Raw genomic sequence first — 57,671 nt, 5'->3', positions numbered from 1 at the left:
AAGATGGGGTTTCACCTGAACAAGCTGCCAAGACTTATGCGGAAAAACATCCTGACCAGATCAAAGAATGGACTGAAGGTTTGACGCCAGTGAATGGTGAGAATTTCAGTCTTGGATATGTTGCCTGGGATTCGGAGATTGCAAGTACGAACCTGATAAAGTATGTACTTGAGAATGATCTCGGTTACAATGTTAAAGCCCTTCAAGTCGAAGCCGGACCGATGTGGGCAGGCTTGGCTGCAGGAGATATCGATGCTTCTCCAGCTGTATGGCTCCCATTGACACACGGTGATTATTGGGAAACTTATGGTGACCAGATTGACGATATTGCGGTCAGCATGACTGGAGTCAAACAAGGACTGGTTGTTCCAACGTACATGGATATCAACTCTGTTGAAGACTTAAAAGATAATTAAACCAGTTTGAGATGATTAAACCTGAAATTGGTAAAAAGACCATCGAAATTTTTCGGTGGTCTTTTTGTGTTGGTTATGATTTTTTCAGGCATGCTATTTGATTTGATATCTATCCTGGTCATACTGCATACTGCTACCTTAAACATTCACACGCTGTTTCCATTTGACTCTTCTCACATACCTCTTACTTTGGCCTTCGCTCATGAAATCGTATGTAGATGAACCTTGGTGAGTTCGTTTATTTCCCAATAACTATCCAATCAGAAGCAGTAATACACCAATGAAAATCATAACTACACCGAGAATACCATATACCACTCTTGCGCCCTGCCGTCCGATGGTCTTCACAAAAATCCCTGCTCTAAAGCTCTTCATAAACCAATCCCAATTGTTGATACCACCGAGCAAACTAAAAATTCCTGCCGCTATGGCAAATAGTGCGATTAAAACGGGTTGATCTTGCATTACGTCAACACTCCTTCAATATAATCCTGTCTACTATACCTTCACTTGGTGAAAATTAACAGGCATTAATTAGTAAAAAAAACAGCTTGCAGATGGTAGTCTGCAAGCTGTTTTTTTAAGTTCATATCCTGCGTTTATTGCTTTTGCAATTCACTTGCCGACAATAACAAGGTCACCACTTCCGCACGTGTTGCTTCAGCGAGAGGGTTAAATCTATTTTGCCCTGTTCCCTTCACCAGTCCTGCATCATAAGCAGCAGCGATGTATGGAACAGCCCAGGTTGGTACTTTATCTGCGTCCGCAAAGCTCAATGCCGGATTGGACGATACCGGAAGACCGAGTGCTCTAACAAGCATAACCGTCATCTCTACCCGCGATACTTTGCCCGATGAACGGAAGGTATCATCCGTATACCCGCTAATGATGCCTTGTTCCACTGCCTGAGCAATAAAGGTTTGCGCCCACGCAGGTATGCCAGCAGCATCCTTAAACGTCAAAGCCTTGTTGCTGGCTGGAAGTTCAAATGCTCTTCCCAACATCACAATGAATTCGGCGCGTGTGGCTGGTGCATTCGGACGGAAATGACCATCCTGATATCCGTTCACAATTCCCCGGGAAATGGCCTGTTCAATGGCAGCAGCTGCCCAGTGATTCCCGATGTCCTTCAGATCCACAACCGGAGGAGTTGGATTAGGACTTCCTCCATTACCCGGAACGGTTGGCGTAGTTGGGTTCGTAGGATTGGTTGGTGTAGTCGGTGTAGTTGGAGTTACAGGCGGGGTAGGTGTTGTAGAACCTCCTCCACTGTTACCACTACCGGGATTACTTCCATTATTACCGCCACCATTACCAGGGTTGCTTCCATTTCCATCCCCAGGAAGTGGCTTGCCCTTCAGATCCGTACTGCGTCCTTCCGTTTTTTGATCAACTGTACCTACACGGTCCAGATGTTCATGGAAGATTTCATAATCGACCAGATTTAATTCGTAGAATCGCTTGTCATCTTTCGCCATTCTCATCGCACGATAGAAGTCTCCACCGTTAGCCATGAATGAATTGGTAGCAACGATATAGTATCCGTTCGGATCGATATCCGAGTACGTACCATCTGCATTCTTAATCTGAACTTTGACCACGCGTTGACCCACTTGGGTTACGGTGTTGGTCGTGGAATCGATTTTTTCCCCTGGTTTCGTGGAATCGTAGTAGAACCGCATGCCTGCCACTTGCGGGAAGCGCCCTTCTCCCGTTTCCACACCACTAACCCCATTTTCCAGTGCGGCTGTGATTTCCTTACCTGTCATTTTCAATGCAGACAGATTATTACCGAATGGCATCACAGTCAGGAGATTGCCCAGCGTAATATCCCCTGTCTGGAATGAAGCTCGAATGCCACCGCCGTTCTGGATCGCGACGTATCCTTTGACATCATTCTCCTGCACAATGGATTTCACTTTCTCCAGCATGCCGTCTGTCATCAGATTTCCTAGATTGGTTTCCTGTTTCCGCACAGTGCCCCGTTCTCCATCCAGGAAGACATTCGTTTTACCAATAACCGTTTTCTTGAACTGTTCCAGCTGAGGCGCATATTCTTTCAGCTTGTTTGCGGCTTCCACATCATCAGCATAGACGAATTGGCCATTAGCATCTTTGGCATCCAGACTCAACAGTTTGCCGTTCCACTTTTTCAATACGCCTGCTTCATCAAATGTAACATCCAATTGACCAAGAGAAACGTCATATTCCCCAGTTTGCACAACCAAAGTTGGGTCCGCATGAGTCTCCACCAAAACGGGTGCGTTCAGAATGGTGTGTGAATGACCACCTACCACAATGTCGATTCCTTCTACGGCTTCAGCCAATTTGAGATCCTCTGAGTAGCCCAGGTGAGTCAAAGTAATGATTTTATTGATGCCTTCATTTTGCAGCATCTCTACAGTTGCCTGTGCACTTGCTTTGTAATCCGCAAACTTCAGGTCATCCCCCGGTGAAGAAAGAGATACCGTGTCTGGTGTTGTCAGTCCGAAAATACCGACTCGCTCACCATTCACTTCCGTAATAATCGCCGGATAGATTTCGGCTTTCTCACCCGGATGCCCGATGCTATTGTTATACAAACCACTCAAATCTGCATCTTTTGTATAATCAATATTGGCGCTCACAAACGGGAACTCCGCTTTTTCAATAAATGCTTTCAGTACGCTCGGACCTTTATCAAACTCATGATTACCGAAGGTCATCGCATCATATCCAATCATGTTCATGAACTCCAGATCAGCCAGACCATTAAACAGATTGAAGTACAATGTGCCTGAGAAAACGTCCCCTGCATCCAACACCAAAGTGTTATCATTGCGTGCTTCCTTGATCGCCGTTACACGGCGCGGGATATTATCCAGATGCGCATGCGTATCATTCGTATGAAGTACACGCAGCTTGAAATCCCCTTCTTCCACTGGATCTCCAATACTTAATTGTGCGAGCAGTGGATCATGGTCGCTCACCCGTCCATCCGCTGTCTCAAAATCGGCATTCACATGTACCACTTCGATGGCTGCCGTCTGCGTCAGGTTTTTACTCACCAGAATGTGATCCAGTGTCTGAGAGTTACCGTCATAGATATAGGAGTAGCGCTGATTTTCTGGCAGTTCGTTTACCAGATTATCCAATTCATTACCCTCAACAATGTTCAAGGTATTCGAGAATTGGAAATCATTGAAATCACCGAGAACAGCCACATTTACCTTAGAGTCTTTGTTCATTAAATCTTTCACAAAGCCATTGACCAGCGTAGCTTGCTTCGCACGTTGAACTTCACTGCTTCGAGTGGCGGGCTGTATGCTTCCAAACGGTTTCAGATCTCCACCTTTGGAATTGAAATGGTTGGCAATCACGACTACACGTTCATCATTGAATTCGAATTCCGCTGCGAGCGGTTTGCGAGAGCTGGCGAATGCCTCGTCCCCCGGTGCAATACGTCCCGGATTATTGGAAAGACTGCCGTCAGCGCCTACCTGAATTGCTGTTGTCGCATTACCTTTAATTCCTTCTTTCAAGGACACACGTGATTCATTATATAGGAACCCAACTCGAATGTTGGCACCTGGTGCACCGCCATCCTTGTTATTTTCTGGAGCGATATCTGTGTATTTATACGTGGGACCACCTTTGGCAGCAATCGCATCAATTAAGGTCTGAAAGCTCGCATCCGCAGCAGTTGTTCCGCTGTCGGTTGCTCCATCATTATCTTGCACTTCCATAATGCCAATAATATCTGGATTTTTCAGATTATTCACAACAATACCGCCAATTTTAACCGCTCTAGCCGCATCCTTTTGACTGAAATTCTCTACATTGAACGTTGCAATCGTTAATTTGTCATCCGTAGGTTGAATATTGGTTATGGCTTGTGCAAGGGAATTCGGTGTGATTGCTGGAAGGTTACCTTCAGGAACCACTTTAAAGTTCCCATTAGAGTAAGTCATAACCCCTTTAACAGAGCCATCCAGCTTGTCTCCCGTTTTGACGGCTTGGGATGGTTTTTTATTGATGAACAGTCGTTCCGGATTAAGTGAACTCTCAAACGGCTCTACACCATCTCCTGTCAGAATGACTCCTCCTGCAGGTGTTCGCAACGGATTGTTCGGACCATTATCGACTACGACTGCCAGTCCTGGCTCACTTGAATATGGACCGACAATCGTAGCTTGATCGAGTTGCACCCTCATGCCTTCCAAGCTCTCGTAAAAGTCGATTGCATCCACATCCGGATTAAACTCACCGAACTGATCCGAATCAATGACGTTAGGGATCATTCGGCCATCCTTCCCAAGGATCACAGGTTCAGGCAGTGTCTGATTTTCACCCTCAACCGTAATCGCTGTAGCCACTATTTCTGTTGTCGCCAGTTCGGTCGTTGCTGTCGCATATTCCTTTACTTGACCGGATACGCTGACTTTGTTGCCTACCGCCATGCCATGAGTGGATTTATAAATAAGGATACCCTCAGATGTTTTTATGTCGTCATCTTCCATGCCAGGGATCTCCTGCATATAGAACGAACTTGCATTGACAATATGAGTCACGATACCTTCAACATTCTGGACAGCCAGACCATCATACAGGGAGTTATGAGATGCGCCTTGTATATCGTGAATTCTCAGGTTGTCCAGTTCCTGAAGAACGGTGTACGTAAAGCTATATACATGACTTGTATTGCCGCCTGATACGGCGATCCCTTTAACCACCGTATCTTCGTCTACTGTAATCGGACCACTATACAGTGTAGATGTTTGGGTTGGTTCTGTTCCATCAACCGAATAATAAATTTCGGCTCCTGCTGTCGGTGAGGATAAGGTCACGGTTGATCCTTTGACGATACCACCCGACGGAACACTAGCTGTAACAGAAAGCAGATTTTCGACAACATCCGCTGCTGTACGCGGGATTAGTTCCAAACCATAGCTTGTGTGATAAGTCATGACGCCTGTCACTTTTTCGTAAGTTTTGCCCGTTGTTAGTGCAGTGGGGCTATTTTTGGCATAAATCGTGATCTCTCCACCATCGACATCTGTCGCAAAAAAGGTGGAACTACTGCTTCTTGTCACTGTAACCCCATGAACTTCGACAAGCATTCCTTCATAGATGCCGCCCGTACCCTTACCTCCGCCTTCAGCAGGTGTAAAATCCTTGGAAGTCAATACAAGCGGTTCAGGAATTTCTTGTGCTTTGTCTAAAATCTTGATATATCCGCCTGGAAATCCTGCTTTATCCTTCTCTACCTGGAGCAGACCGTTATAAATGGTGAGCGGACCATATGCTTCTATCCGGTCACCGGGCTCCACGGTTGAATCCGCGCCCCGAATGACGATACCGGCATTCTCATCCTGAATGTATAGATTCGCCATCCCTCCGGATTCCTCTCGGTAAGTGACAATCCCCTGAACGGTAACCGAAGCGTTTTCCGGTTTGTTTCTGGCATCAGAGATTGAGATTGGCGTATTGTCCACAATTGTGTAATTAAATAAAGCAACTGCACTATCCAGCAAACCTTCTTTATGTGCATAAGCTTCAATGTGTATGGCATCATTTACCGTAATGGGAACTGTGTAAGGAAGAAACGCATTTTCATCATTTAACTTGTAATATACGGCAGCACCGACTGTAGTTGTTCCTAAAGTCACCTGTGTTCCTGCCGGAACTTCCCCTGAAGATGGGTTAGCTGTAACATTAGCTACTTCCGTTTCCGGTGTGTCATCCATGAGTTGAAAGGTTGTTGATGTAACGGAGCGTATACCTTTAGAAGTGAAATATTGAGATAACGTACCGTTGTTAATACGCACTTTGGATTGATACAAGGAGGGATTGCTTAGTAGTCCGAACGTGCTGCGAGGAGCAGATGTGGGCACTTGAACAGGCATCATTTTGCTAATATCTTTTTCGGTTGGACTATCCGCAATAGCAAAATTGGTGTCTACAGTAAAGGGTGGATTCGAATTTACGCTTGGACCGTTGCTGTAGGTCCCTACAACATAACCTTCAACTGTAGCGGTTGAATCATCCGAACCAAGAGCGAGCGCCTGTGTAACCGTTAATGGCTCGTCAGCTGCGGCGGCATTGCTATTGAATAAGCCAGCAGGTATAGCTCCTGTAATCAACAGCACCACAGCTAAGAATAATCGAAGCCAACTCTTTATTTGCTTACTTTGCATCTTTCTCCTACCCCCATGTTATGAATTTTCAATCATTTGTTCAGACAGCTTGTACATTAGTTCAAATATAAGATAACTGAATAAGCGACCTGTGTAAACAATATTTCTTCGTTATGAAAGAAAATAGAACATGCACATTACAAAAATAAACAAAATCATATCATTCTCTTTCATATAGGACTAATAACGGGTACTAATTGTGACTTTTTGAACCTTATATCTACCATGCCTGTGCATAAAAAACTAATTTGCGTCATTTAAACTAACATACAAAGTGTAAAGCATATCTTCTTTCGACATTTTGTGATGACACATACGACTCCATACATCATGAAAAATCCAACTTAAGTCTCACAGGGTAAAATTCATAAAATCATAAAGACACGACGATCAGGAATGATCGCCGCATCTGGTTGTAATGTGATATTATCTACTGTTACTTCTTCACCGTGCTATTATATTGCGCAATCTTGTCTGTAATTTGTTTGGCTGCTGCATCCAATGCTTCCTGTGGTGTACCTTGTCCATTCAGGACGGTTTCAATCGCGCCTTCGACAAGTTGTCGAGCTTCCGGGAATACGCCCATCAAAGCCCCGGATGTTGCTGTCGAATCTGCTGAAGCGTGCAATTGGTCGACGGCTGTCTGGAATTGCGGGTACTTCGCCATATTATCCTTTAATACTTGCTCATTGTAGGCTGCTGTCGTAATAGGGAAGTATCCTGTCGCAACACTCCAGTTCGCTTGTACCTCTGGTGTAGCCAAGTACTTGATGAACTCCCACGCCGCTTGCTGTTGTGCCTCTGATTTGTTGTTCATGATGTACAAGCTCGCTCCACCCACCACAACGCCGCCTTCTTTGGCATCCGCTGGACGAGGCAGGAAGCCTGTTCCCAGTTCAAACTTGCCACCTGAACCTTCTACGATTTTACGCAGACCAGCCGTAGAATCAAGGGTCATACCGATTTGCTGAGCGGTAAATGCTGCTGTTGTATCGTCTGTGCTGCGTCCCAGATTGGAGAGGGTTTTCTCGTCAATCATCTTTTTCCACCATGTTAATGTCTTCACGCCAGCTTCGGAGTTCAGCAGAGACTCTGTAGCGGTTTCAGTTCTTCCGTTTCCATTGTTTACATAATCTGCATTCTGGTTCGCAAAGAATTGTTCCATAAACCAGCCGTAGATCGCCATGGATGCTCCTGGCTTACCGTCTTTCGCCAGTGCTTTTGCCGCTTGCTCAAACTCTTCATATGTCTTCGGCGGGTTCTCCGGGTCCAGACCTGCTGCTTTGAACATATCCTTGTTGTAGTACAGGATCGGGTTCGATGTGTTAAACGGCATGGCGTTCAATTTGCCATCGATCGTGTAGTATCGGATGATGTTCGGTTCCAGTTGGGACAGGTCGAACTGATCCTTGTCGATGAACTGCTGTACTGGCGTAATCATGCCTGAATCAATCATGAACTTGCTACCGATCTCGTAGACCTGGATAATGTCAGGACCGCTGTCTGAGCCCATGGATGCTTTGAGTTTGTTCAGACTTTCATCGTACTTCCCTTGATAGATGGGCTTAACCTGAATGTCGGGATGGCTAGCGTTAAAGTCGGAAGCGAGTTGGTTAATGGCTTTCTCCCCAGCGCCAGACATGGAGTGCCACCACGTCAAATGTGTTGTTTCAGCTGCAGCAGCTTCTGCTTGAGCCCCACTTGCCGGGCTGCTTGTTTCAGCTTTTGTTCCGCAAGCGGAGATGACCAACATGAGTGCAGCCAACATTAATGCAAATGTTCCTCTTTTTTTCAAACGAAATCGCTCTCCTTTTATATGGCTCGCGTAACAATAAGTGCATAGGTGCTGCAAGATGGCCGTTCCGGATATGAATCGTTCTTTTGATCGCTGTTATCCCCGGATTTTTTTCATTCCCCTCTCAAAGGGGAAAATCCGGTGATAAAGGCGAACGCTTCGCTTCTTCAGAATCGATTCTTCTCCTTCACTACTTTTGCAGCTCTTCTAGAAACTTATTGAAAAAGCGAGCCTCATTTTATTCGCTCCTGGTATCCAAAACCGTGACCTCGTACGAAGATACAAGGTTTACATCAAAATCTTTAATACAGAACCTTTAGTTTAAAAACTTAAGATCAAAACCTTCAGATATTCCATTCACTTGAATACTTGTTAAATCCCCCCCTTTTTACCCCTTCAACGCGCCAGCGGCCATTCCGCGGACAAGCTGTTTCAACCCGAAAATCAATAACAGTAAGGATGGGAGAATAACCATTGCTGTTCCGGCAAATACCAGATTCCACGCGGTGGATTCCTGAAACTCCAGCATCGAGATTCCGATCTGTGCGGTTCTCATTTCCGGTGTGTTTGTCACCAGCAGCGGCCAGAGATACGAATTGTACATGCTTAAGAATGAATAGATTGCCAGTGTACCCAGTGCCGGACGGGACAAAGGCAAGACGTGCGATATGAAATAGCGAATATGACCACAACCGTCGATCCTCGCCGCCTCGAACAATTCCTTGGGCAGTTGCATGAAGAACTGTCTAAGCAAGAATGTACCAAACGCCGTTGCCAGAAACGGCACCGTAAGCCCCTGGTAACTATCCAGCCAGCCCCAGCTGCGAACCGTGAGGTAATTCGGGATCATCGTTACTTCCCATGGAATCATCATCGTTGCGACAAACATGCTGAAAATGACGTTTTTGCCTTTGAACTGCATTTTCGCAAAAGCATAGGCTGCCATACTCGCTGTAATCAATTGACCTAGCGTTGTTATTCCTGCGACAAAAAAGGTATTGCCGATAAAACGACCGATCGGAACAATCTCGAATACTTCGCTAAAATTGGACAGATCGATGGAACTCGGAATGATATGCGGCGGATAAGCGCTCGCATCTTCCGGCGTCATCACGGCCATGAAAAAGGTGTACATCACGGGATACAGTACAATTGCTGCACAGATCGTCAGTAATCCATACAACAGCGTTTTGGTCCATGTCGCACTCATTGGTAATGCACTTTCCTTTCTACCCATTTGAACTGGATCAGGGTCAGCAACATAATCACCACGAACAGGATCAGTGCCTGTGCACTACCTGTACCAAAGCGGAAATTAACGAAGGCTTCCTGATAGATGGAATAAACGAATACATTCGTACTGTCCATCGGGCCACCCCGGGTTAGAATGTTGATCTGACCGAACGATTGAAAAGCACCAATGATCGATACAACTGTAACAAAGAATAATGTTGGTGACAGTAGCGGCATCGAGATTTTGCGAAACGTCAGCAATGGTCCTGCGCCGTCAATCTTGGCACTCTCGTAGATCTCATCCGGGATGCCTGCCAAACCACTGGATAGAATAATGTAGTTGAATCCCAGGTTCATCCAGATCGTCATGATGGAGATTGAGATCAATGCCCAATCCGGGCTGGTAAGCCAAGGAATTGGATCAATACCTACTTTGCCAAGCAGATAATTCAGCATGCCCAGAGTCGGATGGAATAGAAACTTCCAGATGACCGCCGACGAACCGACGGATAACACCACGGGCAAAGAGAATACAAATTGGAACACACGCATTCCCTTGAACCGGTTGTGGGTCAGAGCAGCCAGAATCAGAGCAGCCAGCATGCCCGTAGGCACTGTAAACAGGACAAATAGTAAGGTCACTTTCATGCCTTGCATAAACAATCCCGATTGGAACACCGCCTTGAAATTGTCCAGCCCCACATAAGCCGCAATCTGCCCCGTCGGATCTGTGGAATGCAAACTGAGATACACGGATTTAAACATCGGGTAAAACAGAAACACTGCAAACAAAAGCAGCGATGGTGCCAGGAAACCATAGGCCAGCATATTCTCCCGCATTCGCTGCACACGCAGCGAAGCTGTCCGGCGTTCACTCGTACCGGATACACGCCGTTTGGCGGCGGGCAAGCTGATCCGGTTATCAAGCTCACTCATCGGATTTTCTTCCCCCTTGTTTCACGCATTCAGTGTGTGTGAAATGTTACATCAACTTCAGCACCACGTTATCTAGTGTAAGAGTCGAATGTCACAGCAAAATTCATTCTGAATCAACGTAACGTTAATCATGGACAAGAGAGTTTACTCAAATGTGCATCCATTCGAAAGCGATATCCACAACGGATTTCACAACAAAAAACCGCAAGAACTCCCCTTTTTGGAGATATCCTGCGGTTCGATGTGTAAATGGAATATGAACGTTTGCCTATTAAAGAACGAGACTCATTTTACAATAATCTGTAAATCTTCTAAACGAGGTGAAGTTATTAACCGTTAGAGTTAACGATTCAGATGATAAGGTACTGTGGTGACAATCACGTCTTTGTAATTGATCAGATAAGCCCGGATCATGAAGCTGGTCTGGTTGTGCAGTACATTTTGCCACCAATGCTTGGTGATGAATTGCGGAATCAATATGGTGATGTGATCTGTCTCGGCCGTTTTCCACTCTACGGTATCAATGAATTTCTTGAGCGGCCCCATAATGCTGCGGTACCTCGATTTGATCACGACCAGACGAACGCCTGGATTCCACTCCTCCCACTTCTGCTCCATCTTGCGTATGGCCTCATCATCAAATCCAATGTACAGTGCGACCACGTGATCCGACATCGTCTGGGCGTAACTGATCGTATTCATGACGACCCGCGTAATGCCCGCAACTGGAATGACAATGGTATTGCCTTTTTGGGCTGGCTTATCAACCTGGATATCAATGCGCAGCTCATCAGCAATGTTGCAATAGTGACGGTGAATACGCATGAACACATAAACAACGAGCGGCAAAAAGATGAAGATGACCCATGTCTGTGTGAACTTGGTGAAAATAAAGATCAGGGTAATCGATAATGTAGTCAGCATACCGACTGTATTGACCAGCAACTTCATCTGCCAGCCAGACGGCTTGACTTTGATCCAGCGAATCATCATGCCAAGCTGTGACAGGGTAAATGGAATGAACACCCCTACCGCATAGAGCGGAATCAGGCTTTCCGTATTCCCTTTGAACCCGACCACCAGTAACGCGGACATCACACTGAGAAAAATGATTCCGTTTGAGAAACCAAGGCGGTCTCCTCTGACCATAAATGCATGCGGCATGTATTTATCCTTTGCCATCATGAAGGATAGTAGCGGAAAAGCGGAATATGCTGTGTTGGCTGCCAGGAACAGGATCAGCGCCGTTACACCCTGGATGATAAAATACATTGTGCCCCTGCCAAACGTCGCTTCAGCAATCTGGGAAATGACCGTTGCTTTGGGATCAGGCTTCACTCCGTACCCATAAGCCAGTAAGGTGATGCCGATGAACATGGCTCCCAATATACAACCCATGAGCAGTAATGTACCTGCGGCATTTTTCTCGGCAGGCTGCTTGAAGTTCGGGATCGCGTTACTTACCGCTTCCACACCAGTCAAGGCCGAACAGCCGGAGCTGAATGCTTTCAGTAACAGAAACATACTCACATGGGATAAACTTGTTCCGAATTCAGGTGCAGCTGCTTCCATCCCCCCGGCAAGAAATTTGACTCCGCCCGAGATAATCAGAATCGCAATCGAAAAGATAAACAGATAGATGGGGATCGCCAGGACAGACGCTGACTCCGTCACTCCCCGTAAATTCATAATGGTTAGAAAAATAATCATAATGAGTGCAATCACAACACTGTAGTCATGCAGCATCGGAAACGCCGACGTAATTGCATCCGTACCTGCGGACGAACTTACCGCAACAGTCAAAATATAATCGACCAGCAGAGATCCTCCGGCAATCAGACTGGATGTTGTACCCAGGTTATCCTTGGCTACGATATATGCGCCGCCCCCTGTTGGATAAGCAAATATCGTCTGGCGATAGGAGAAAATTAAAATGACGAGTAATCCCAGCACGGCGATGGAAATCGGAACAGAGTACCATAGGGCGGCGAATCCGGCCGCAACGAGCACCAGCAAAATCTGTTCCGTACCGTAGGCAACGGACGATAGGGCATCCGAGGACAGGATGGCAAGCGCCTTCCATTTCCCCAATTTTTCTCCATCCAGTTCAGCCGATTTCATGGGCTTGCCTATTAAGATTCTCTTCATTTTGCCAAGCATGATCATAACTTCCTTCCGTCACTCATCTGTGAAGCATTGTTATTATGCAAAATCGCAGAGCCTTTGACAATACGTCATTTCACCCGGAATTCGCCAGCGCGTGATAATGCATTCTACGATTCAATAATCGATAACAAAGCCATTCTTGTTCAGCAATTTGAACTTTTTTGAACCAAAACGACGATTGTTCGTCAAAAAAAAGAAGTGGCCTTGGGTTCAATGAACCCAAGGCCACTTCCTTGATGTATGCGTTGACGATACAGCAATGTAATTTCCCTGCATCGACCTTGTCCAGACCTGTGCAGCTTCTTTCTTCAGCTTCTATTTAACTGCCCAAAATACCGGGACGAGGGGTAACACCAAACGCTTGCGCCAGTGTAGTCAGCTGCTCATCCGTAATTCTCTGCCGGATCTCGTGACCAGCAACCAGCATATACACCTGGGCTGCCTTCTCGATGGTTTCAATCAGACCAAAAGCTTCGTCAATCGTTGTACCTGTTCCAAATATGCCATGTTGCGGCCAGATGACCGCATGGTATTCTTTCATTTTCTCAGCCGTTTCGCGGCCAATCTCGTTCGACCCAGGAATCATCCATGGAATAATGCCAATGCCATCCGGGAATACAACGACACACTCCGTGCACATCTGCCAGAGGGTCTTGGTGAATTTTGCCTCATCCAATTCGTGGATAAACGTCATCGCCAATACATGAGTGGCGTGGTTGTGCATGACAACCCGATGGTTGGGATCCAATTTCAAACGTTCAATATGGCTCATGAAATGCGTAGGCAACTCACTTGTTGGGTTCGCCCCCGACTTTAATCCCCAGAGCACTTCCAACTCCTGTCCATCTTGCGATACACGCAGCAACCCTAGGTTACTCTCCGGATCAGCGAGTACATTTTTGAAATATTTGCCTGATGCGGTCACGATAAAATACTTGCCTGCCAACTCTTGCACCGAAAATGCCGGTTTGATCTTGCGAATCACATGATGGATATCGATATATTGGGCTACTTCCTCTTCTTCCAGCAGATAACTGACATTACCACCATTACGCTCATCCCAGCCATTTTTCCACATATGTTGTGTAATCTCCGCCATCTCACGGACAAATGGGATATGGAAACCTGCAGCCTGTGGTGTGTCATTCGTAAGGGTCACGTTCATGATCAATCTCTCCTTATATTGAAAATAATATAGCTTGCCACGCACATAGTAAGTTCCTTTTTTCACATTCATTATACCTTTGTTTATCTTTGATAGTCAATAAAAAACACAGAAATATTATTTTATTTATTTTTGATTAGTTTTGTTTATTTGAAAATAAAACAAAAAAATACCCTACCGGCGCCCGGCAGGGTCAGTCACACATCTATTTAACACGAGAAGGGGTTTACAAGAGTTATCATACCTCCGCTACCTTAATAGAAGCTGAAAGCGAAATAAAAAAAGCATGAAAACATATATCCCCGTGGGATAGCAGATTCAGTGCCCCCTTGTCTTTCTGTACATATGTCTCTCAGTCCAAACTATTTTGTTTACTCTAGCATATGCTATTCTAGCTTTTCTCAGGAAAAGACATTCATAAAAAAGGAGATGAACCTATGGCAGTCCTTTCTACCGGCCCAATCGAGAATAACCTCTCCGGTGGCAGCAGGCCTACACAACAAGTCACCATCAAAATGGTCAATACTGATTCCATCAATACGTCCAATATACTCATTGAAGGTTATTCTCTAAATGGAACGCGGACACTATATGTTCAACAATCGGTCAATCTGACCCCCGGACAAGTCTTCTCCCAAACCTATTATGCCAACCTGGATGGATACGAATATGTATTTACCACGGGTGGAGGTGCAGCTGCGTTTACCGAAATTTCAGTGTGGGGCAAGAACAACACTGGGCAACTATCGACAGCACATCGTATTGTTTTGAAGGAATTATCTCCGAAGGGGGAATTATAGTGGCTATAATCTCATCTGGTCCCATTGACAACACTGTATTGGCTGGACCAAGATCCACCCAGACAGTAACGATCAAAATTGATAATGCCGATCCAGTTAACTCCTCAAATGTTCTTATTGAAGGATATGTTCTGGACGGAACACGTACGTTGTATGTATTGGAATCTATAACAGTTGGCCCCAATGCAGTTGCCACCAGGAACTACTATGCCAACCTGAATGGCTTCGAGTTTATTTTCACCACTGGCGGCTTGGCTGAAAGTTTAACGGAAATCTCCATGTGGGGAAAAAATAACACTGGACAATTGGTTGCTGCCCATCGATTGGTAACTTCTGAGTTACTCGGAACTGAAGGTGGCACTCCCGACTTCGAATGGGGACAGACAATCTATTGGGCGGATTCCAGCGCTCCAGGACCAGGCACCGGATCACCCTTTGATCCATTTAATTCCCTTCAGGCTGCTATCGACGCAGCCACGAACAGCCCTCTTGCAGTTACTTTTGGCATGAGAGCCCGTTTGATTATTCTAATCGCTGGTAATTCTTCATTTGATGAAGATATTGTTATCCCACCCGCAAGACATGTGCAGCTTCTCGGCCTCGGGCCATGGCAACTGGGCAACTCTGATCTGGCCAACTTTGCTTCTTCCATCCCTCGCAACGTCACGATCCAAACGAGCCAAGCTGCAGAAGATGTCTATCTGGTTCAAGGACCTGCATTTGATGCTCGTCCTGTTACGGTCATAGGAACGTTTAATGACGGCACGTCCGTCAGCACACACACCAACTATACTGACGGGGCCATTATAAGCGGTAATATCACTTTTCAGAACGTTGCTGCGGTTGACCCGTTCACAACCATTGAGTTTCAACTGCTCAATGCCAGAGTCGTGGGTAATATCGTACAATCGGGTCACATGGGCAATCTGAACACGTACTTGTATCACAGTCGCATCAACACAATGGTCCATACCGGTTTGAATATTCAACGTATGGTAGACAGTGTGTCAGACAGTACCATTAACGTTAGAGGATACTCTCACATTACTAATTCCACAATTAATGGCAATGTGACGGTTACACTGGCCTTGAGTGATGTCCCGCCAACAGGCATATTCAGCAGTCAATTTGGGACGATCACCTGGACAGGACCTTTAACGCTGGATGCCGCCTCCAACTATTATTTTGTGAACAGCGGATCTGCACTTGTCGGAACCAAAACCGTATTATTCAGCATCGCCTAACACGCAATCCCTGTCCTTCACTGGTCGGGGGTTTCTTATTTTCGCAGCACATACGATGGATGCATCTTTCCTGTTGGTTCATACCGTTCATCACCTGTATACTCAAATCCCAGCTTGATCAAGATATGACGTGACACTTCATGATCCGGATGATGCCCGGCAAACAGTGCCTTCACGTTCATTTCGTCAAAGGCATAACCGATCACCGCCCGCGCTGCTTCCTGCGCATACCCTTTGCCCCAGTGATCCCGGGTTAGATGAAATCCCAGTTCATAGATCTCCTCTTTTGGAGAATATGGACGCAGGCCACAGCAACCAACAAATACCCCCGACTCCTTCTCAAAAAAGGGCCAATATTGCACCCCTTCTTCCTTCTGCCTTTGAATTTCCTGTGTTAATCGCGCTTCTACCTCATCCTCGCCTAGAAATCCCTTGCTGCTAATCCACTTGGCAACTTCATGATCGCCCCACAGCGCAAACGCCAGTGCACGATCCCCTTCGTTCCAAGTTGCACATTCCAGCCGTTCGGTTTCAAATAAAATGGTTCTGTTCATTATCGACTAACCTCCTGTATGCCAACACAAGCCTGCGTGCGCCTATACCCTAAATTAATCGAATGAACGCCAAAGTAAACAAATCTGTATAAAGGCGCTGTTAAAGTTTAAAGGTAATACGCACTTATTATTCACTCGACTTTCGCACTTAAAATAATGAGTCAACCCCTTGTGGGCGTAAGAAGATTTAAACAGTACTGTTTCTAGTGACAAAAAAAACACCTCTCTTGTTTGGTATCATGGAAATGTGGATCAACCATAAAAAAAGAAAGGTGTGTAAATGGGCTGTTTTTTGTCAACTACAGAAGGGATTTCTGGTTTACCCAGCTATATCAAGGTTTTTTTTGGTGATATAAGCTGGGGAAGTTGAGTAACAATTTTATCAATATTCATTTCTTACTTTCTATTTACATCTTTTCTTAACTTCACCTCTTCTATTACTTGCTGAATAAAAAAAGGAGCTGCCCAGATGCAGTCTCCTCTCTTTAGATGTAACATTTCTTGTTTCTTAGACATCTTTCAGAATATAAAACTTTATTGGTAATGAAGCGTTGTTTTATTTTCATCACAAGTATCCTATTTTCATGATTCCTACCAAAAGTAGAACCTCTTCTTTTAATAAGGGGGTTCTAGGTTGGAACTAACGTCAATCTACAATTACTAACAGATCACAATTCATTGACTGTACCACAACCATAAGGTTGGCAAGTCTGAATTGTCGAAACAGTATTAATAAATCCAGTATAATCATGATATCTATAATAGTGATGGTCTCTCCTAATGAATAAAGTCCCAGTGGCACCATTAATAACACCTTTAGTGTATGTTTTTGTTATCCAATAGGCTCTTGGTGCATCTTTAGAAAGATAATAACCGCCAATGCTTACAAGTATTCCAGCTATTTTTCCACTTACAGGTCCGCCTATAAAGGAAGCAAGTATACCTGCTACTGCAGAGGCTGTGGCATATATTATCTCAGTTGAATTTTCTACTTTGCCTTTATATTCATAATCATCTGCTAATGCCTGTGGAGCGTAACTGAGATCTTCATAAACGGGTCTAACTTTTTTGATTTGCATAATTCACTTCGCCGGTTTGCAGGTTTTCATACTTTACTTTGCTATCATCGACTTTTGTAATTTTTAACTCATCTTCTCCATTTGAATCGGTCGCAATATAGTAATTGTCATATTGAACTAATGTAGAACCATCTGTAAAAGTTACAGAATTACTGGTTGTGCTTTCAACTAAATCTAAGAGGCTTTTATCCACTTGTGACACTGGCAAAGAAGATGGTAAATCTACCTGATCCTGAGCAAAGGCTGGTAGTGAGATAGATGTAGAGAGCAGAACTCCCGCAAAAAATGTTTTAGAAATTTTTGATCCTATCATTTATTATCCTCCATTCATTCTTTACTTCTATTTCTTCTTTTTCCTGAAGAAATCGAACTTGATCACATAATCAAAAAGAGACGTAATTACAATAGCTCCAATTGGAATCAATAAATAAATCCAAAACGGATTATTTGGAGCTTCACCAGGGGGGGCATCAGTTAAAAAAACATAAAGAACAACACAATAAATTATGGCCACTACAATACCTGTTATGTTTCTATTTTTCATAGTTGTTTTCCACCTCTTGTTCATAGAAATTCAAAATATTGTATTTCCCACCCAAAATATAATATAACACATATTTGGAATAATTTCTCTCTTTTATCTATTACTCTATAATATCGATTGTAAAAATAATAGATTTTGTGAAGCCAGGTCTCCACTCCATACGGCAACCTATGGCGGGTTATTTCTTTTATAATTTTAATTTTTTCTTATGAAAGACTCGCTTTGTTCTGTTAGTTATAGTAATTTATAGGTTCGCATTTATGTGATTATTAGTAGTTGTTACTTCTACTTCCTCTTCAGAAAGGATTTACCCTTCTACGTACGCTATCGTTGTTCCAACGAATTTAACGTTTTCATCTACTGCCTCACCATAATAGGAAGCGGCAAGTATTTTATTAACTTCTATTATCTCAAAATACTCCTTTAAACCTATGTCTATCCACAAAAAAGAAAAACCCCCGTCGACAAGATGGCCGACAGAGGTCAATTAGACCCGCAACAACAATTAGAAATCAGATGTTGCCACTTGAATCGTACCTGTTGAAGCACCAGCTGCACTTGTCAATAAGGCAGCTACGAGCAGCAAGTTTACAGACAGTGTAAGGCTGTTGCCGGCAGGAATTAAATACGTGATGACAGGTGCATTCACGCGAGTAACAACCAAATCGACTGCAAACGGACCAAAGTTGTTAACCGTGATGCTGGCATTGGTGCCCCCAGCCAAATTCTCATAGTAGGATTTGCCCACGCCTGCTGCCAAATTATAAAACTGTTGTGGTAAAAGGATGGCCATTGAAATCACCTCCTTTTGCTTTGATACGGTATTCTATGCTTGAAATCTATTAAAGCAACGGTGAATACCCTTGTCATAGTGTCCAATTTTGATAGACTTCATAGATTAATAGACGACTGTACGCAAAAAGCCCCACCGGAATGTCCGATGGAGCCAACTAAGATTACTTTACATTACAACTATAGTTACGCATACAGCATGAAAAAGTTTAACTCATGTCCCTGCTGCTTAAGATAGTTGTACAGTTGGGAACGATGATGGAATACATGCGTTACCGTTTCAATCTGCCATTGTACCTGCAAGTGACCATGTTCCATATAAAAAGCTTTTGTTGAACGATTCAAAAAGTCATCCTCGCTCAATCCCGTGATATATGCTTTGTAGGATTCGAAATTGCTCCACAACGTTGCTTCCAGCTTCTCGATATCCTGAATTCCGGACAAGCTATTCTCCACCAGCCCAACCTCAGCTTCACCTTTTTCCTGCATAATGGCAAGATCGGATGCGGTAATCTGGATAAAATGATGCACTAGCTCCACCAATGAACGCATATTCTCCTGTGGACGATAAGACCAATCCTCCGAACGGATCAAGCGAATTAACGAAGCCCCCGTCCGTACGCCTGTTTCCAACTCATTTAACAAGTGATCCCGAATCTGCAATGTTCCATTCATATATGATGTCTCCCTTATCTTTTATTCTCACACTTTGAGTATAACTGAAGGTTCTAAAGATCTATTGTACAAATCGGACAACATTCGGCCATGCTCCCTGGATGCTGTCAACGGAGTCTCTCCATAAAACTTGCGAAATTGCCGAATCAGATGGGCTTGGTCAAAAAAACCATGATTCTGGGCAAGCATTGCCCAGTCTGCCGTGTTCCCCTGATGAATATCACTCAGCACACGATGAAAACGAACCACCTCACTGAATCGTTTGGGACTGATTCCGACCCATTCCGAGAACTTGCGATGCAGCTGCCGTTCACTAATCACTTCACGTATCGCCAGCTCTTGGACACTCATACGTCCCCCATCCATAAAGATGCGGTGCAGCACGTTTTTCATCAAATTGTTCTCCCATGTGCTTGCCTGCACGGTCAACGGACTCAAGTACGCATTCATAACCTCTACTCGCTCTGCAAAATGATTCGTCTCGGCCATCCGTTCCTGAAGCTCGTTCAGCTTCTCCGGCCAACATTCCTGAAGTGTAATTCGCTGATCCGTAAACCACTCCAGAGGCATGCCATGGAAGACATGCGCTCCACCCGGGAAGAACCGGACACCAAAGGTGTAGTCTCCAGCAGGAGCATCATCATCAGATTGCTCAGGTACAGTGAACGGTTGTGTATAATTGCCACAGTAAGCGTAGGAGTGCTCTGAACTAACGGGATCGTATGTAATCAGCATATCCGTGCAACCATCCGGCAATACCCGGGCAGGTACAGATATCACCGACTGATCTGGACTCTCTCCCCTAGCAACATCCGCCTGTGAGTTCGGAAGAGATCCCGATTCCCAATAACAGGCCACATAAGCCATCAAATCGGAGGCAGGTATTTTCTCAACATAATAACTGTTAGAATACGTTCCATTTATCTGAATCGGCTTAAACAACGGGTGCAAGCTGTGATCCACTATGCAATCCTCCGATCACTAGAGTTGGTTACATATTATGTATTCATCTATCATACCATCAACCGAACAAATGAAGAAAAAAAGTGCCCTACCGGAGGACAATCCGATAGGGCCAGTCACACATCTATTTAACACGAGAAGGGGTTTACAAGACTTATCTTACCTTCGTAACCTTAATAGAAACTGAAATTGGGATGAATAACAGATCAAAATTCAATATGAATAACAGTATTCAGACATTCAATTCAGCCCGTGCAGTTTGCGAAAACGTTCGGGACTCATGCCTGTATGCCTTTTGAACATCGCACAGAAATAACTGGCGTTCTCGTAACCCACCCGATCAGCAACTTCATATATGCGGAGTTCTCTCTCACTGAACATAAGCTGTTTGCTCCGATTGATTCGTTCCTGGTTCACGTAAAATACAGGTCTGGTATGCAGCGCCTTCTGAAAAAGCCTGCACAAATATTGGGGAGAGACCACAGCCACATCGGCTAGTTCTTTCAGCGAAAGTGACTGATCCAGATGCTCTGCGATATAACGCAGCACAGGCTTCAAACGCTCCAGTTCATCATTATAATTGGCGGATGCGATGAGCAGAGGCTTCAGATCCAGTAGCAGGGCATATAATTGTTTGGAGCATTCCACATCGTAATCTGCGTAATCCGTCGTATCCCCATTCTCTCCTCTAACCAGAAGCCGCTCCAGGCCACGTAGCAGCGTGGCTGTTCTGAGTCTGCACACGCGTGAACCGGTTATCCCCGCATAAGACAATAACTGGCTGGCTTCTCTCCCCTGAAACGATACCCAAGCCAGCTCCCAGCGGTCACTGATGGGCATATATCGATGCGGGACATCAGGATACAGGAAGAAAACGTCACCCGGTCCGACGATATACTCGTCATCTTGTATAATCAATCTCCCCTGACCATGAATAATCTGGTGAATCTGATAATCCGGAAATCCCTCTGGACGCTCGGTTTCATATTGGTGTTCCCAGTAACCAACCGTGGTCATATAGATCGGCAGGCGAGCAGCTTCTTCTGTTTTACCAAAAAAAATACGGGTATCCATCCAGTACATCCCTTTCTCCATCGTTAGTTTCATATTGTGATACATATGGGCAATATTCTTTATTCTCTAAGTTATCATTCAATTCTATAATGACAATATTATAACATTTCAGAAGGAGTTGCTGTTATGCGAAAGAAACTGGTATACACCCCTCCGGCTAATGGATACCCGGAATGGAACAATAATCCCGAGACCTTTCAAGTAGGCCGCCTACCCGCACATGCGTCTATGGTAGCGTTTCCATCTGTAGAAGAAGCGTTATCCAATGAATCCAGCGCATCGCCATGGTACGCATCACTGAATGGTCAGTGGAAATTTGCCTTTGCGGAGACACCGGAGGAACGGATTGCATCCTTTTATGAGAACAACTATGATGCCAGTGACTGGGACGAAATCGCCGTTCCTTCCAACTGGCAGCTGCAAGGGTACGATTATCCTCAATATACGAATATGACGTATCCATGGGTTGAGCGCGAGCCTGAACTGAAGCCGCCATTTGCACCAACGAGTTATAATCCGGTGGGTTCTTACATCCGTACGTTTACGGTTCCTGCTGACTGGAAAGACCGGCCTGTCCTGCTGCACTTTGAGGGCGTTGAATCCGCCTTTTATGTATGGGTGAACGGTGAACTGGTCGGTTATAGCGAGGACACTTTCACGCCCGCAGAATTCGATATCACTTCGTATCTAACGGAAGGTGAGAACAAACTGGCTGTGGAAGTATATCGCTGGTGTGATGCGAGCTGGCTGGAGAATCAGGATTTCTGGCGGTTAAGTGGAATCTTCCGTGGTGTATATTTGCATTCACCTTCACCGGTTCAGATCGCCGATTTCTTTGTTTGTACTGAACTGGATGACGCATATCAGGATGCGGAGTTACAGCTGGATGTGAAGTTATTTAATCATAATGCCGCGCAGACCCCTGCCGAATTGTCCGTTCAGGCGCAGCTCTATGATGCACAGCAGCAGACTGTATTGAAGCAGCCACTTACTGCGGCGGTTACTTTCCAGGGCGGGGATGAACTTTCATTTAATTTGTCAGCAGAGGTTATAAAGCCACTTCTATGGAGCGCCGAGTCCCCTCATCTGTATACACTTGTGCTGTCCATTCAGAATGAATCGGGCGAAACACTGGAGGCTGTTCGCAGCCGCATCGGATTCCGCAAGTTTGAACTGAAGGACGGCCTGATGCAAATCAATGGCAAACGCATTGTGTTCAAAGGCGTGAATCGTCATGAATTTTCCCCGGATAAGGGTCGAGCCATTGGTCGGGAAGACATGATCCGTGACATCGAGTTGATGAAGTCCTATAACGTTAACGCTGTGCGCACATCCCATTATCCGAATCAGTCACTCTGGTACGAACTGTGTGATGAATATGGCCTCTATGTCATTGACGAAACGAATCTGGAGACTCACGGCACGTGGTACTATGGTCAAAAGGAAATGAACGAAAACAACATCCCAGCGAGTAAGCCGGAATGGCGTAACAACGTCATAGATCGCTGTAACTCGATGTTCCAGCGGGACAAAAACCATCCGTCCGTGATTATCTGGTCTCTGGGTAATGAATCCTTCGGCGGCGATAACTTCATCGCCATGTACGATTATCTGAAACAAGTCGATCCCACCCGTCTCGTTCATTATGAAGGGACTTTCCATTATCGCCCTTCCGATTCGGCAAGCGACATTGAATCGACGATGTATATCAGCCCTGAAAATGTAGAGAATTATGCTCGCATGCAAGGACCGAAGAAACCTTATATTATCTGCGAGTACAGCCATGCCATGGGTAACTCTTGCGGCGGTCTGCATCTGTATTGGGAATTGTTCGATAAATATGATGTGTTGCAGGGTGCATTCATCTGGGACTGGGTCGATCAGTCCATTCGTACCAAGACGGCAGACGGTGTGGAATATTTCGCTTATGGCGGAGATTTCGGTGAATCCCCTCATGATGGCAATTTCTGCGGAAACGGGCTCATTCTGGCCGATAAGACGGTTACGCCGAAGCTCGAAGAAGTGAAGAAATGTTATCAAAACGTTCGTATGGAAGCCATTAACGTCAAAGACGGCCTGCTGCGTATCCGAAACCAGTTCCTCTTCACGGATCTCAGCGACTATTCGCTCGTATGGACAGTAACGCACGATGGCGTATCCGTAGAAAACGGTTCGTTGGACATCGCGGTATCTCCAGGTGAATCGGCTGAAGTCCGCATCCCTTACACACCATCATCCGATCTGTTGTTCAAGGAAGCAGTACTGACTGTATCTCTGGTTACCAAAATTGCAACCAAATGGGCAGGAACAGGTCATGAGATTGCCTGGGACCAGTTCGTGGTATCTCCACGATTGCGTCCAATACAACCGGTACTCCAAGGGCAAGGCAATGCGGTACATGTTCAAAATCTGCAAGATGAACTTAGGGTGGCAACGGATATAGTAACCTTGAGCTTCAATCCAGCTACTGGCGTGTTAACGTCCTATCAGATCAAAAATCATGAGCAATTGACCGCACCTGTCCGGCCGAATTTCTGGAGAGCCATGACAGACAATGATATGGGGAACCGCCTGAATGAGCGTTCTGCCTTCTGGAGAGATGCTCACACTACCAACAGATTAATTCGCTTCAAGCACCATACAGACGAGCAAGGCATTCTCGTGACGAGCGATTATACGTGGGATCAACATCCGGGATGTACGTTGTGCATCTCGTACCGTATTGATCCGGATGGCGTATTGGAAATCAGCCAAACCCTTGTTCCAGGGGAGGGCTTACCTGATCTACCCGAGTTCGGTATGCTGATGCAACTGAGTAACAGCCTGGATACAATCTCTTGGTACGGCAGAGGGCCGCACGACAACTACGCAGACCGTCTGACGAGTGCACGTCTCGGCTATTACACAGGTGCGGTTCAAGATCAATTCGTTCCATACCTGAAACCACAAGAGTGTGGTAACAAAACGGATGTACGCTTTGCTGATATCACGTCAGCGGATGGTCAGAGTGGTCTGCATATTGAAGCCAACATCCCCTATGAAATTAATGCGTTGCCGTGGACACCTGAGGAACTGGAAGCCAATGACCATGTGTATAAATTGCCTCAGAGCACACAGACTGTGGCACGCATCAATTACAAACAAATGGGTGTCGGTGGAGATGACAGTTGGGGCGCACGTACCCATGCTGAATACACCTTGCCGGCCAACCGAGCGTATCACTTCACTTTTACGGTAAGACCTGTATAACATCAAGCAAGCACTGCTGGCAGTATGCCGGCAGTGCTTTTTTTTTGTATAAGAAAACCCCCAGTTCGACTGGGGGTTCCGGAAAGCTTATAGCTATAAGTAGTCCATCTTTTGACCTTCATGATAAAATGAGTGCCGGTCTGCCAACCGCACGGATGAAATCAAGGAGGGAGAAAGATGGACAAAAGCAGTCTAGCACATACGAAATGGAACTGCAAATATCATATTGTATTTGCGCCTAAATATCGAAGACAAGTGATCTATGGGAAGCTCAAAAGGGAGATTGGGAAGATTATTCGAGAGTTATGCGAGAGAAAAGGTGTAGAAATATTGGAAGCGGAAGCTTGTGTGGATCACATCCACATGCTGGTGAGCATTCCGCCAAAACTGAGTGTGTCGGAATTTATGGGATATCTAAAGGGGAAAAGCTCTCTGATGATTTTCGATAAGTTTGCCAATCTGAAATATCGATATGGCAATCGACAGTTTTGGTGCAGAGGATATTACGTGGACACGGTAGGAAGAAACAAGAAAGTGATCGCCGAATACATTCGGAATCAGCTAGTGGAGGATAAGAACTACGAACAGCTGACCATGAAAGAACTATTGGACCCGTTTACGGGTGAGTCTGTGAAAAAAGGCAAATAAAAAGCCCCTTTTAGGGGCAAGCCCGGAACCGCTCGCGGTTGGCAGACTTTCAGTGCGCCTTCTTAGGCGCAAGCTAGTACCATGCCCTTATAGGGCTGATGGAAGCCACCGGCTAAGCCGGTGGTTATGACTATTCATACAATCTTACATTTTTGAAAGATTCGTGAAAGATAGATACATAGGAGTTACAACCAACATTGATTATACTTTAAACAAACAAGATGCTGACAATGAACATAAAATAAATGGAGGGGTTACAAATGGATTTAATACAAGTTATAGGCAGAATATTGCCTATCTTAGCTATTGCATTGGCCGCTGGAGTTGTTGTAATCGGTATTACTTATTCAATATATATTGCGTATAGGAAAAGAGGGGGTAAAAGAAGCGTAACTCGCAGGCAATTTATATCGTCATTTTTGATCTTGGGTTGGTTTGTTATTGTTATGACTTTAACCACATTTAGCAGAGGGGCTAATTATGAGGGTTGGATCAATTTAGAGCTATTCAGTGGCTATATAAACGCATGGAATCAATGGTCGTTGAGCGAATTCCAGCTCATCATTTTTAACATGTTGATGTTCGCGCCACTCGGTTTCATACTTCCGCATATCGGAATGAAAACGCGTCACGTTAAGTCCGTGCTACTCATATCGCTGTTGGTAACGTTGGGTATCGAAATTTTTCAAATGATCACCGGCAGGGGAATATTTGAACTTGATGATATTCTACATAATACACTAGGTAGTATGGCAGGATATTTGTTGATGAGAGCGATCCTCGACAGTGTTGAGCAAAGAAAGATCACCTTAAGATCACTATTGAAGGCACTCTGCATACCACTAGCTTTTACGATGCTTATTTCTAGTGCTTTTATCATTTATCACAACAAAGAACTTGGCAATCTCTCCATACGTCCAGCTATTTCTCAAAATATGAATCAAGTCGAAGTAACGCTTAACACAAGGTTACCGGATGAGGCCGAGAAAGTGTCTCTTTATCGCAGTAGTGAAATTCACAACCTGGAATATGCCAAACGAGTTTCCTCTTTAATGAAGGATTATTTTGAATTACATCAGAAAGGTAGCATATCTATTGATGGATACAACCGAATTTGGAGTTTTCTTGACAATACGGGAAGAGAATATACCTTTAATTATGACGTCAGTAGCGGCACATGGTGGCTGTCATCTAATATCGAAGCAAGCTCCCCTGTAGAGCCGGAAGATTTAATCAAACAAGGACAAGAGTATGGCAGTTGGTTGATTCAGAATGACATATTGCCTAAGAATGCGATATTCAGCACGCAAAATGGAGACACGGTTCGATGGGATATCGAAAAAACAGTTACAGATATCGCCAAGGGTGACCGCAATTATGATACCGGAATAGTTATGATTGTCCCATCAGCAGAACCTATGATTCCTCAGAATTTATTTTACTCTCTGAATAAAAATATTTATGTGCGAGTCGTTGATATTATCAGTCCGGCTGAGGCATACAAAGAGATTCCCAAGGGAAACTTTTCGATCTATAACAACTTGAAAAAAGGGGACAAACTACATGTGAACAAGTATGAACTGACTTACACTTATGATTCAAAAGGTTATTATCAGCCAGTTTATCGATTCGAAGGAGAGATCAATGGAGAGAATTGGGATGCTTTGATCCCAGCAGTAATGAATTGATTTCAGCTTCTACGTGCCTTGATGTATGAGTTTGAAGTTTTTCATGAGAACATTATAATAAGTAGGGTGCTAGAACGATGAAATTATTTTGATTACGAGGTGAGAATTTGCAATATCTGTTTACCGCTCTTTTCATTCTTGGTTTCATTGCTTTCTTGGGATCCCTTGTTATTATGATCTTATCTATTCGCAAAGGAAATAGATTGCCGTTCAAATACATTTTTCTAACGACGACCTGTTTTGCGATTGCTTCAATTGGGTTGTATGGCATGCTGTCTTTATCCTCCAAGTCAACTCAGCCTGAAAAAGATCAGCCCCCTTCATCTCAGATCGAGCTTTCTGGTCTTCATATGACTACCGATGAATTCCAAAACAAGTTTAATGGTGCCGTGGGCAAATACCGACTGAATGGTTTGAGTATTACCCGCTTGGATATGAAAGAGTCTTCCGAAGGTAGCGGTGCTTTCGAGTATATCTTTAATGATGAATTGCGTTTGGTTGGTGCACTTAATGCAGATCGTAGCATTCAGAAAATCAGCTTATACGCAACTGGTGATTCAAGCCAGCCCACAGGTGGAATTCTGTTGACCGCGATCGCCACACTCATTCTCACAACCCATAGTGAGTATACGTATAACGATGCGCAAGATGTCATTCAGGATATCGGTCTATTAGATCGGGATGTGAATCAGCTTAATTTTGATGAGGCGACGGTTAGAAATGGATTAGAATATCGCTTCAGCATTCAGGATTATAATCACTCGATTTTTGAAATAACTGTTGCGAAGTAAGATGCGATTGTGCAAAAGGCCGCTCCATGAAGGAACGGCCTAACGTGTGATATGTACTATAGAAATGATTCAGTAATGGCCACTCAACCATGATGAACACCTCCACCATGCGAGAGTTACTCAAAAGTTACAGTCTCACTTTGATTGTTCCAACTCATTTTAAAGGTAATCGGGTCTTTCGTTTTCGATAAATCAATTGCCTAGATTATCAGATCAGAGCTGAGCTAGGTTACGTGTGATAAATCATGTATGTGTTACCTATCTTGTGTATCGATCAATATCATCGATCGCAGACTGGTGCTCTCTTCTATGATGATCTTCATGCTGACGAACGTCGTTCTTTAACTTTGCTAAGAATCCCCACCCCATAAAGGCAAGTAAAAGCACGGTAATTAGCGCATAAGCAAAGCTATATAGATTCATAAAAAAGTTGATATATATTGCAGCGAGCATCAAGCCCAGAATCCATAATACCCACTTTGTACCCTTTCTCAATTCATTTCCTCCTCCAGTCGTTACTGATAACCTGTTTATTTATCACAGTACATACGAGAACATTGAAGCAAAGTTTCAATCTTAGGGCTTCAAATCAGCATTTAGAGCGAAGCCCCGAATCATTTATAACCATCAGCTCCAAGAGAAACATCCAATTTGCTCCACATCCCTTGCGCAGAAGAGATACTTACATAATACGAACCCGTCGAAAACGCTTTGTCACTATAATATATATGATTTTACAAATATTCACTTCGAAAGGGATAAGAGGGAATCGTACTTTGCTTATAAAAAGATTCAATAACACAAAAACCACTTCTCAATAATTACTAAGAAGTGGTTCTTGTTTATTTATTGTAACAGTATTTGCTTCATGATGCTTTAAAGGTTTTTACACCTTTATTACATCATGCCGCCCATTCCACCCATACCGCCCATGTCAGGCATTCCGCCACCAGCACCTGCTGGTTCTGGTTTGTCAGCGATAACCGCTTCAGTCGTCAGGAACATTGCTGCTACGGAAGCAGCGTTTTGCAATGCATAACGAGTTACTTTCGCAGGGTCAACGATACCAGCTTCGATCATGTTAACCCACTCGCCAGTTGCAGCGTTGAAGCCGATTCCTGTTTGTTCTTTTTTCAGACGTTCCACGATTACGGAACCTTCTTCGCCAGCGTTAGCTGCGATTGTGCGGATTGGTGCTTCCAGAGCGCGCAGGACGATGTTTACGCCTGTTTGCTCGTCACCGGACAGGGCTACAGCCGCAACCGCGCTATATACGTTCATGAGCGCTGTACCACCACCGGATACGATACCCTCTTCAACTGCAGCGCGAGTTGCGTTCAGGGCATCTTCGATGCGAAGTTTGCGTTCTTTCAATTCTGTTTCAGTAGCCGCACCAACTTTGATGACTGCTACACCGCCGGACAATTTAGCCAGACGCTCTTGCAGTTTCTCTTTGTCAAACTCGGAAGTTGTTTCTTCCAGTTGTGTACGGATTTGGCTAACACGTGCATCGATATCGGATTTGTTACCAGCACCGTCAACGATGATCGTGTTTTCTTTTGTTACACGGATTTGGCGAGCTGTACCCAGTTGTTCCACAACAGCGGATTTCAGGTCCAGACCCAGTTCTTCCGTGATCAATTGGCCACCAGTAAGAGCAGCGATATCTTGCAGCATTGCTTTACGACGGTCACCGAATCCTGGAGCTTTAACAGCTACAGCATTGAATGTACCACGCAATTTGTTCACAACCAGCATAGCCAGTGCTTCGCCTTCTATATCTTCAGCGATCAATACCAGCGGTTTGCCTTGTTGAACGATTTTCTCAAGCAATGGCAAGATGTCTTGCGTGCTGGAGATTTTTTTGTCTGTGATCAAGATGTACGGATTGTCCAAAACAGCTTCCATTTTGTCCGTATCCGTGATCATGTAAGGAGAGATGTATCCACGGTCGAATTGCATACCTTCAACCACTTCAAGCTCAGTAGCGAATCCTTTGGATTCTTCTACTGTGATTACGCCATCTTTACCTACTTTTTCCATAGCTTCAGCGATCAGTTCGCCTACTTCTTCGTCAGCTGCAGAGATTGCTGCAACTTGTGCGATGGATTGTTTGGAATCGATTGGTTTGGAGATGGATTGCAATTCAGCAACCGCAGCTTTAACCGCTTTGTCGATCCCTTTGCGGATACCGATTGGGCTAGCGCCTGCAGTTACGTTTTTCAGACCTTCTGTGATCAGCGCTTGCGCGAGTACAGTTGCTGTTGTAGTACCGTCACCGGCAACATCGTTGGTTTTCGTTGCTACTTCTTTAACCAGTTGTGCACCCATGTTTTCGAATGCATCTTCCAGTTCGATTTCTTTAGCAATGGTTACACCATCGTTAGTGATGAGCGGGCTTCCGAATTTTTTCTCCAGAACCACGTTACGGCCTTTAGGACCGAGTGTTACTTTTACTGCATTAGCCAATGCGTCCACACCACGAAGCATGGAGCGACGAGCGTCTTCACTGAATTTAATGTCTTTAGCCATGTTAAGAAAACCTCCCTAGTTTTTGTTGGAAAATGGTAGTGCTATATGGTTCGGTTATCCGATTAAATTTGAGTTAGTCGAGAATCGCGTGAATATCGCTTTCTTTCATAATCAAATATTCTTTACCTTCGAATTTGATTTCTGTACCGGCATATTTGGAGAAAATAACGCGATCTCCTTCTTTCACTTCCAGAGCTACACGTACGCCGTCTTTCAATACTCCAGCACCAACTGCAATGATTCTACCCTCTTGCGGTTTTTCTTTGGCGGAGTCCGGGAGTACGATCCCGAAAGAAGTTGTTTGTTCTTGCTCCAGTGGTTCTACCAATACGCGTTCACCTAAAGGTCTGATCATGAAAAATAGCCTCCTTTTGAAATTATATAACGTTACATTGTAGGTTGTAGCCATATGTATTAGCACTCGACAGTGTTCAGTGCTAACAACCAACTTTATGATACTCAACTTGAAGCATGATTTCAAGTCCTTTTGACGAATTCCTGCGAGAATTTACGTTGAATTTACACAAACATAGCCAAAGTATACCCGCTGTGCCTGGTTCTATGAGGCAATTCACTATTCTTATTCTACGAAATTCTTGAGCCCTTCTGCAACGTTAGCAGACAGTCCCTTTCCCATTGTATCCATTGTTGAACATAATATGCCTGGTTGTCCTGTCTGGCAGTTGAACAATCTACAACAATAGCCCGGAAAAGAACAGACCGTCTTCTCCGGGCACATAACAGCTTATCCTCATTCAGCCCGCATGTTTCTTATCCTCAGCACGAACGTAGCGTGACTCGATCTCTTCATCGGCTGCAAGTTGCTTGCGGTATACAATTGCGGATAATAACACACTGATCTCATATAACAGAAGCAAAGGAATCATCACCAGCAAATCGGAAATAAAGTCTGGAGGTGTAATCACCACCGCAATGAAGATCAGAACAAAATAAGCTACTCTGCGCATCTTGCGAAGGCGAATGGGATTCAGAATCCGCAGTCCTGTCAGAAACATAATAAGTAAAGGAAGTTCGAATAACAAGGACACAGGCAGCACAATGCCAAACAGGAAGCTGAAATACTGTTTCATCCCGTAGGTCTCCACAAGTCCCATCTTCTCCGTAATCGCTGTTGTGAAGGCAAGTGCCATTGGAAAAATAACATAATACGAGAAAGCCATACCTGTCAGAAATAAGAGAAACACATAGGGCACATACTTCAGCGTCGCTTTTCGTTCGCGCGGCTTTAGCCCTGGACTAACAAACTTCCAGATCTGATACACCGTAAATGGCAGTGTAATTATAAGCGAAAACAGCCCTGCAATCTTCATGTAGATACCAATCCCGTCCCAAAACGAGAAGGCATGCAATACAAAACCTTTTGCAGACTCTGCCTTGGTCAGATATTGGTATACCGGGTCCGCAACAAAAAATCCTGCAATCAGCCCCAGCACAAAAATAATTAATACGTAGATCAGCCGCTTCCGCAGCTCTCTCAGATGTTCCGTAATCGACATTTCTTCCATTTGCTGCGTCATGCCTGCCCCCCATTATTGCCAGCTTAAAATACAAAACCCTTCCGGCAGGAAGGGATTTCTCTTTCATTGCCGTCAAGATTATTCCGGCAGGCGTTTATCAGCAGGCTTGTCTGCAGGTGTGCTCTCAGCCGCCAGCGGTTTCGCTTTCTCCTGCTCTTTGCGATTGGATGAGTCATCCTCAGAGATAATCTCGCGAGCGCCCTCTTTGAATTCACGGAAGGTACGCCCAACTGCACGTCCCAGTTCCGGAAGTTTGTTCGGTCCAAACAACAACAATGCAATCACGGCCAGCAAAATAAAGCCCGTTGGTCCAATGGAACTTAACATTGATATTCCTCCTCGTCTCAAGCTTCGAAGATGCGCATACTCGGCCGAATGTTCATAGATGTCTCTGCTGCGTTCTTAATTTAAGCCCATCATACCATAGATGTAACCACTTACATAACCCGCAAAATTCACAAATAAGAGATGTCACTAGAACAATCTAACAACGGTCATGGCTAATTGGATATCTTGCCCCAGAGTCCATGCTCGATTATTGCTTGAACTGACCCGTAACCATCAGCAGCGCTTCCGGAAGCTGATCCATAATGGCAGCCAGATGTTCGTGAACACCCTTTGGTGTACCTGGCAGATTAACAATCAGCGTGCGTCCCCGAATGCCACATACCCCACGGAAGAGCATGGCAGAACGATTTTTGCTCATTACACTGTACCGCATGGCCTCTGCCATCCCGGGAACTTCCCGCTCAATCACGCGCCGGGTCGCTTCCGGAGTAATATCACGAATGGCCAGCTCCGTGCCACCGGTCGTCAGCACCAGATCGGCGTGAAAATAATCCGTCATCTCAATCAAAGCTGCAATAATCTCATCGGGTTCATCCGGAACGATGCGGTACTCCACGATTTGACCACCCAGCTCTTCTTCCACCAGCTCCCGAATGACTTGTGCACTCGTATCCTCACGCTCACCGCGGGCTCCTTTGTCACTGGCTGTCAGGATTGCTGTTCTCCACACCATAAAGATCACCCTTCTCCTCTATGAAAATAAATATTGCCTATCGGCTGTAATCACCGTTTTTGCCACCACTCTTGAAATTCAGCATAGTTGGACCGATAATCATATCTTTTTGCATGGCCTTGCACATGTCATAGACCGTCAGTGCTGCAGCCGAGGCAGCCGTGAGCGCCTCCATCTCAACACCCGTTTTGCCTTCGGTTTTGACCGTAACTTCAATGTGTAATTCATCTACTCCGTTATCATGAAAACGAATATCCACACCCGTCAGTGCCAGAGGATGGCACATCGGAATCCAGTCCGACGTTTTCTTCGCGCCTTGAATCCCGGCAATCTGAGCCACAGCCAGAACATCACCTTTGCCGATTCGGCCCTCCCGAATCGCTTCCAGAGTATCTGGATTCATCGTCACCTTGGTTACAGCCACAGCCGTACGTACGGTAATTTCCTTACCCGAAATATCAACCATCCGGGCCCGCCCCTGTTCATTGAAATGGGTCAGTTTGCCACCGGAAGACTGGCCGTTGTTCGCTTCTGAACTCAATCACATCACAACCCTTTATTCGATATGTAATATACCTTCGGTTGTTATCAACAGATCAATCCGCAGATCGAGCAGGTCCATCGGGATCTCCTCTTGCAACTGACCCGGCAATACCATCGCAGCCATCAACGGTTTCTTGCCCGTCATCGCACATGTTGCTGCAAGCTTCTCGGCAAAACGATCATAATAACCGCCACCATAGCCAATACGTCCTCCATGAAGATCATAACCAAGCCCTGGTACCAGTACGAGATCGATATCCGACCAATCTTCAGGTGACAGCACTTCACAGGAATCCCTGGGTTCCGGTATCCCCCATATGCCTGGCTCCAGATCCCGTTCTCCAGTCACTCGCCGTAGCTCCATTCGAGGTGGATTCGCCAGCACTTTCGGTGCAAACATCAGATCTCCATGATTCCAGCCCTCTTGAAACAGAAAAGCTGTGGACGCTTCGCTTCCATAGGACAAATAACTGAATATGACGAGTGGTCTGTTCACGACCTTACTCTTAGCCTGTCTAAGGCGCTCCAGCTCCCGCCTCACTCCATCGTTAATCTTAGTCATCGCCTGCTGACGTATGCTCACATCCATCAGATCACGGCTATGCCTCAGTCTGGATCGAAGCTGGCTTTTCAGTTCCGCATGATCCTGCATATCCTTGAATAACCTCCTGTTGATAGGGAAGGTAAAAAAAGCTCTCATTTTAAAAACAAATATATATGTTATGACCAGTTGTCATCTTGTTGAAATGGTTAAAATGATTCATTTTCTGCAAAATCCTCATGTAATAACATGCCTTCTTTCAGTTTATCATTGATTGATCAAAAAGACTACATGCCCCATGCGTTCCCAATCGGTGCAATTGCTCTGTATTTCATGTAAACTGGGATATAGTTGTCATATCAAGAACTGGACCTATGGAGGAACTTAATTTTATGCTGCTGCAAGTATCCGGAATTATCAAACGTTTTGGTGTCGATCCAATCCTGGACGGCGTGAACTTACAAATATTAGAACGCGAGCGTATCGGCCTCGTTGGTGTAAACGGTGCAGGAAAATCCACTTTGCTCAAAATTGTAGCCGGTGAGATGTCCTATGACGGAGGACAGATTTTCAAATCCAAAGAAACCACGCTCGGTTACCTGGCTCAGAACAGCGGGCTGCAATCCGATCGCACCATCTGGGAAGAAATGATGAACGTCTTCGCTCACCTGACACAGGCTGAAGCCGATCTGCGTCAGATGGAACGCGATATTGCCGACCCTGCCCAGATGGAAGACGAGAAAAAGTACGCGGACATGCTGGAACGTTATGCAAAACGATCCGACTGGTTCAAGGACCATGGCGGTTATGAGATGGAAACCCGCATTCGCAGTGTACTGCACGGGATGGGATTCGGCGAATTTTCGCCAGACACCCCCATTGCTACGCTGAGCGGCGGGCAGAAGACACGCCTTGCGCTTGCTCGCATTTTGCTTCAGGCGCCCGATCTGCTCATGCTGGACGAGCCTACCAACTATCTCGATATCGCCACCCTTACTTGGTTGGAAGATTATCTGAGAGGTTATTCAGGCGCACTGCTCGTGGTATCCCATGACCGGTACTTCCTGGATCGACTTGTAACGACCATCGTTGAGATCGAACGGCACCGCTCCAAAAAATATACGGGCAATTACAGCCGTTATATGGAACTCAAAGCTGCCGAGTATGAGACTCAGATGAAGCAATATGAGAAACAGCAAGGCGAAATCTCCAAGATGGAAGATTTTGTCCAAAAAAACATTGTACGTGCGTCGACGACCAAACGGGCTCAAAGCCGCCGCAAGGCCCTCGACAAAATGGAGCGCCTAGATAAACCGATGGGAGATTTGAAAAAAGCTCATTTTTCCTTCGAAACAGCCGTTATGTCCGGCAAGGAAGTGCTTCGTGTGGATCAGCTGTCTGTCGCTTATGACGAGGCTTCTCCATTGTTCCGCAATGTCTCCTTCGATCTGCGGCGCGGGGAAACCGTTGCCCTGATTGGTCCGAACGGTATTGGTAAATCCACCATGCTGAAGTGTCTCATCGGAAGTTTACGTCCGGTAACCGGGGATATCCAGTGGGGAACGAAAGTACAGATTGGTTATTATGATCAGGAACAGACTGGACTCAATCCATCCAACACGGTTCTGGAAGAACTGTGGAGTGCCTATCCCGGGATGGAAGAAGCACGGATTCGGACCGTACTGGGGAACTTTTTGTTCAGCGGTGACGATGTGCTCAAGAAAATCTCCTCCCTCAGTGGCGGTGAGAAAGCACGTGTCTCTCTCTCCAAGCTGATGCTGAAGGAAGCCAACATGCTCATTCTGGATGAGCCTACAAACCATCTGGACCTGTTTGCCAAAGAAGTGCTGGAAGCCGCATTAATGGATTATGAGGGCACCCTGCTGTTCATCTCCCATGACCGGTACTTCCTCAACAAAATGGCTGAACGGATTGTTGAGCTTCATCCAGGTGGAACGGAACACTATCTTGGAAACTATGATGATTATGTGGAGAAGAAACAGGAGCTTGAGGACATCGCACGCGAAGCTGCTGAGGCACGTCAGGCTTCATCCAAGAACTCGTCCAAATCGGATTCAAGTACACCCACAACCGAAAAATCCGGAGCGGCCTCATTCGAAGCGGAAAAACAGGCAAAGCGTGAAGAGCGTAACCGGCAACGCAAGCAGGAAGCACTGGAACAACAGATTGCGGAACTGGAAACGAAGATTACAGAGCTTGAGGAGCAGATGGCTCTGCCTGAAATCTATCAGGATTATATGAAGTTGCAAGAACTCCAGCAACAATCGGAGGAACGCAAGGCAGAGCTCACCAAGGCATACGAGGACTGGGAAGAACTAGCTATGGAATAGTACAAACTCAGACACAGCGGCTTGATCGCGTCCATACAAGTATAGTTGTATCATCGGCTGATTCCTTATTGGGATCAGTTTTTTGTTATAGGTCGGGAGCAGGTTTTGGCTTTTGTCAAATTTACTCAAATGATGAGAAATATTTTTACCCCCTGTTCCTCACACTTATCCACAAGAAAGCAAGATAGCAAGCACATTAATAAGCTTAATTATACAGCGGTAGAATAGCCTTTTACACACAAAAACCATATTTATCCACTAAGTTATCCACTTTATCCACAACTTTGTGGATAGTAAGGAGTCATTCTATCCCCTAAACCCTTTTCCTTTCGAAAACTATACTGGTTTGACTTTGCGGTAGTTACCCACAAATTTCACTGGATATGTGGATAACTATAGTCACACCTTGACAAATGCATTCTCCTGCTCCTCAATGTTCCTCCATAAAAAGACAAAAGCAGACCTTTGTGGTTCAAGGTCTGCCCAGTGTTACTCACTTCTTACGATACAATTTACAGCGAATCGCGATTGTTACAATGGCTGCTGCACATACGTTCTACCAAGATGATCTACGCATGTATTTGTTCATGATGTTCGGAAGACTCGGCCTTCAGCCCAGCAGCATTACAAGCCGCTACATAAGCCAAACCGGCAGCCATGACGATATCATTATGCGTTGCCGTTCCCCGGAACTCACGTCCTGCACGCTCCACGGTAACTACCGCCTCCGCACTTGCACCCTCTCCCCCACTCAAGGCATGCATCTCCATATCAACAAATGCAATATCATCGGAAATGCTCTGACCAATCGCACGGATGGTTGCATCCACGGGTCCACCGCCAACAGCGGAGTAAGATTGTTCTCCAGCGCTTGTGCGAATACGAACGGCGGCCATTCGATCCGTCATGCTGCCCGCCGTCACCTGCAATTCAACCAGCTCATAATCCTGTGCAGGAATATTCATGGTCTGGCTAACCATCTGCAATAACTGGTCGTCACTGACCACTTTTTGCTGGTCTGCGGTTTCTTTGAACACCTCATACAATTGCTCCATTTGTTGCTCATCCGGTTCAAAACCGTATTTGCGAACCCGATCCTTCAAGGCGTGACGACCGGAATGTTTGCCCAGAATAATCATGCTGCGTGGGATACCCAGCGCTTCCGGGTCCATAATCTCATAGGTGCTCCGGTTCTTCAGCAGACCATCCTGATGGATGCCAGATTCATGCTGGAACGCATTACGTCCCACCACTGGCTTGTTGTACGCAATCGGGAAGTGCATCGCACGGCTAATCTGACGTGAAGTCTCATATAGCTGATTCAGCTTAATGTTCGTCGTTGCACCAATTGCGTCTCCCCGAGTCTCCAGCGCCATAATCAGCTCTTCCAGTGCACAGTTCCCCGTCCGTTCTCCGATACCATTGATGGTCACTTCAATCTGGGTAGCTCCATTGGCAATTGCAGCCAAGCTATTGGCTACAGCCAGGCCCAGATCATTATGACAGTGGGCACTATAGCGAACCTGATCGCCACCTCTTGCACCCTCACGCACCCGACGGAACATCTCGCCATACTCATGTGGCAGGGCATAACCGACCGTATCCGGCAGATTGATAATGCTGGCCCCTGCTTCAATGGCGACTTCAACCATCTCAATCAAATCATCCATCTTGGTACGAGCAGCGTCCATGGCTGTGAACTCTACGATGTCCGTGAACTGGCGTGCATAAGATACCATCTCACGAGCGGTAGCCACCACTTCACTGCGCGGACGGCGCAGCTGATGCTCAATATGGATATCCGAAGAAGAGATAAACAGGTGAATTCGGCGCCGAGCTGCATCCGCCGTTGCTTGAACGGCTGCATCAATATCGCCTTTGACCGCACGTGCAAATCCACAGATCTCCACGTTCTGCAACTGTCTCGAAATCGCCTGAACCGCCGCGAACTCACCTGGACTGGAGATCGGGAATCCAGGCTCAATGACGTCGATACCGAGAGAAGCCAGTTGGTGTGCCAGTTCGATCTTTTGCTCGGGTTGCAGACTCGCTCCCGGTGCCTGTTCTCCATCGCGCAGCGTTGTATCAAAAATTTCAATCATGCGTTTGTTATTAGTCGTTGTCATATTCATCAACCTCCATCAAATTTATAAAGATTTTCGTTACGATTCACGAGCCACAGAACACCCACTGATCGCTGTCCCTTGTTATATATTTATTTGTATACGCGTATGTTGTTTGTAGCTTAGTCCTTGGTAATCATTAAAGCCTGTTGAATGTTTAGTGCCTATGCTTGATGTTCCATGTTCATTGCTCGTTCGTTGCATATCCTGCTTACCCTCATAACAGAGTGTACGTCGACTTACACCCTGACCTTCTGACTTTTCAATCTCCATATGGTTCTTCCCATGCCCACCCTGCTGCCGGCAGCAAACACAAATAACCCGCCATCTCATATAAGAGACGGCGGGTTATTCTCCCCTCCGCGGTACCACTCTTGCTTGATGGGCCAGACTTACGCCGGACTCCATCCACCTCGTCGTCTCCGAAATCCGTTGGATGTGTGTGCACGTACGACATCACTGGAATTCGGAGAAACACCCTATAACGGGGGTTAACCGTTGCTGTGTAACACATGTCGTTGACCATTAGGACAACGGGGCGATTGATATCGTCACAATGCTTCCACAGCTCCGTTCCCGGGCGAGATTCGAAGGATTCCAGCCACTGCGTCGCACCACCCCGCAGCTCTCTGTGCGCTTTATCATTCTACTGCTCCCGTTCATCACATTTATCATATGACTAACTTCATTCATCCTTATTTTGAAAATCAAAAAAGCCTGCCACCTCATGCAATAATGCAAGAGACGACAGGCTGTTCACCTTCGCGGTACCACTCTTGTTGACTTCCTTCCTGTTCATTCAAGACAACCCCTCGACGCTTACATACATCCGGATCACTTGAAGCAGCCTGAAAGCCCCCTCAGTTATTGTCGGCCAATCCCAGTCATAACGATCCATCCGACAACGGCCCATTCACGGAGGCAACCCGTAACCATGTACTTTGGGCCATAATCGGCCTTCGGATTCTCCCAGGGAGTCACCGTGTTCCATCGTTCCGCTTCCAGGGGAGTTTCAGGTTTCCTTCGACTGCGTTGCACCATACCGCAGCTCTCTAAGACCGGGATTGACCTTACTGTTCCTGTTCATCGCGTTTAACCATTCAGGAAGATAAATTCCTGTTTAAATTTGTAACTAATATACATTCTTCACATCCAGGCTGTCAACTCTTAATCTCAAACGGCCTGTTTATAGGGACTGAACGGACCATTCCTCCAGGGAAAGTCCAGGATCAGCTTTGGCATCAAATTCCGAGATTTCTCCCCGCTGCCATTTCAGATACGCAGCCGCTCCAATCATGGCCGCGTTATCCGTACAATATTCCATTGGCGGGATTAACAGCTCAAGCCCTTCCTTCGCGCAACGCTCCTGTAGTGCGGAACGCAATCCCCGGTTAGCTGCAACACCACCGCATAATAACAGTTGACGCGAACCATACTCACGAACTGCTCTTACGGCTTTCTCCACCAGCACTTCTACGACAGCTTCCTGAAAACCACGTGCAACTGCAGACGGCTCCAAGGTTTCTCCGCGCATTTTAGCCTGATTGAGCGCATTCAGTACAGCAGACTTCAGGCCACTGAGACTGAAATCGTACGAACCTGCTTCCAGCCATACCCGTGGTAATGGCACTACATCCTCCGCTTCAGACGCCATCCGGTCCACATGCGGGCCACCCGGATAAGGACAGCCCAATGCACGTGCTACTTTGTCATACGCTTCGCCTACGGCATCATCACGTGTACGACCAATCAGTTTGAACTTGCCTTCGGATTCCATATGCACGAGTTCTGTATGTCCACCGGATACGACCAGTGCCATCGCTGGATATTGCAGTTCATGAGTAAGTCGGTTGGCATAGATATGCCCCGCAATATGATGTGTACCAATGAGCGGTTTACCCAGTGCCATTGCCAGCGTTTTTGCCGCAACGATTCCTACCAGCAATGCCCCAACGAGTCCCGGGCCTTGCGTCACGGCAATTGCACTCAAATCACGCGGACGAATGCCGGATTGTTCGATCGCCTGTTCCAGCATCAACGTAATGACTTCCACGTGTTTGCGTGAAGCCACTTCAGGGACCACACCACCGAATGCCTTGTGCGTCTCGATCTGACTTGAGATCAGATTGGACAGCACTTCCCGTCCGTCCTTGACTACAGCTACCGATGTTTCATCACAGCTTGTCTCCACCGCCAAAATGTAGGATGGTGCAGAATTTATTTTTTCATTAAGTTCGTTCATGAATCCAGTACGCTTCCTTCCTCTTCGCCGCTCCGGCCTGCAGACGGCAAGTTCGCCCACATAATCATCGCATCTTCCCCATTATCGGAGTAATACCCTTTACGAAGACCCGCCGATTCAAACCCTTTTTTCTGATATAAACGCTGAGCAATGCTGTTCGAGACTCTGACCTCCAGCGTCATTCGTTCCATCCCGAGATAAGCCGCTGTGCTCATTAATTCATCCAGTAGCTTTTCGCCAAGTTTACGTCCACGATATGCGCCTCTGACTGCAATATTGGTAATATGGGCTTCGTCCATAATCGTCCACATACCTGCATAGCCAATGGCCTTGCCTTCCAATTCCATTACCATATATTTAGCAAAATGATTGTGTGTCAATTCATTTTGAAATGCTTCTTCCGTCCAGGGCAGGGTAAAGGCCTCATGTTCAATCTCCATCACATCGGGAATATCCGCGAGTGTCATGAACCTGAACTGAAGCGAAGCTTCCTGCTTGTTATTCGCCACGTCGTCCATCTGCTTTCCCCCCTTTAGTGCGTGTTCAAAAAGACCGGTTTTCAGTACCGAGAAGATGGGATGAAGCTAGAAACGGAGTAGCGGAGCGTAGGGAAAACTACGTGAGCAACCAAAATGTTTCCTCAGGAAACATACTTCGTAAGCCTGCCACTTATTTCGGCTGAATTCCATATTCGATGCTGATGATGCCGCCAGGCATCCTTCGTAATCAAAAGCGGACTTTTTGAACAACCTCTTTCAGCCTTTGCGCAGCAGATTGGCTTCCGCTTCAGAAAGCTGGGTGTAGTTTGGCACCAGCGCATGCACGTCATCACGCTGACCTTCAAGCAGCGCGGCGGCGCCAAGGCGCCCAACCCAGCGGCCTTCCAGCTCATAAGGTACAAGCTGGAGCGCCGTTCCTGCAGGGCAGCGAAGCTCCGCCGCTGCCGCAGCATGAGGGCCCGTCTCGCCGACGATCCAGACGGCTGAGGGCCGCTCTTCCGGCGCCGCCTCCGCCATGCGGGCGGCGAGGGCTTCCAGCCATCCGTCCATCTTGCGGATGGCATCCGGCGCCAGACGCCGGGGCGCGTCGCTCCCGGCGGAGGCAAACAGCGCGGTGCACGCTTGACCGCGCCTTGCATCCACAAGCGGAACGATCCAGTGGACAGGGGCAGCACCTGTGCTGCCCTGGTCCGCGGATGGCGTTCCGCCAGCCCCTGCTGCGGCATCCTCTGCCGCAGCTTCTGCCTTGGCGGCAAGGCCGCTGTGCCAGCCGCCCCAGGCGATGGCCTGAAGGCTGGACACCCCGGCTACGGGGATGTCCCACGCCCAGGCCAGTGTCTTCGCCGCGGTCACCGCAATGCGGATGCCCGTGTACGAGCCTGGGCCAATGCCAACGGCAATACCGTCAAGTTGCCCAGGCTGTGTGTTGCTGGCGGCCAGCAGCTGCTCCATCACCGGTACGACGTGTACCGAGTGGTTGCGCTCAGCCCGTTCATTGCGTTCTTCCAGAAGCGCATGACCTTCCATCATCGCAGCTGCCATCACTGCGGTAGATGTATCCAACGCCAAAAACCGCTGACGCGGCTCTTTTTGTAAATCTTCCATCATCATTTGACCCCATTCTGTCTGAACTGTCGGCACAGGGCTGCATAAGTCTCGCCGTACCCATCCAGTGTAATCGTTCGATCCTCCAGGCCCGTTGTTTCAATCTGCACATGCAAGTGCTCTTGCGGCAGCAATTCGGGAATGATACTCGACCACTCCACCAGACTGACTCCGGCTCCATAGAAATATTCATCAAGTCCAAGCTCATCCGCTTCTTCCAGCGATATGCGATATACATCCATGTGATATAAAGGCAGACGCCCTTCGTACTCCTTGATTAGCGTGAATGTGGGACTGCTCACCACATCACGTACACCCAAATGCCAGGCAAATTTCTGCGAAAATGCCGTTTTTCCCGCACCCAGATCACCATCCAAAGCAATCACCATGCCGGCGTTTGCCTGTCTGGCGAGTGCGGAAGCGAGTGCTTCTGTATCTGCAATGCCATGGGATGGATACACCCACTGCTCGTGCGTCTGATTCAATATTCGCCCCACCTTTGGCGGTCCAGCCGCCTGAGTTCACTTTGAACCTTATTATATCGGTCCCTTTCTTCCCCCGCAACAACCCTGGCCAAAACCAAAAACCGGTACCTCTCGGTACCGGTCGTGCTATGCATATATTTCAGCTTTTATTTATTCTCGAATTCCTCAATAACCATATGCTACTTGTATCTACTCCTGCAAGCGATCCACACGAACCGTCTGGGTATTTCCCGGCCTGCTGCCAACCTGAACGGTTGCCATACCATTGGCTTCATCCACATTCTCGATCCAGACTGGATCTCCCTCCAGCGTAACGGCGATGGTATCCTTGGAATCATAGATCGCTTTGGCGCGTTTCGCATCCATCATCTTATTCATACTCCCCTTCCGGATCATCATGTGATTCCCGAATCATGTTATCTGTTGTACTTTCACCAATATACCCGTTATCTTCCGTAACCTGTCCCCCGCCTAACCCTTCATTCACCATCCGGTCAATGTCGAGCATGAACGACTCCCGATCAAGGGGTAATTCTTCCGAAGTGACCGCTTCCCAGTTTACAGCTGTAGCAGGTGTATAGAATTCTTCAGCACTTTCGGCTTCGACAAGAGGATATGGAGTAAAGGCATGCTTGTGTGCTTCTTCCTCATCACGTCTGTTCTTCAATATTGCACCTCCCGGCATATGTGCTGCGAGAATAACTACTTATCCCATCCTCATCTTCCTGTCGGAATCCAAGCATGTTTCTGTTATCATCCCCGACTCTCGCCGAACCATACGAATTCGTTTGTCCATAAAACGATTATCCCTTGCACCAGATGCCCATACTATTGAATATAAATCCATGTTCAAAAAGCCCAGTGATTTGTAATCAAAAGCAGAATTTTTGAACAACCTTTCGAAAGGAGCCGATCTATGCATACCGTCTGGAAAGGCGCAATCAGTTTTGGCCTTGTGCATGTCCCTGTCAAAATGTTCTCGGCTACCGAAGACAAAGACATCTCTATGCGCTATATCCATAAAGTCTGCGGCAGCCCGCTCGCTTATGTTCGTCAATGTCCATCCTGTGAAGTGGACGTGAAGTGGGAAGAGATTACCAAAGGCTATGAATATGAAAAGGGTAAATTTGTACTCTTCGAGAAAGATGAATTGGAAGCGTTAAACGATTCCACCAGCAAAACCATTACCATACTGGATTTTGTCGACTTGACTGAGATTGATCCGATCTATTTTCAGAAAACATATTACCTATCGCCCGATCAGGCTGGGGGAAATGCCTACCAGCTGTTGATGAATGCGATGCGGGATACCGGCAAAATTGGCATTGCCAAAATCTCTATTCGCTCGAAGAGCAGTCTGGCTGCCATTCGTGTGTTGGAAGATTGCCTCTCCATGGAGACGATTTTCTATCCCGACGAGATTCGTCCTGTCTCCCAGGTGCCCAACTTGCCGGAACTGCAGAACGTGAATGAAAAGGAACTCACGATGGCAAAGTTGCTGATTGATCAATTGTCCACGCCTTTTGAACCCGGTAAATACACCGATGACTATCGCAGCAAACTGCTGGATCTTATTCAGCACAAAGTGGCAGGCGAAGAAATCAAGATTGCTCCAGCCAAACCCGAAGCTAATGTGATGGATTTGATGGCTGCCTTGCAGGCAAGTATCGAGGCGGTGAAGCCCATTCCGGCTGACCCTGGAACAACAACGGCTAAGCCTAAGAAACGTGCACCGCGAAAAACGCCTGCTCAAGCGGTTGCCGGAGGAGAATCCGATACATCTGCTGCACCAGCCAAAAGAAAAAAGGCCACACCCAAACCAAAAGTTTGATTGTCGCTCAGGCAAGAACGATTCCGTTATATAACTCATGTAATGATGTTTACTCCGATCCGGCTTCACAGTCGGATTTTTTTTTACATAACTATTGAAGCAGTTCTTGCCAATAAAACTACAGTTATAATTGAAAATACGATTGACGAAAGCTGATTTATATTTTATATTAACTTATGAAAAGTAACTTATTTATGAATATACAGTCAACCTGTAATTCTGCTTTACATTATGCAATTTTAAATAATCCGTTTTCAACGCATATACACAATCTAACGAGAACCCATATTATCTATTATCAGGAGGAAACCATCATGAATACGACGACGTATCAAATCCCTGCCACAACCCATCTGGGTGAAGTGAGTCTCCGAATTATGAACCTGGACCGTTCGATTAAGTTCTATACCGATGTCGTTGGATTGAAATTACTGGAGCGCAGTGGCAAAGTGGCTACGTTGACAGCCGACGGGAAACAGTCCCTGCTGCGATTGGAAGAGCTCACGGATGGAACTACCCTGCCGGAACGCTCACACGCTGGATTGTATCATTTCGCCATCCTGCTGCCTGACCGTAAGTCCCTGGGTCTTGCTCTTCGTAATCTGGCTGCATCCGGTATCGATATCGGCCAAGGCGATCACTTGGTCAGCGAAGCCTTCTATATCTCCGATCCGGATCAGAACGGGATTGAGATCTATACCGACCGTGCACGTGATACCTGGAAACGGGATAGCGACAATAACTACGTGATGGCAAGTGATCCTGTTGATGTGGAAAGCCTCTTTGCCATATCGGAGAATGAACCTTGGCAGGGTCTTCCTGCTGGCACCGTTATCGGTCACGTTCATTTCCACGTCCGCAGCCTGGAAGAAGCCCGCAACTTTTACACCGGCATACTCGGTTTTGATATCGTGGGTAACTTCGCCAACATGTCAGCACTATTTGTATCCGCAGGCGGCTACCATCATCATCTGGGACTCAATATCTGGGCAGGAGTGAATGCACCTGTCAATCCAGATAACGCTACAGGAATTGATTACTTCACCATTGTGTACGCCACCAAGGAACAATTGGAACAGGCACTTGAACAATTACGTCAATCCGGTGCAGTCGTTACACCAGTTGAGAACACTTGGTTTACGGTAGACCCACAGAATATTCGTATACGTCTGACAACTGCGAACTGATTCTATTGTAGCCGTTATAATACAATATGATTGCCTAACCACATGTTAATAAGCCCGGGTAACTGATTTCTCTACATCACAGAGAGATCGGCTGCACGGGCTTTTTGAGTTGGCTCTTATAAAACTGGCACAATTGGTACATTCTAACCAATACATAGACAAGATATCTTAGGGAGATACCTTATGATTGAGTAGGGCGCTTGACTGTTTAGGCAGCTCGCCGTTATTGCTCATTCTGGTGCATCATATGAAGTCCCGTTTTCAAAAAAATATAGTAAAATTCCGAATTAACCTGCGCTAATTGATTGGTACGAGGAAGGAGTTCCCCATGTTCAAACCGTTGATTCCATTCGAACCCATCTCCAGAGATACTTTGCCCACAGGGCCGCAATGGATTGCCCAGGTCAAGTGGGATGGAGTCCGCATGCTTGCCTATGAGGACAGGCATGAGCTTCGCCTGGTGAATCGCAGATTACATGATCGAACTGCACAGTATCCCGAGCTGGTAACTCCACGCAATTTATGTTCAGGCTCCTCCTATATTTTGGATGGAGAAGTTATTGCGCTGGACCCGGACACCGGAAAACCTTCATTTTATCACGTTCTGCGGCGGGATCGGATGAGCAGACCCGAAGGTATCGCCCAAGCCATACATCAAATTCCGGTCACATATATGGTATTTGATATCCTGTTCTATGAGGGGAAATGGGTGACGGATCAGCCTTTGGCAGATCGACAGCGCCTGTTGCACGAGGTCCTTAACACCGCTCCCCATGTGCAGGAGGTCACCAATACGCTTGATGCAGCTTCCCTGCTTACGGTCATGAGACAACATCAGATGGAAGGCATCGTCTGCAAGGATCTCACCAGCAGTTATGGCATACAGGGCAAGGACCAGCGCTGGCAGAAGGTCAAAATCATGCATGATGTATATGCCATGATCGGGGGAGTCACGTACCGGAGCGGTATTGTGAATGCTGTCGCGGTCGGTGTATATGATGGGCCAAACTTTGTCTATATTGGTCATGTCGGGACTGGCAAGCTGAACTCCAATACGTGGAGGGAACTCACACATCAAGTCGAGCCTCTGATCAGGCAGGACAGACCATTCCATAATGTACCTGAGCGCAGTGCGGAGACCACCTGGGTGGAACCACGAATAGGAGTCAAAGTGCAATATATGGAGCTGACTCATCATCACACCCTGCGCCATCCCAGTATTCAGACCTTCGCGGATGTAACCCGTGAGGATTGTCTGGTGAACCAGCTTCTTCAATGAATGAGTTCGTATATAGATTACGTATAGGAGGTGTTCGGTGTGGCCCCTAAGATCCAAGGAACCATCATAATAGAAGGCACAGAGCTAACCGTTACGAACCCGGACAAGCTGTTATGGCCGGATGCGGGTGTTACCAAAGCCATCTATCTGCAAAAGCTGGCCGCTCTGGCTCCGTATCTGCTCACGTATACGAGCAATCGACTTCTCACCACGATAAGATATCCCCACGGCGCTGGTGGTACATTTTTCTATCAAAAGAATGCCCCTGAGCCTGTACCAGATTATGTGCGGACTGAAGTTCACGACGGCATCCGCTATGTGGTCATGAACGGACTTCCCGAATTGTTATGGCTTGGCAATCTGGCCGCACTTGAATTCCATCCTTCTCTGCATACTGTGGGAAGCCATCTGCCCTGTGAATGGATGATTGATCTGGACCCCTCTCAGGAACATGAACCCCGGATCATGCAAGCTGCGCTCATCGTTGGCGAAACCCTGACTTCCCTTGGTCTGAGGTCGATTCCCAAAACTTCGGGCGCAACAGGAGTTCAGATCATCGTTCCGATTATTCAAGGTGTAACCTTTGATGAATTGCGGGATATCGGCTATTTTGTGGGCAAATATGTCACTCAGAAGCACCCGGATCTGTTCACACTGGAACGACTTAAAAAGGACCGTGGAGACCGCATTTATTTTGACTATCTCCAGCATTATGGAGGCAAAACCCTTGCCGCTCCCTATACACCACGTGCCAAATCTGGCGCCACTGTCTCCACACCCCTTACCTGGGATGAGGTTCGAAACAACGTCTCCATCCAGGATTACCATCTGATGAACATCATTGAACGCTTGAACAAAACTGGTGATTTAATCGCAGCTGTTGAACCCCAACCCGTTGAACACATTCTCAAGCATATGAAGAAAAAATAACCGACTCCCTCATCACAAGGGTGTCGGTTATTATCATTCATGCGTATATCAATCGCTAATGGATACCTTTTTTCTTGAAACGTCCTCCCTTCACGTCATGAATGTTACCGATCGCCACAAAGGCTTGCGGGTCCCAGTCTTCAACGATGGTCTTCAGCTTCGCTTCTTCCAAACGGGTAATCACGACAAAAATGATCTTTTTCTCGTCCCCGCTGAATCCGCCCTCTCCATCGAGGAAAGTTACACCACGACCAAGACGGTCTGTCAGGGCTGAACCGATATCACGATACTTCTCACTAATGATCCATACCGATTTGGACTGGTCAAGTCCTTCATTGACAATATCAATCATCTTCATCGCAATATAATATGCAATCATGGAATACAGGGCGTTCGGCCAGCCGAACAGGAAACCTGCTCCCGCGAAAATAAATACGTTAATGAACAATACGATCTGTCCTACAGACAACGGTGATTTCTCACTAAGCAAGATGGCCACAATCTCCGTGCCGTCCAGTGAACCGCCAGACCGAATAACAAGTCCAACACCCACACCCAGAATCAGCCCCCCAAACACGGCTCCAAGCAATGGTTCCCCCGGTGTCAATGCAGGCACGTGGTGCAACAAAGCAGTCCCTATGGACATCACCACGATCCCTAGCAATGTCGATAACGCAAATGTTTTACCAATCTGTTTGTAACCCAGAATCAAGAATGGCAAGTTAAGCAAGGTCAGGAATATTCCGAGTGGCAGATGCGTTACCTCTGAAACCATAATCGAAATCCCTGTAATTCCCCCATCAATGACGCCATTGGGCACAAGGAATATTTCAAGTGATACAGCCATCAGTGCAGCACCAATCAGAATCATGACAATACGTTGCAGCAACTTTAATGTAAACACCGAGCTTTTGACACCCCGGTCAGGCTTGGATGTCAGTTCTTTAACCGTTACATTGGACATGGTATCCCCCCGTCGGATCAGTATGTGAATCCATTTCATAAATCATTTAAATACTCCACGGGGAACTTACATATAGAAGAACAAACAGATTGATTCTATACGTACCCTGTCAGTACGAGCTCAAGCATCTAAAGGCGATATGAAATGGATTCAAGATTGCCTTAATTCCGGTTACACTTTCAAAAGAGAGCAAAAGGGAGTCTGTTTTCCCGCAGACTCCCTCCTTCGCCAAGACACAATTTATATATCTATTATATCATAAAAGATCAAATTTGCGCAAAATACTTAGCAAAAAGAAGATAAATTCACAAAAAGTGAACTTATCTTTAGAAATCTGCCCTAAATCGGCTAAAGAAGCGGAGAAAGCATCCGAGAAAGCATTTCTGCGCCTTTTTGCCGTCGTGAACGCTTCTGAAATACCTCCCCATCGATCTGACTGCATTCCCCGAGATCACGTTCAAAGTCAGTGATCAAACGACGAATCGCAGAGGATTCGAACAGGACAGCCGTCAACTCAAAATTGCAAAAAAAACTGCGCATATCCATATTGGCTGTGCCTACCGTTGCAAGCAACTCGTCCACAATCATCACTTTGGCATGTACAAAACCTTTACGATATTGGAAGAACTCAACACCTGCTCGCAGCAACTCTTCCACGTATGAAAGTGACGCCAGATGCACGAGCTTGGAATCGGATTGATAAGGAATGATAATTTTTACATCGACACCACTGACAGCAGCTGTTTTCAGCGCCTCATACAGCGCAGGATCAGGGATAAAATAAGGTGTGGTAATGTAAATCCGGTCACAAGCTACCGAAATAGCGCCAAAACACATTTCCTGAATGGCATCCCAGTCCTGGTCCGGCCCACTGGCCAGAATCTGAATTCGTTCTTCCCCGCTACAGATATGAGGTGGAAATAATTCCGCAAGCTGGGGTTCGGTAATTCGCTCACCGGAAGCCAATTTCCAGTCGTTCAGGAACGTACTTTGCAGGAAATATACGGCATCTCCCTCGATCTGCACATGTGTATCCCGCCAGAAACCAATCTCCGGATATTGCCCAAGATAATCATCACCTACATTAATGCCACCAACGAAGCCGACCCGTCCATCCACAACGACAATTTTACGGTGATTCCGGTAGTTGACTCTTCGGTCAATCGTTGCAATCAGTGGCGGTAGAAAATAATGAAACTCCACACCTGCATCCTGCAGTTTGCGGATAAAATTCCAGCTCATCTTGTGACTGCCGAGACCGTCACAAATAAACCGAACCTTCACGCCCTCCTGTGCCTTGCGAATCATGACATCCTGAAACTTCGTACTGATCACATCATCACGGAAAATGTAAAATTCCACATGCAGATGGTGCTTTGCTTTTTCCATTTCCCTCAGCATTGCCCCAAATGCCTCTTCACCATTTGTGAGCACCGTACTGTGGTTACAACCTGTAATCGGGCTCTCCGACAGATGGGATAACAGGTTAAACAATCGATGCTGGTGGCTGAAACGATCGCCAGGCATCTGTTCGACATCTCCAATGATGTGGGCTTGTTCCCAGATCGTTTCCTTCATTTCACGGAAGATGCGCGATCCACCCTTGCGGAGTTTTTTTCGTTTGTTATAATCCTGCGCCACGAAATAGTACACTACAAAACCGATCAAAGGCACACAGAACAAAATAAACAGCCAAGCCACAGCTTTAGCCGGATTACGAAATTCCAGCAAAAGAATTGTGGCTGCCTGGAAAATAAATACGAATAATATAATGACCAGCCAGAACATTTGGCTTCCTCCTCAAGTGGCAAGCTTCATGACCTTACCTTTCTCTCACCTACACAGCTTTGACGATTATGTATACAGCTAATCATAGATACCCAATGTACCCCCTATTCGTAACGTTTACTTAAATAAAACTTTACATAATCAGACGGAATACTTGATTCTGGAAATTCAAATTTCTACTTCGTACATTGTATATTCTGACTGTGTTACCTTCTACATATCAGATTTATGATGGAGCAGATTCGCTTTGTGACGCCAATCTGCTCATCCCACCTTCCAGACTCTTCCTCATTTCTTTGTCTGGAGGTGGTCTTCTTACGTAAAATTAGATATAATAATCGTTAAAAACTTATTACTTAAAGGAGAACAGTAGTGAATGGACAGTGAGAGGTATGCGTTAAATTTAGTATTGGTTGCGATTTTGATAGGACTTTCGGCGTTTTTTGTGGCAGTGGAATTCGCTCTGGTACGGGTTAGACCGAGCCGGATCGACCAAATGATTGCAGAAGGAAACAAGCGTGCGCTGGCTGTTAAACAAGCCGTTGCCAATCTGGACGGATATTTGTCTGCCTGCCAGCTTGGAATCACGATCACATCTCTGGGACTGGGCTGGCTGGGTGAACCAACGGTAGAGAAGATTCTCCACCCTGTGTTCGCAAGCTTGCAAATTCCTGAGGCGGTTTCTTCATTCTTATCGTTTGTTATCGCGTTTGCTTCCATCACGTATCTGCATGTTGTGGTTGGTGAACTCGCTCCAAAAACGATTGCAATCCGGAAAGCCGAGACTGTTGCACTGCTGACGTCTACACCTATCATCTGGTTTAACCGAATTATGTATCCTTTTATCTGGCTGTTAAACGGCTCAGCGAACCAACTGGTGAAACTGTTTGGAATCAAACCTGCTTCCGAGCATGAAGATGCACACTCCGAAGAAGAGTTACAGATTATTATTAATGAGAGCTTTGAAAGTGGTAAAATCAACCAAGCTGAATTCGGTTATGTAAGTCGAATCTTTGCTTTTGATGAGATGTTAGCCAAAGAAATCATGGTGCCCCGGACCGATATGGTCTGCCTTTATGTGAATAGAACAAACGAGGAAAACCTGGAGATTATTCGTGAAGAGCAATATACCCGTTTTCCAGTAGTTAATGAGAGTAAAGACGATATTATCGGAATCATTAATACGAAACAATTCTTCCTGGAACTTTACGGAAATGATGAACCTGTTGATCTGTCATCCCTGATTCAACCTGTATCCGCTGTTCACGAAACAACTCCTGTGAAGGACTTGCTCAAGAAAATGCAGAAGGATGGCGTGCATATCGCCGTGCTGGTTGATGAATATGGCGGAACTTCCGGAATTGTAACCATCGAGGATGTACTTGAGCAGATTGTTGGTGAGATTCGCGACGAGTTCGACGCAGACGAAGTGGAAGATATTCAAGTCATCAATGAGAACTATGTCATTATGGATGGTAAGGTTTCCTTATCGAAGGTGAACGACATGTTTATGTCCAGCCTGGATGCAGATGAGTGGGACACCATTGGTGGATGGCTCTACAGCCATCGTCCCGAGATGAACGAACAGGAAGAATATGAGTTTGAGAATCTAATCTTTGTTTTGCTGGAAAAAGACAAGAATCGGTTCTACAAAGTGGCCGTTGTTCCCAAGGAACCACTGACCATGTCTGACTACACCGATGAAGACGAGAAAGAATCTAATTGGACTAAATAAAGCAACCTTATATAATAAGAAGAGCACTTGCCTACAGGGGTAAGTGCTCCTCTTTTATATATTATAGGCTCAATGTGTTACTCTTCTCCATGTCATTTTAATACCCACTTCGCAATATCATCGATAATGGCTTTGGAGACATTGGATGGCTCAGCGTACTCTTGACCAATCGAAAGTCCATCATAGCTGGATAACAGATGATTTACCTTTGGATAGCTATTGTACGTTACATTGGAATGACCTTGCAGAGCCGATTGCCAGGTTTGGAACTGATTCATGGACACTTGCACATCATTTTCACCTTGTATAATAAGCATAGGGGAAATTTGTGTTTTAGCCAGTTCTGCAGGTACATAATCTCTCTGCTCAAACCACCAATAAGCAGGTTGAAGTGGAAATGCCTCAGGAAGATGATCTATAGAGTATTGAGGATCTTTGACGATCACAGCAACATTTTTATAAAAATCAGCTTGTTCTTTGATGATCTTCGTGTCTAAACCTAGCCGCTCCATCCGGTTTACCAATTCGTCCTGCTGCTCGATAAGCACATCCGCAAAGCTGCTGCTTGGCGCAGCAAGCAGAATACTCCCTGCAAGATCATGCTGCTTATCGTCAGCAATGATTAACGGCATTGCAAACCCGCCTTGACTATGTCCAGCCACAAAAATGGCTGTAGGATCAATATGTGTATTCTTTTTAAGTAATTCTACTGCATCGTTTACCTGATCTACGCTCTCTTGTTTTAATGTGAATTTAGGCTGAGAAGCGACCTTATAGGTATGCTCATACGTAACCTTATCGTATCTTAGTACAGCAACACCTTGTGAAGCCAACCCTACCGCAAGATCACGGAAAGGCTTCGCCCCACCAATGGCAGCATCTTGATTGCTAGGCCCAGAACCATGTACCAGAATGACAACCGGGAAAGGTCCCTCTCCCTTGGGCAAAGTTAATGTCCCTGGTAAAGCCAAATCCCCCTGACCAACCGTAATGTCTTGTTCTGTATAGGCAGATGGGTTGTCATAGCTTGGTTTTTGATACACATCTGGCGTAGCGGCAGCAATATACAAGTCATCCACAAGTCCGTCATCATTCATTCTGACTGTAATATTCAAACGAGTAAGCGCTGTCTTAAAAGTATAGGTGACATTGCGATGCACTGTGTTATTTTCTACGTGTTTAGTTATGGCTTCACTTGTAATTTTGCCATTTTGCCCTTCTAAAGCTCCCCATAGCTGACTCAACAACGTCGGTGACAACACTCCACTCACAGAGGAATGAACATACTTGGCAGCCTCTTCGCCGTCACCCTTACTTATAAGTGAAATGAATATATCCTCAGGTGCTGATTTCAGTGTCTCGGTAAGAAATCCCCCATCCATAAAGGTAACTCCTTTCGTTAACTGAACAGGATTATCTAAGGATATGGCTTGCCCATTCACCATCGCCTGTTTCTCTCCTACCTTAACTACAATCGTAAGCTCATTTTTTCGTATTGTAATTTCACCTGTTTTTTGTTGCCAAGATACCTCTGCCCCATTCTTTTCTGCAATCTCACGAATAGGAACCAGATTTTCATTCCCAGCGGGTTCTTCAGCAGCTGCTGAGATCGATGTCACTGGCAGGATGAGACATACGAAACTAAGAGACAGGAGTAGCCTTTTCCAATTGGTCATGGTCATATTTCCTCCAAATCATTTTTATAATATGCATAGTCTATGAGCTTTTATTGGCTCAGAACTCTGCTTAAAACAACAATAGCAATAATGAATAACAATAGGACCCAAGATAGTGGACGAGCGAAGTTAATCGTCCAGCCTATGCCATAACGTTTTTCTACGGTAAAAGAAGGATCTTTGGGGTTGAAGTAAATAAAGCCAAGCTTCCAATAATCATCGTCATTCACAGGCTGCTCCTTGGACCGTTCGCGATCTCCCTGATTATTCCTAATTTTTCCACCGCCTTGTCTGCCTGTGAGAGACAACAATATAGCGCCTAATAAGATCGCCACTGAGGTGATCAGACTAATCGCTGTTAACAAGACCTGATTAGGTACGAACATATTTATCTGAATGAAGGCAAACAAGATGGTAAGAAGCAAGCCTGTTATGATCGTAAATAGGGACCACTTACGGCGGAATCGGATATGATCAGCAGCAAATTGGGCAGGATTAGATGGAGTAAGCTGTTGTTTGCTTGTTTTAATACTCCAGTTCACCAGCATCATCAGTGCAATGATTCCTAGCTGTACAAGGTTAATAGCCAGTACCGAAAGGTAGGTTTTGGGCACACTGGAGGTGACATTGCCCTTAAGATCATATTTCATCGGAATGACGTTAGGCAGTGCGTTATAATTCAAGATTGTAATGATTGCAATGGCTACAATAATAGCAATGTGAACGAGAAACCAATAGTTGGAATAGGTGAGTTTATTTTGGCGGAAGGTGGTATCGATTTTAACCCTTTGAGGTGCTTCTACAGTTGTAAGTGTTTCTTTTATCTTTTTCATCTTGAAATGAAATAATATGTGTAGTGCGGCCCAGTACACAATGAATATCATTGTGCACACACCGGTGATCATTGCGGTAGACTCTTCATTGGCAGATCGGAGTACATACAGACAGACAAGAATAATTAACCCGTTTCCGATCAGACTTACTGTAGTAAACGTCCTCCGGAGCTTACGTAAGACTGGTGTGTAGTAATTATATTGACTTACCGTAACTCCAAAGCTGATGGTTTCCCTTGTCACATAAGGTGCAAAGGATAGAAGTAAGGCTAATGGAGCAAAGATTAAAATGATAGGCAATATACTAAATAGTTGCATACATAACACACTCCCTTGATTCTTTATTCTTTGTTGTGACCCATCTTTACATCATCATACATTTGGTCTAAGACCGCAGACAGTTCCTCTTTGGTCATTCCACGACATATCGCTTCGGCAATAATCGGTCTTAATTCTCTTTGCTGCTTTTTCAAAAAATCATCCGTTAAATCAGGCATTCCATCAGGGTTTACCACAACTCCCTTTTGTCTATGAACCAGAATGTACCCGTCTTGCTTGAGTATTGTATAAGCCTTGTTGACTGTATGAAGGTTAACACCGATATCTGCGGCCAAATTCCTAACCGAAGGTAACGCCTCACCTAGCTGTAACTCGCCACTGGCAATGCCTTCAATAATTTGATAAACGAGTTGCGAATAGATGGGAAGTTCAGATTGCATATCCAGTTGAATAATCAAGGGTTCACCTTCTTTTTTGTTATCTGTTATATATCAAGTATAACAACTATAACATAAGTGATCAATAAAAATGAAAATAAAAAAATAAAGCCGCATATCCATCGCGAGGGCACACTTACCTGACCCTTCACCATTGATATGCGGCTTAACCTGTTGAGCTTATCTATGTGATTCAAAAAAAACCGTAGTGTTATCATATGACAGCGTGATATTTTGAATGCCCTTCAAAGTTCAGTTTTATCCTCGACAATCCGATAATGGATTTTGCGAACTATAATTTTCAGGATCATGTATAACGGAATGACAATAATCATCCCCAAGATATTTCCCAGGTCAGCACCCACGAGCAAAAGGATAACGGTAGTCAGTGGATGAATATCAAGCTGCTTGCCATAAACGTAAGGTGAGATCAGGTTATCCTGAATTTGCTGTGCGATCACAATGATCACCAGTGACCAGATCGCCATCGAAGGAGATTCGATAAACGCGACAATGACAACCGGAATAGCTGCCAGCAAAGCACCCACATAAGGGATGAAGTTCAGAATTATGGATACGACGGTCAGCAGCAATGCATAAGGCAAACCTAAGATGAGGAAACCGATGTACATCAGCATTCCCAAGGCTACATTAACAATAACCCGGCCGACGATATAATTGCTTAGTGCTTCATCGATCTCATGGACGGTTTCTTCTCCATCCTTGCGATAATGTCTCGGCAATAACAAGGTTAGATTAGTCCCAAACTTGCTTCCCTCCTTCAGCATGTAATAGAGCATGATCGGGAATGTTGCCAGGATAATAACCAGATTGGATACCACCGAGAATAACCCGGAGACATAATCGGTGACCTGAGTGATTCCTTGGCTCAGATAATCCGATAATCGCGCGAACAGATCGGAGTCCTCCGGCAGATACTTGGAGACAAAACGATTATTCTCAAGTCCAGCCAACTGATCGCTGAGCGAAGCAACCAATGCTGGAGCATTCTCCACAAAATTCATCAGTTGTTCACGCAGGGAAGGCCATACGAGCACACTGAAACCTGCAAGCATTAATGCAATGACGACATAAATAATCAGAACCGACAATGCACGCTTGATCTTGTGCCTTTCCATATAATCGACGAGCGGGCGCAGCAGATAATAGAAAAAACCAGCAATCAGCAGCGGAATGATGATGATGTGAATCAGTGAGGTCAGGGGTCTGAAAATAAAGTTTACTTTATCCCCCAGATACACGATGAGCAGCAGCAGAATAATCGCTGTACATATGCGGTAGAACTTGTTATTTATCAAGAAGCGTGATCCCTCCATGCGCTGCTCTGCCAAAGTGACTGCGGCGTTCATATGTATAACTAGTCAATGACTATGCTACTAATTACCCTTAAATGACAGTCATGCCACAGGCATACTGAATATACCCTTTTTTCTTTCCAAAACAGCATTGGAGCAAAAAAAGAAGCAGGCGTTAGCCTGCCACATCTCTTTTGCTGAATACAACCCAGGAAATCACCATGAAAATAACGTAATACACCGCCAGAACTGCAATGGAGAAACCCAGTGTCATTCCTGCACTTGGACCACCCATTAGCGCAAAATCCGCCCCGGAGGTCATGTATTTGCTAAGATCCATGTTGTTGAATAGAACATACTTGGCCCACTCATAACGGACCGGATTGAATATGAGTGAGAAGATACTCTGTGAGAACATAATGAACAGAGATAATCCTATCGCAAGTGC

At 45.8% G+C, this 57,671-nt stretch carries 50 protein-coding genes and 1 other annotated feature (2 of these 51 only partly in view); of the genes, 13 read left to right on the top strand and 37 right to left on the bottom strand.

Annotated features, from left to right (window positions below; all coding sequences use genetic code 11):
• Positions 1-416: the final stretch of a glycine betaine ABC transporter substrate-binding protein gene (locus ABTV53_RS06140; RefSeq protein ID WP_433751652.1), read on the top strand. The gene continues 2,173 nt to the left of window position 1, outside the view; the window shows 416 of its 2,589 coding nt (coding positions 2,174-2,589); its start codon lies off the left edge, out of view; it ends in the stop codon at positions 414-416.
• Positions 417-668: 252 nt separating this feature from the next.
• On the opposite strand, the gene ABTV53_RS06135 is transcribed toward ABTV53_RS06140, so the two are convergent.
• The 7 genes from ABTV53_RS06135 to rhaD all read right to left on the bottom strand — a co-directional run bounded on the left by ABTV53_RS06135 (position 669) and on the right by rhaD (position 13,887).
• Positions 669-881 (bottom strand): immunity 17 family protein, encoded by a 213-nt coding sequence (locus ABTV53_RS06135; RefSeq protein WP_433751650.1) that lies wholly within the window; start codon positions 879-881, stop codon positions 669-671.
• Between the two features lie 134 nt (positions 882-1,015).
• Positions 1,016-6,592, bottom strand: a complete 5,577-nt coding sequence (locus ABTV53_RS06130) for an S-layer homology domain-containing protein (protein ID WP_433751648.1) — start codon at positions 6,590-6,592, stop codon at positions 1,016-1,018.
• Positions 6,593-7,028: 436 nt separating this feature from the next.
• Entirely contained in the window at positions 7,029-8,387 is a 1,359-nt protein-coding gene (locus ABTV53_RS06125; RefSeq protein WP_433751647.1) for an ABC transporter substrate-binding protein, read from the bottom strand.
• Between the two features lie 388 nt (positions 8,388-8,775).
• Positions 8,776-9,597: a carbohydrate ABC transporter permease gene (locus ABTV53_RS06120; RefSeq protein ID WP_433751645.1), complete on the bottom strand. Its 822-nt coding sequence runs from the start codon at positions 9,595-9,597 to the stop codon at positions 8,776-8,778.
• The gene (locus ABTV53_RS06115; protein WP_091033725.1) at positions 9,594-10,556 is read right to left on the bottom strand and encodes a carbohydrate ABC transporter permease; all 963 of its coding nucleotides are present in this window, start codon (positions 10,554-10,556) and stop codon (positions 9,594-9,596) included. The genes ABTV53_RS06120 and ABTV53_RS06115 overlap by 4 nt, the downstream gene beginning before the upstream one ends.
• Before the next feature lie 342 nt (positions 10,557-10,898).
• Entirely contained in the window at positions 10,899-12,716 is a 1,818-nt protein-coding gene (locus tag ABTV53_RS06110; RefSeq protein WP_433751644.1) for an APC family permease, read from the bottom strand.
• Between the two features lie 325 nt (positions 12,717-13,041).
• The gene (gene rhaD / locus ABTV53_RS06105; RefSeq protein WP_433751643.1) at positions 13,042-13,887 is read right to left on the bottom strand and encodes a rhamnulose-1-phosphate aldolase; all 846 of its coding nucleotides are present in this window, start codon (positions 13,885-13,887) and stop codon (positions 13,042-13,044) included.
• Positions 13,888-14,324: 437 nt separating this feature from the next.
• Between rhaD and ABTV53_RS06100 the strand changes: the two genes are divergently transcribed.
• Both ABTV53_RS06100 and ABTV53_RS06095 read left to right on the top strand, forming a co-directional pair.
• The gene (locus tag ABTV53_RS06100) at positions 14,325-14,687 is read left to right on the top strand and encodes a hypothetical protein (RefSeq protein ID WP_433751641.1); all 363 of its coding nucleotides are present in this window, start codon (positions 14,325-14,327) and stop codon (positions 14,685-14,687) included.
• Positions 14,687-15,931, top strand: coding sequence for a hypothetical protein (locus tag ABTV53_RS06095; RefSeq protein WP_433751640.1), 1,245 nt, complete (start codon positions 14,687-14,689; stop codon positions 15,929-15,931). The genes ABTV53_RS06100 and ABTV53_RS06095 overlap by 1 nt, the downstream gene beginning before the upstream one ends.
• Positions 15,932-15,966: 35 nt before the next feature.
• On the opposite strand, the gene ABTV53_RS06090 is transcribed toward ABTV53_RS06095, so the two are convergent.
• From ABTV53_RS06090 to ABTV53_RS06055, 8 genes are all read right to left on the bottom strand, one after another.
• A complete protein-coding gene (locus ABTV53_RS06090; protein WP_433751638.1) occupies positions 15,967-16,485 on the bottom strand; it encodes a GNAT family N-acetyltransferase in 519 nt (172 codons plus the stop codon).
• A 668-nt stretch (positions 16,486-17,153) separates the two neighbouring features.
• Entirely contained in the window at positions 17,154-17,564 is a 411-nt protein-coding gene (locus ABTV53_RS06085) for a hypothetical protein (RefSeq protein WP_433751636.1), read from the bottom strand.
• Entirely contained in the window at positions 17,545-17,877 is a 333-nt protein-coding gene (locus ABTV53_RS06080) for a hypothetical protein (RefSeq protein ID WP_433751635.1), read from the bottom strand. Before ABTV53_RS06080 ends, ABTV53_RS06085 begins: the two co-directional genes overlap by 20 nt.
• 27 nt (positions 17,878-17,904) lie before the next feature.
• A complete protein-coding gene (locus ABTV53_RS06075) occupies positions 17,905-18,108 on the bottom strand; it encodes a hypothetical protein (RefSeq protein WP_221819147.1) in 204 nt (67 codons plus the stop codon).
• A 505-nt stretch (positions 18,109-18,613) separates the two neighbouring features.
• Positions 18,614-18,901: a hypothetical protein gene (locus ABTV53_RS06070; protein ID WP_310338432.1), complete on the bottom strand. Its 288-nt coding sequence runs from the start codon at positions 18,899-18,901 to the stop codon at positions 18,614-18,616.
• A gap of 185 nt (positions 18,902-19,086) precedes the next feature.
• On the bottom strand, positions 19,087-19,575 hold the full coding sequence (locus ABTV53_RS06065) for a DinB family protein (protein ID WP_076216923.1): 489 nt from the start codon (positions 19,573-19,575) through the stop codon (positions 19,087-19,089).
• Positions 19,576-19,602: 27 nt separating this feature from the next.
• The gene (locus ABTV53_RS06060) at positions 19,603-20,538 is read right to left on the bottom strand and encodes a helix-turn-helix domain-containing protein (protein WP_433751633.1); all 936 of its coding nucleotides are present in this window, start codon (positions 20,536-20,538) and stop codon (positions 19,603-19,605) included.
• 240 nt (positions 20,539-20,778) lie between these two features.
• The gene (locus tag ABTV53_RS06055; protein WP_433751632.1) at positions 20,779-21,612 is read right to left on the bottom strand and encodes an AraC family ligand binding domain-containing protein; all 834 of its coding nucleotides are present in this window, start codon (positions 21,610-21,612) and stop codon (positions 20,779-20,781) included.
• Between the two features lie 126 nt (positions 21,613-21,738).
• On the opposite strand from ABTV53_RS06055, the gene ABTV53_RS06050 reads away from it, so the two are divergent.
• The 4 genes from ABTV53_RS06050 to ABTV53_RS06035 all read left to right on the top strand — a co-directional run bounded on the left by ABTV53_RS06050 (position 21,739) and on the right by ABTV53_RS06035 (position 27,988).
• Positions 21,739-24,861 (top strand): glycoside hydrolase family 2 TIM barrel-domain containing protein, encoded by a 3,123-nt coding sequence (locus tag ABTV53_RS06050; protein WP_433751631.1) that lies wholly within the window; start codon positions 21,739-21,741, stop codon positions 24,859-24,861.
• Between the two features lie 177 nt (positions 24,862-25,038).
• Complete coding sequence (tnpA, locus tag ABTV53_RS06045) at positions 25,039-25,509, top strand: IS200/IS605 family transposase (protein WP_433751629.1); 471 nt, start codon at positions 25,039-25,041, stop codon at positions 25,507-25,509.
• A gap of 260 nt (positions 25,510-25,769) precedes the next feature.
• On the top strand, positions 25,770-27,197 hold the full coding sequence (locus ABTV53_RS06040) for a VanZ family protein (RefSeq protein ID WP_433751628.1): 1,428 nt from the start codon (positions 25,770-25,772) through the stop codon (positions 27,195-27,197).
• A 173-nt stretch (positions 27,198-27,370) separates the two neighbouring features.
• Complete coding sequence (locus ABTV53_RS06035) at positions 27,371-27,988, top strand: hypothetical protein (protein WP_433751626.1); 618 nt, start codon at positions 27,371-27,373, stop codon at positions 27,986-27,988.
• Between the two features lie 258 nt (positions 27,989-28,246).
• Here the strand turns inward: ABTV53_RS06035 and ABTV53_RS06030 are convergent, their stop codons facing one another.
• The 8 genes from ABTV53_RS06030 to ABTV53_RS05995 form a co-directional block, all read right to left on the bottom strand.
• Positions 28,247-28,483 carry a hypothetical protein gene (locus tag ABTV53_RS06030; RefSeq protein ID WP_433751625.1) on the bottom strand — a complete coding sequence of 79 codons (237 nt, stop codon included), beginning with the start codon at positions 28,481-28,483 and terminating at the stop codon, positions 28,247-28,249.
• 402 nt (positions 28,484-28,885) lie between these two features.
• Positions 28,886-30,520 (bottom strand): chaperonin GroEL, encoded by a 1,635-nt coding sequence (gene groL / locus ABTV53_RS06025; protein WP_036611259.1) that lies wholly within the window; start codon positions 30,518-30,520, stop codon positions 28,886-28,888.
• 73 nt (positions 30,521-30,593) lie between these two features.
• Positions 30,594-30,875 (bottom strand): co-chaperone GroES, encoded by a 282-nt coding sequence (gene groES / locus ABTV53_RS06020; RefSeq protein ID WP_017690077.1) that lies wholly within the window; start codon positions 30,873-30,875, stop codon positions 30,594-30,596.
• Positions 30,876-31,275: 400 nt separating this feature from the next.
• Positions 31,276-32,058, bottom strand: a complete 783-nt coding sequence (gene tatC, locus ABTV53_RS06015; RefSeq protein ID WP_433751623.1) for a twin-arginine translocase subunit TatC — start codon at positions 32,056-32,058, stop codon at positions 31,276-31,278.
• Positions 32,059-32,136: 78 nt separating this feature from the next.
• Entirely contained in the window at positions 32,137-32,385 is a 249-nt protein-coding gene (gene tatA / locus ABTV53_RS06010) for a twin-arginine translocase TatA/TatE family subunit (RefSeq protein WP_036611264.1), read from the bottom strand.
• Between the two features lie 208 nt (positions 32,386-32,593).
• A complete protein-coding gene (locus ABTV53_RS06005; protein WP_017690080.1) occupies positions 32,594-33,079 on the bottom strand; it encodes a MogA/MoaB family molybdenum cofactor biosynthesis protein in 486 nt (161 codons plus the stop codon).
• Positions 33,080-33,116: 37 nt separating this feature from the next.
• Positions 33,117-33,620 carry a cyclic pyranopterin monophosphate synthase MoaC gene (gene moaC / locus ABTV53_RS06000; protein WP_433751621.1) on the bottom strand — a complete coding sequence of 168 codons (504 nt, stop codon included), beginning with the start codon at positions 33,618-33,620 and terminating at the stop codon, positions 33,117-33,119.
• Between the two features lie 15 nt (positions 33,621-33,635).
• Positions 33,636-34,274: a 5-formyltetrahydrofolate cyclo-ligase gene (locus ABTV53_RS05995; protein WP_433751619.1), complete on the bottom strand. Its 639-nt coding sequence runs from the start codon at positions 34,272-34,274 to the stop codon at positions 33,636-33,638.
• A 281-nt stretch (positions 34,275-34,555) separates the two neighbouring features.
• Between ABTV53_RS05995 and ABTV53_RS05990 the strand changes: the two genes are divergently transcribed.
• Positions 34,556-36,514 carry an ABC-F family ATP-binding cassette domain-containing protein gene (locus tag ABTV53_RS05990; protein ID WP_433751618.1) on the top strand — a complete coding sequence of 653 codons (1,959 nt, stop codon included), beginning with the start codon at positions 34,556-34,558 and terminating at the stop codon, positions 36,512-36,514.
• Between the two features lie 569 nt (positions 36,515-37,083).
• Here the strand turns inward: ABTV53_RS05990 and ABTV53_RS05985 are convergent.
• From ABTV53_RS05985 to ABTV53_RS05955, 7 genes are all read right to left on the bottom strand, one after another.
• Entirely contained in the window at positions 37,084-38,640 is a 1,557-nt protein-coding gene (locus ABTV53_RS05985; RefSeq protein ID WP_433751616.1) for a 2-isopropylmalate synthase, read from the bottom strand.
• A gap of 330 nt (positions 38,641-38,970) precedes the next feature.
• Positions 38,971-39,309: a binding site (T-box leader), on the bottom strand.
• Positions 39,310-39,823: 514 nt separating this feature from the next.
• Positions 39,824-40,879: a tRNA (adenosine(37)-N6)-threonylcarbamoyltransferase complex transferase subunit TsaD gene (gene tsaD, locus ABTV53_RS05980; RefSeq protein WP_433751614.1), complete on the bottom strand. Its 1,056-nt coding sequence runs from the start codon at positions 40,877-40,879 to the stop codon at positions 39,824-39,826.
• On the bottom strand, positions 40,876-41,397 hold the full coding sequence (gene rimI, locus ABTV53_RS05975; protein ID WP_433751613.1) for a ribosomal protein S18-alanine N-acetyltransferase: 522 nt from the start codon (positions 41,395-41,397) through the stop codon (positions 40,876-40,878). The genes tsaD and rimI overlap by 4 nt, the downstream gene beginning before the upstream one ends.
• Before the next feature lie 237 nt (positions 41,398-41,634).
• Positions 41,635-42,483, bottom strand: coding sequence for a tRNA (adenosine(37)-N6)-threonylcarbamoyltransferase complex dimerization subunit type 1 TsaB (gene tsaB, locus ABTV53_RS05970; protein ID WP_433754086.1), 849 nt, complete (start codon positions 42,481-42,483; stop codon positions 41,635-41,637).
• Positions 42,484-42,485: 2 nt separating this feature from the next.
• Positions 42,486-42,968, bottom strand: coding sequence for a tRNA (adenosine(37)-N6)-threonylcarbamoyltransferase complex ATPase subunit type 1 TsaE (gene tsaE, locus ABTV53_RS05965; RefSeq protein ID WP_433751611.1), 483 nt, complete (start codon positions 42,966-42,968; stop codon positions 42,486-42,488).
• A 189-nt stretch (positions 42,969-43,157) separates the two neighbouring features.
• The gene (locus ABTV53_RS05960) at positions 43,158-43,334 is read right to left on the bottom strand and encodes an H-type small acid-soluble spore protein (RefSeq protein WP_433754084.1); all 177 of its coding nucleotides are present in this window, start codon (positions 43,332-43,334) and stop codon (positions 43,158-43,160) included.
• A gap of 4 nt (positions 43,335-43,338) precedes the next feature.
• Positions 43,339-43,635, bottom strand: coding sequence for a hypothetical protein (locus ABTV53_RS05955; protein ID WP_433751610.1), 297 nt, complete (start codon positions 43,633-43,635; stop codon positions 43,339-43,341).
• Between the two features lie 249 nt (positions 43,636-43,884).
• Here ABTV53_RS05955 and ABTV53_RS05950 point away from each other — a divergent pair, with 249 nt between their 5' ends.
• From ABTV53_RS05950 to ligD, 4 genes are all read left to right on the top strand, one after another.
• The gene (locus tag ABTV53_RS05950; protein ID WP_433751608.1) at positions 43,885-44,799 is read left to right on the top strand and encodes a Ku protein; all 915 of its coding nucleotides are present in this window, start codon (positions 43,885-43,887) and stop codon (positions 44,797-44,799) included.
• 314 nt (positions 44,800-45,113) lie between these two features.
• Positions 45,114-45,986 carry a VOC family protein gene (locus ABTV53_RS05945; RefSeq protein ID WP_433751606.1) on the top strand — a complete coding sequence of 291 codons (873 nt, stop codon included), beginning with the start codon at positions 45,114-45,116 and terminating at the stop codon, positions 45,984-45,986.
• Between the two features lie 328 nt (positions 45,987-46,314).
• Positions 46,315-47,265, top strand: a complete 951-nt coding sequence (locus ABTV53_RS05940; RefSeq protein ID WP_433751604.1) for an RNA ligase family protein — start codon at positions 46,315-46,317, stop codon at positions 47,263-47,265.
• A 39-nt stretch (positions 47,266-47,304) separates the two neighbouring features.
• Positions 47,305-48,195: a non-homologous end-joining DNA ligase gene (gene ligD / locus ABTV53_RS05935; RefSeq protein WP_433751603.1), complete on the top strand. Its 891-nt coding sequence runs from the start codon at positions 47,305-47,307 to the stop codon at positions 48,193-48,195.
• Between the two features lie 55 nt (positions 48,196-48,250).
• Here the strand turns inward: ligD and ABTV53_RS05930 are convergent, their stop codons facing one another.
• Both ABTV53_RS05930 and cls read right to left on the bottom strand, forming a co-directional pair.
• Complete coding sequence (locus ABTV53_RS05930) at positions 48,251-49,159, bottom strand: YitT family protein (RefSeq protein ID WP_433751601.1); 909 nt, start codon at positions 49,157-49,159, stop codon at positions 48,251-48,253.
• Positions 49,160-49,507: 348 nt separating this feature from the next.
• Positions 49,508-50,947, bottom strand: coding sequence for a cardiolipin synthase (cls, locus tag ABTV53_RS05925; RefSeq protein ID WP_433751599.1), 1,440 nt, complete (start codon positions 50,945-50,947; stop codon positions 49,508-49,510).
• Positions 50,948-51,323: 376 nt separating this feature from the next.
• On the opposite strand from cls, the gene ABTV53_RS05920 reads away from it, so the two are divergent.
• Positions 51,324-52,682 carry a hemolysin family protein gene (locus tag ABTV53_RS05920; protein ID WP_433751597.1) on the top strand — a complete coding sequence of 453 codons (1,359 nt, stop codon included), beginning with the start codon at positions 51,324-51,326 and terminating at the stop codon, positions 52,680-52,682.
• Positions 52,683-52,774: 92 nt separating this feature from the next.
• Here ABTV53_RS05920 and ABTV53_RS05915 read toward each other — a convergent pair whose 3' ends face one another.
• The 5 genes from ABTV53_RS05915 to ABTV53_RS05895 form a co-directional block, all read right to left on the bottom strand.
• Positions 52,775-54,358 carry an alpha/beta hydrolase family protein gene (locus ABTV53_RS05915; protein ID WP_433751596.1) on the bottom strand — a complete coding sequence of 528 codons (1,584 nt, stop codon included), beginning with the start codon at positions 54,356-54,358 and terminating at the stop codon, positions 52,775-52,777.
• 50 nt (positions 54,359-54,408) lie between these two features.
• Complete coding sequence (locus ABTV53_RS05910; RefSeq protein WP_433751594.1) at positions 54,409-55,509, bottom strand: DUF1648 domain-containing protein; 1,101 nt, start codon at positions 55,507-55,509, stop codon at positions 54,409-54,411.
• 23 nt (positions 55,510-55,532) lie between these two features.
• Positions 55,533-55,928, bottom strand: coding sequence for a GntR family transcriptional regulator (locus ABTV53_RS05905; protein ID WP_253431596.1), 396 nt, complete (start codon positions 55,926-55,928; stop codon positions 55,533-55,535).
• A 224-nt stretch (positions 55,929-56,152) separates the two neighbouring features.
• On the bottom strand, positions 56,153-57,226 hold the full coding sequence (locus ABTV53_RS05900) for an AI-2E family transporter (RefSeq protein ID WP_433751592.1): 1,074 nt from the start codon (positions 57,224-57,226) through the stop codon (positions 56,153-56,155).
• A gap of 172 nt (positions 57,227-57,398) precedes the next feature.
• On the bottom strand, positions 57,399-57,671 hold the final stretch of the coding sequence (locus ABTV53_RS05895; protein ID WP_036668933.1) for an ABC transporter permease. The gene runs 519 nt beyond the window's last position; 273 of the gene's 792 nt are visible here — the last part of the coding sequence; its start codon lies off the right edge, out of view — the gene reads right to left on this strand; the stop codon is at positions 57,399-57,401.

This window comes from Paenibacillus amylolyticus (genome assembly GCF_050990605.1).
Classification (GTDB): Bacteria; Bacillota; Bacilli; order Paenibacillales; family Paenibacillaceae; genus Paenibacillus; species Paenibacillus amylolyticus_H.
The sequence above is the reverse complement of the archived record's forward strand: the minus strand, read 5'-3'. Positions and strand labels throughout refer to the sequence as shown.

Bases quoted from the DNA above. Each gene is read 5' to 3' on its own strand.
- ABTV53_RS06065 (WP_076216923.1), bottom strand. From the start codon at position 19,575: ATGAATGGAACATTGCAGATTCGGGATCACTTGTTAAATGAGTTGGAA.
- ABTV53_RS06120 (WP_433751645.1), bottom strand. From the start codon at position 9,597: ATGAGTGCGACATGGACCAAAACGCTGTTGTATGGATTACTGACGATC.
- groES (WP_017690077.1), bottom strand. From the start codon at position 30,875: ATGATCAGACCTTTAGGTGAACGCGTATTGGTAGAACCACTGGAGCAA.
- rhaD (WP_433751643.1), bottom strand. From the start codon at position 13,887: ATGAACGTGACCCTTACGAATGACACACCACAGGCTGCAGGTTTCCAT.
- ABTV53_RS05930 (WP_433751601.1), bottom strand. From the start codon at position 49,159: ATGTCCAATGTAACGGTTAAAGAACTGACATCCAAGCCTGACCGGGGT.
- ABTV53_RS05910 (WP_433751594.1), bottom strand. From the start codon at position 55,509: ATGCAACTATTTAGTATATTGCCTATCATTTTAATCTTTGCTCCATTA.
- ABTV53_RS05920 (WP_433751597.1), top strand. From the start codon at position 51,324: ATGGACAGTGAGAGGTATGCGTTAAATTTAGTATTGGTTGCGATTTTG.
- tatC (WP_433751623.1), bottom strand. From the start codon at position 32,058: ATGACGCAGCAAATGGAAGAAATGTCGATTACGGAACATCTGAGAGAG.
- ABTV53_RS05940 (WP_433751604.1), top strand. From the start codon at position 46,315: ATGTTCAAACCGTTGATTCCATTCGAACCCATCTCCAGAGATACTTTG.
- tnpA (WP_433751629.1), top strand. From the start codon at position 25,039: ATGGACAAAAGCAGTCTAGCACATACGAAATGGAACTGCAAATATCAT.
- ABTV53_RS05990 (WP_433751618.1), top strand. From the start codon at position 34,556: ATGCTGCTGCAAGTATCCGGAATTATCAAACGTTTTGGTGTCGATCCA.
- tsaD (WP_433751614.1), bottom strand. From the start codon at position 40,879: ATGAACGAACTTAATGAAAAAATAAATTCTGCACCATCCTACATTTTG.
- ABTV53_RS06055 (WP_433751632.1), bottom strand. From the start codon at position 21,612: ATGGATACCCGTATTTTTTTTGGTAAAACAGAAGAAGCTGCTCGCCTG.
- ABTV53_RS06035 (WP_433751626.1), top strand. From the start codon at position 27,371: ATGATCTTATCTATTCGCAAAGGAAATAGATTGCCGTTCAAATACATT.
- ABTV53_RS06080 (WP_433751635.1), bottom strand. From the start codon at position 17,877: ATGATAGGATCAAAAATTTCTAAAACATTTTTTGCGGGAGTTCTGCTC.
- ABTV53_RS06090 (WP_433751638.1), bottom strand. From the start codon at position 16,485: ATGAACAGAACCATTTTATTTGAAACCGAACGGCTGGAATGTGCAACT.
- ABTV53_RS05960 (WP_433754084.1), bottom strand. From the start codon at position 43,334: ATGGATGCGAAACGCGCCAAAGCGATCTATGATTCCAAGGATACCATC.
- ABTV53_RS06005 (WP_017690080.1), bottom strand. From the start codon at position 33,079: ATGGTGTGGAGAACAGCAATCCTGACAGCCAGTGACAAAGGAGCCCGC.
- ABTV53_RS05995 (WP_433751619.1), bottom strand. From the start codon at position 34,274: ATGCAGGATCATGCGGAACTGAAAAGCCAGCTTCGATCCAGACTGAGG.
- ABTV53_RS06115 (WP_091033725.1), bottom strand. From the start codon at position 10,556: ATGAGTGAGCTTGATAACCGGATCAGCTTGCCCGCCGCCAAACGGCGT.
- ABTV53_RS05915 (WP_433751596.1), bottom strand. From the start codon at position 54,358: ATGACCAATTGGAAAAGGCTACTCCTGTCTCTTAGTTTCGTATGTCTC.
- rimI (WP_433751613.1), bottom strand. From the start codon at position 41,397: ATGGACGACGTGGCGAATAACAAGCAGGAAGCTTCGCTTCAGTTCAGG.
- ABTV53_RS05945 (WP_433751606.1), top strand. From the start codon at position 45,114: ATGAATACGACGACGTATCAAATCCCTGCCACAACCCATCTGGGTGAA.
- ABTV53_RS06070 (WP_310338432.1), bottom strand. From the start codon at position 18,901: ATGGCCATCCTTTTACCACAACAGTTTTATAATTTGGCAGCAGGCGTG.
- ABTV53_RS06040 (WP_433751628.1), top strand. From the start codon at position 25,770: ATGGATTTAATACAAGTTATAGGCAGAATATTGCCTATCTTAGCTATT.
- ABTV53_RS06110 (WP_433751644.1), bottom strand. From the start codon at position 12,716: ATGCTTGGCAAAATGAAGAGAATCTTAATAGGCAAGCCCATGAAATCG.
- ABTV53_RS06135 (WP_433751650.1), bottom strand. From the start codon at position 881: ATGCAAGATCAACCCGTTTTAATCGCACTATTTGCCATAGCGGCAGGA.
- ABTV53_RS06075 (WP_221819147.1), bottom strand. From the start codon at position 18,108: ATGAAAAATAGAAACATAACAGGTATTGTAGTGGCCATAATTTATTGT.
- tatA (WP_036611264.1), bottom strand. From the start codon at position 32,385: ATGTTAAGTTCCATTGGACCAACGGGCTTTATTTTGCTGGCCGTGATT.
- groL (WP_036611259.1), bottom strand. From the start codon at position 30,520: ATGGCTAAAGACATTAAATTCAGTGAAGACGCTCGTCGCTCCATGCTT.
- tsaB (WP_433754086.1), bottom strand. From the start codon at position 42,483: ATGGAAGATTTACAAAAAGAGCCGCGTCAGCGGTTTTTGGCGTTGGAT.
- ABTV53_RS05950 (WP_433751608.1), top strand. From the start codon at position 43,885: ATGCATACCGTCTGGAAAGGCGCAATCAGTTTTGGCCTTGTGCATGTC.
- ABTV53_RS06100 (WP_433751641.1), top strand. From the start codon at position 14,325: ATGGCAGTCCTTTCTACCGGCCCAATCGAGAATAACCTCTCCGGTGGC.
- ABTV53_RS06085 (WP_433751636.1), bottom strand. From the start codon at position 17,564: ATGCAAATCAAAAAAGTTAGACCCGTTTATGAAGATCTCAGTTACGCT.
- cls (WP_433751599.1), bottom strand. From the start codon at position 50,947: ATGTTCTGGCTGGTCATTATATTATTCGTATTTATTTTCCAGGCAGCC.
- ABTV53_RS06130 (WP_433751648.1), bottom strand. From the start codon at position 6,592: ATGCAAAGTAAGCAAATAAAGAGTTGGCTTCGATTATTCTTAGCTGTG.
- ABTV53_RS05985 (WP_433751616.1), bottom strand. From the start codon at position 38,640: ATGACAACGACTAATAACAAACGCATGATTGAAATTTTTGATACAACG.
- ABTV53_RS06050 (WP_433751631.1), top strand. From the start codon at position 21,739: ATGCGAAAGAAACTGGTATACACCCCTCCGGCTAATGGATACCCGGAA.